55 protein-coding genes, 1 tRNA gene, 1 pseudogene and 2 riboswitches (2 of these 59 cut by a window edge) are annotated in these 53,812 nt (G+C 66.1%); of the genes and pseudogenes, 29 read left to right on the top strand and 28 right to left on the bottom strand.

All coding sequences use genetic code 11. The features are described from left to right. From N7640_RS04300 to nadS, 4 genes and pseudogenes are all read left to right on the top strand, one after another. A protein-coding gene (locus N7640_RS04300; protein WP_279903797.1) for a hypothetical protein crosses the window boundary here: on the top strand, positions 1-208 show its 3' portion. The gene continues 104 nt to the left of window position 1, outside the view; the window shows 208 of its 312 coding nt (coding positions 105-312); the start codon falls outside the window, past its left edge; it ends in the stop codon at positions 206-208. Positions 209-943: 735 nt separating this feature from the next. Next, positions 944-1,420 carry a DUF3859 domain-containing protein gene (locus N7640_RS04295; RefSeq protein WP_279903796.1) on the top strand — a complete coding sequence of 159 codons (477 nt, stop codon included), beginning with the start codon at positions 944-946 and terminating at the stop codon, positions 1,418-1,420. 101 nt (positions 1,421-1,521) lie between these two features. After that, positions 1,522-1,638 (top strand): annotated as a pseudogene (locus N7640_RS04290) (type II toxin-antitoxin system RelE/ParE family toxin); the annotation flags it as partial. Positions 1,639-1,643: 5 nt separating this feature from the next. Further along, positions 1,644-1,931 carry a NadS family protein gene (gene nadS, locus N7640_RS04285; RefSeq protein WP_279903795.1) on the top strand — a complete coding sequence of 96 codons (288 nt, stop codon included), beginning with the start codon at positions 1,644-1,646 and terminating at the stop codon, positions 1,929-1,931. A gap of 90 nt (positions 1,932-2,021) precedes the next feature. Here the strand turns inward: nadS and N7640_RS04280 are convergent. From N7640_RS04280 to N7640_RS04200, 17 genes are all read right to left on the bottom strand, one after another. Next, positions 2,022-2,095, bottom strand: a tRNA-Gly gene (locus tag N7640_RS04280). 67 nt (positions 2,096-2,162) lie between these two features. Then, complete coding sequence (locus N7640_RS04275; RefSeq protein ID WP_279903794.1) at positions 2,163-3,044, bottom strand: alpha/beta hydrolase; 882 nt, start codon at positions 3,042-3,044, stop codon at positions 2,163-2,165. 332 nt (positions 3,045-3,376) lie between these two features. After that, positions 3,377-4,087 (bottom strand): pseudouridine synthase, encoded by a 711-nt coding sequence (locus N7640_RS04270; RefSeq protein WP_279903793.1) that lies wholly within the window; start codon positions 4,085-4,087, stop codon positions 3,377-3,379. A 2-nt stretch (positions 4,088-4,089) separates the two neighbouring features. Next, a complete protein-coding gene (locus N7640_RS04265) occupies positions 4,090-4,293 on the bottom strand; it encodes a cysteine-rich CWC family protein (RefSeq protein ID WP_279903792.1) in 204 nt (67 codons plus the stop codon). Beyond that, positions 4,290-5,774, bottom strand: a complete 1,485-nt coding sequence (locus tag N7640_RS04260) for a diguanylate cyclase (protein ID WP_279903790.1) — start codon at positions 5,772-5,774, stop codon at positions 4,290-4,292. Before N7640_RS04260 ends, N7640_RS04265 begins: the two co-directional genes overlap by 4 nt. Positions 5,775-5,803: 29 nt before the next feature. Then, positions 5,804-6,643: a DUF4824 family protein gene (locus N7640_RS04255; protein WP_220813069.1), complete on the bottom strand. Its 840-nt coding sequence runs from the start codon at positions 6,641-6,643 to the stop codon at positions 5,804-5,806. Beyond that, complete coding sequence (locus tag N7640_RS04250) at positions 6,640-7,704, bottom strand: DUF2157 domain-containing protein (protein ID WP_279903788.1); 1,065 nt, start codon at positions 7,702-7,704, stop codon at positions 6,640-6,642. Before N7640_RS04250 ends, N7640_RS04255 begins: the two co-directional genes overlap by 4 nt. A 58-nt stretch (positions 7,705-7,762) precedes the next feature. After that, positions 7,763-11,440, bottom strand: a complete 3,678-nt coding sequence (gene uca / locus N7640_RS04245; RefSeq protein ID WP_279903786.1) for an urea carboxylase — start codon at positions 11,438-11,440, stop codon at positions 7,763-7,765. 367 nt (positions 11,441-11,807) lie between these two features. Next, positions 11,808-12,443, bottom strand: coding sequence for an urea amidolyase associated protein UAAP2 (locus tag N7640_RS04240; protein ID WP_279903785.1), 636 nt, complete (start codon positions 12,441-12,443; stop codon positions 11,808-11,810). A gap of 11 nt (positions 12,444-12,454) precedes the next feature. After that, positions 12,455-13,183: an urea amidolyase associated protein UAAP1 gene (locus N7640_RS04235; protein ID WP_279903784.1), complete on the bottom strand. Its 729-nt coding sequence runs from the start codon at positions 13,181-13,183 to the stop codon at positions 12,455-12,457. A gap of 2 nt (positions 13,184-13,185) precedes the next feature. Further along, on the bottom strand, positions 13,186-13,986 hold the full coding sequence (locus N7640_RS04230; RefSeq protein ID WP_279903782.1) for an ABC transporter ATP-binding protein: 801 nt from the start codon (positions 13,984-13,986) through the stop codon (positions 13,186-13,188). After that, on the bottom strand, positions 13,983-14,798 hold the full coding sequence (locus N7640_RS04225; protein WP_279903781.1) for an ABC transporter permease: 816 nt from the start codon (positions 14,796-14,798) through the stop codon (positions 13,983-13,985). The genes N7640_RS04230 and N7640_RS04225 overlap by 4 nt, the downstream gene beginning before the upstream one ends. Positions 14,799-14,874: 76 nt before the next feature. Then, positions 14,875-15,939, bottom strand: coding sequence for a putative urea ABC transporter substrate-binding protein (locus tag N7640_RS04220; protein ID WP_279903780.1), 1,065 nt, complete (start codon positions 15,937-15,939; stop codon positions 14,875-14,877). A gap of 70 nt (positions 15,940-16,009) precedes the next feature. Then, positions 16,010-16,113, bottom strand: a riboswitch (guanidine-I (ykkC/yxkD leader). 156 nt (positions 16,114-16,269) lie between these two features. Further along, on the bottom strand, positions 16,270-17,325 hold the full coding sequence (locus N7640_RS04215) for a putative urea ABC transporter substrate-binding protein (RefSeq protein ID WP_279903779.1): 1,056 nt from the start codon (positions 17,323-17,325) through the stop codon (positions 16,270-16,272). A 51-nt stretch (positions 17,326-17,376) separates the two neighbouring features. After that, a riboswitch (guanidine-I (ykkC/yxkD leader) is annotated at positions 17,377-17,480 on the bottom strand. Between the two features lie 65 nt (positions 17,481-17,545). Further along, positions 17,546-18,301 (bottom strand): transporter substrate-binding domain-containing protein, encoded by a 756-nt coding sequence (locus N7640_RS04210; RefSeq protein WP_279903778.1) that lies wholly within the window; start codon positions 18,299-18,301, stop codon positions 17,546-17,548. A 128-nt stretch (positions 18,302-18,429) separates the two neighbouring features. Next, complete coding sequence (locus N7640_RS04205; protein ID WP_220813059.1) at positions 18,430-19,266, bottom strand: HDOD domain-containing protein; 837 nt, start codon at positions 19,264-19,266, stop codon at positions 18,430-18,432. Between the two features lie 111 nt (positions 19,267-19,377). After that, on the bottom strand, positions 19,378-20,319 hold the full coding sequence (locus N7640_RS04200; RefSeq protein ID WP_279903776.1) for a folate-binding protein YgfZ: 942 nt from the start codon (positions 20,317-20,319) through the stop codon (positions 19,378-19,380). 118 nt (positions 20,320-20,437) lie between these two features. Here N7640_RS04200 and N7640_RS04195 point away from each other — a divergent pair, with 118 nt between their 5' ends. Both N7640_RS04195 and N7640_RS04190 read left to right on the top strand, forming a co-directional pair. Further along, positions 20,438-20,692, top strand: coding sequence for a succinate dehydrogenase assembly factor 2 (locus N7640_RS04195; protein WP_279903774.1), 255 nt, complete (start codon positions 20,438-20,440; stop codon positions 20,690-20,692). Next, positions 20,676-21,128: a protein YgfX gene (locus N7640_RS04190; protein ID WP_279903773.1), complete on the top strand. Its 453-nt coding sequence runs from the start codon at positions 20,676-20,678 to the stop codon at positions 21,126-21,128. The genes N7640_RS04195 and N7640_RS04190 overlap by 17 nt, the downstream gene beginning before the upstream one ends. On the opposite strand, the gene nadB is transcribed toward N7640_RS04190, so the two are convergent. Further along, positions 21,097-22,713: an L-aspartate oxidase gene (nadB, locus tag N7640_RS04185; protein WP_279903771.1), complete on the bottom strand. Its 1,617-nt coding sequence runs from the start codon at positions 22,711-22,713 to the stop codon at positions 21,097-21,099. The genes N7640_RS04190 and nadB overlap by 32 nt on opposite strands. A gap of 344 nt (positions 22,714-23,057) precedes the next feature. Here nadB and rpoE point away from each other — a divergent pair, with 344 nt between their 5' ends. The 4 genes from rpoE (at position 23,058) to N7640_RS04165 (ending at position 26,760) form a co-directional block, all read left to right on the top strand. Beyond that, positions 23,058-23,639: an RNA polymerase sigma factor RpoE gene (gene rpoE, locus N7640_RS04180; RefSeq protein ID WP_220813054.1), complete on the top strand. Its 582-nt coding sequence runs from the start codon at positions 23,058-23,060 to the stop codon at positions 23,637-23,639. Between the two features lie 37 nt (positions 23,640-23,676). After that, on the top strand, positions 23,677-24,264 hold the full coding sequence (locus tag N7640_RS04175) for an RseA family anti-sigma factor (RefSeq protein WP_279903769.1): 588 nt from the start codon (positions 23,677-23,679) through the stop codon (positions 24,262-24,264). A gap of 8 nt (positions 24,265-24,272) precedes the next feature. Further along, positions 24,273-25,211, top strand: a complete 939-nt coding sequence (locus tag N7640_RS04170; protein WP_279903767.1) for a MucB/RseB C-terminal domain-containing protein — start codon at positions 24,273-24,275, stop codon at positions 25,209-25,211. Between the two features lie 127 nt (positions 25,212-25,338). Then, positions 25,339-26,760: a DegQ family serine endoprotease gene (locus N7640_RS04165; RefSeq protein WP_279903766.1), complete on the top strand. Its 1,422-nt coding sequence runs from the start codon at positions 25,339-25,341 to the stop codon at positions 26,758-26,760. A 1,227-nt stretch (positions 26,761-27,987) separates the two neighbouring features. On the opposite strand, the gene N7640_RS04160 is transcribed toward N7640_RS04165, so the two are convergent. The 6 genes from N7640_RS04160 to N7640_RS04135 form a co-directional block, all read right to left on the bottom strand. After that, a complete protein-coding gene (locus N7640_RS04160) occupies positions 27,988-28,512 on the bottom strand; it encodes a hypothetical protein (RefSeq protein ID WP_279903765.1) in 525 nt (174 codons plus the stop codon). Positions 28,513-28,561: 49 nt separating this feature from the next. Further along, a complete protein-coding gene (locus N7640_RS04155; RefSeq protein ID WP_279903764.1) occupies positions 28,562-28,945 on the bottom strand; it encodes a hypothetical protein in 384 nt (127 codons plus the stop codon). A 129-nt stretch (positions 28,946-29,074) separates the two neighbouring features. Beyond that, positions 29,075-29,413 carry a hypothetical protein gene (locus N7640_RS04150; RefSeq protein ID WP_279903762.1) on the bottom strand — a complete coding sequence of 113 codons (339 nt, stop codon included), beginning with the start codon at positions 29,411-29,413 and terminating at the stop codon, positions 29,075-29,077. A 306-nt stretch (positions 29,414-29,719) separates the two neighbouring features. Further along, entirely contained in the window at positions 29,720-29,929 is a 210-nt protein-coding gene (locus N7640_RS04145) for a hypothetical protein (protein WP_279903760.1), read from the bottom strand. 93 nt (positions 29,930-30,022) lie between these two features. After that, positions 30,023-30,664, bottom strand: a complete 642-nt coding sequence (locus N7640_RS04140; RefSeq protein ID WP_279903759.1) for a hypothetical protein — start codon at positions 30,662-30,664, stop codon at positions 30,023-30,025. A 107-nt stretch (positions 30,665-30,771) separates the two neighbouring features. Continuing rightward, positions 30,772-31,035, bottom strand: a complete 264-nt coding sequence (locus N7640_RS04135; RefSeq protein ID WP_279903758.1) for a metalloregulator ArsR/SmtB family transcription factor — start codon at positions 31,033-31,035, stop codon at positions 30,772-30,774. Between the two features lie 190 nt (positions 31,036-31,225). Here N7640_RS04135 and lepA point away from each other — a divergent pair, with 190 nt between their 5' ends. The 10 genes from lepA (at position 31,226) to N7640_RS04085 (ending at position 39,563) form a co-directional block, all read left to right on the top strand. Then, positions 31,226-33,043 carry a translation elongation factor 4 gene (gene lepA, locus N7640_RS04130; protein WP_279903757.1) on the top strand — a complete coding sequence of 606 codons (1,818 nt, stop codon included), beginning with the start codon at positions 31,226-31,228 and terminating at the stop codon, positions 33,041-33,043. Between the two features lie 5 nt (positions 33,044-33,048). Continuing rightward, positions 33,049-33,900, top strand: coding sequence for a signal peptidase I (lepB, locus tag N7640_RS04125; protein ID WP_279903756.1), 852 nt, complete (start codon positions 33,049-33,051; stop codon positions 33,898-33,900). A gap of 87 nt (positions 33,901-33,987) precedes the next feature. Next, complete coding sequence (locus N7640_RS04120; protein WP_279903755.1) at positions 33,988-34,365, top strand: DUF4845 domain-containing protein; 378 nt, start codon at positions 33,988-33,990, stop codon at positions 34,363-34,365. Then, positions 34,362-35,051 carry a ribonuclease III gene (rnc, locus tag N7640_RS04115; RefSeq protein ID WP_279903754.1) on the top strand — a complete coding sequence of 230 codons (690 nt, stop codon included), beginning with the start codon at positions 34,362-34,364 and terminating at the stop codon, positions 35,049-35,051. The genes N7640_RS04120 and rnc overlap by 4 nt, the downstream gene beginning before the upstream one ends. Next, a complete protein-coding gene (gene era, locus N7640_RS04110) occupies positions 35,044-35,946 on the top strand; it encodes a GTPase Era (protein WP_220813046.1) in 903 nt (300 codons plus the stop codon). The genes rnc and era overlap by 8 nt, the downstream gene beginning before the upstream one ends. 25 nt (positions 35,947-35,971) lie before the next feature. Further along, positions 35,972-36,670 carry a DNA repair protein RecO gene (gene recO / locus N7640_RS04105; RefSeq protein ID WP_279903753.1) on the top strand — a complete coding sequence of 233 codons (699 nt, stop codon included), beginning with the start codon at positions 35,972-35,974 and terminating at the stop codon, positions 36,668-36,670. Further along, positions 36,663-37,409: a pyridoxine 5'-phosphate synthase gene (gene pdxJ, locus N7640_RS04100; protein WP_279903752.1), complete on the top strand. Its 747-nt coding sequence runs from the start codon at positions 36,663-36,665 to the stop codon at positions 37,407-37,409. Before recO ends, pdxJ begins: the two co-directional genes overlap by 8 nt. Positions 37,410-37,506: 97 nt before the next feature. After that, positions 37,507-37,956, top strand: a complete 450-nt coding sequence (locus tag N7640_RS04095; protein ID WP_279903751.1) for a YcgN family cysteine cluster protein — start codon at positions 37,507-37,509, stop codon at positions 37,954-37,956. A 58-nt stretch (positions 37,957-38,014) separates the two neighbouring features. Then, complete coding sequence (locus tag N7640_RS04090) at positions 38,015-39,235, top strand: hypothetical protein (RefSeq protein WP_220813042.1); 1,221 nt, start codon at positions 38,015-38,017, stop codon at positions 39,233-39,235. A gap of 49 nt (positions 39,236-39,284) precedes the next feature. Next, positions 39,285-39,563, top strand: a complete 279-nt coding sequence (locus N7640_RS04085) for a SelT/SelW/SelH family protein (RefSeq protein WP_279903750.1) — start codon at positions 39,285-39,287, stop codon at positions 39,561-39,563. Positions 39,564-39,667: 104 nt separating this feature from the next. Here the strand turns inward: N7640_RS04085 and N7640_RS04080 are convergent, their stop codons facing one another. Genes N7640_RS04080 through N7640_RS04065 form a run of 4 tightly spaced genes read right to left on the bottom strand, consistent with a single transcriptional unit; the run spans position 39,668 to position 44,294 of the window. Beyond that, entirely contained in the window at positions 39,668-40,072 is a 405-nt protein-coding gene (locus N7640_RS04080) for an META domain-containing protein (protein ID WP_279903749.1), read from the bottom strand. Further along, positions 40,069-40,506, bottom strand: coding sequence for a hypothetical protein (locus tag N7640_RS04075; protein WP_279903747.1), 438 nt, complete (start codon positions 40,504-40,506; stop codon positions 40,069-40,071). The genes N7640_RS04080 and N7640_RS04075 overlap by 4 nt, the downstream gene beginning before the upstream one ends. A 28-nt stretch (positions 40,507-40,534) precedes the next feature. After that, positions 40,535-41,530 (bottom strand): 2-hydroxyacid dehydrogenase, encoded by a 996-nt coding sequence (locus N7640_RS04070; RefSeq protein ID WP_279903745.1) that lies wholly within the window; start codon positions 41,528-41,530, stop codon positions 40,535-40,537. A 10-nt stretch (positions 41,531-41,540) separates the two neighbouring features. Further along, entirely contained in the window at positions 41,541-44,294 is a 2,754-nt protein-coding gene (locus tag N7640_RS04065; protein ID WP_279903743.1) for a response regulator, read from the bottom strand. Between the two features lie 115 nt (positions 44,295-44,409). Between N7640_RS04065 and N7640_RS04060 the strand changes: the two genes are divergently transcribed. The 9 genes from N7640_RS04060 to rlmD form a co-directional block, all read left to right on the top strand. Then, a complete protein-coding gene (locus N7640_RS04060) occupies positions 44,410-45,108 on the top strand; it encodes a response regulator transcription factor (protein ID WP_279903742.1) in 699 nt (232 codons plus the stop codon). A gap of 61 nt (positions 45,109-45,169) precedes the next feature. Continuing rightward, positions 45,170-46,441 (top strand): sensor histidine kinase, encoded by a 1,272-nt coding sequence (locus N7640_RS04055; RefSeq protein WP_279903842.1) that lies wholly within the window; start codon positions 45,170-45,172, stop codon positions 46,439-46,441. 131 nt (positions 46,442-46,572) lie between these two features. Beyond that, entirely contained in the window at positions 46,573-48,828 is a 2,256-nt protein-coding gene (locus N7640_RS04050) for a FepA family TonB-dependent siderophore receptor (protein ID WP_279903741.1), read from the top strand. 68 nt (positions 48,829-48,896) lie between these two features. Then, entirely contained in the window at positions 48,897-49,859 is a 963-nt protein-coding gene (locus tag N7640_RS04045; RefSeq protein ID WP_279903739.1) for an alpha/beta hydrolase-fold protein, read from the top strand. Beyond that, on the top strand, positions 49,856-50,161 hold the full coding sequence (locus tag N7640_RS04040) for an iron transporter (RefSeq protein WP_220813033.1): 306 nt from the start codon (positions 49,856-49,858) through the stop codon (positions 50,159-50,161). Before N7640_RS04045 ends, N7640_RS04040 begins: the two co-directional genes overlap by 4 nt. Next, the gene (locus tag N7640_RS04035) at positions 50,158-51,732 is read left to right on the top strand and encodes a PepSY-associated TM helix domain-containing protein (RefSeq protein WP_279903737.1); all 1,575 of its coding nucleotides are present in this window, start codon (positions 50,158-50,160) and stop codon (positions 51,730-51,732) included. Before N7640_RS04040 ends, N7640_RS04035 begins: the two co-directional genes overlap by 4 nt. After that, positions 51,732-52,070 (top strand): DUF3325 domain-containing protein, encoded by a 339-nt coding sequence (locus tag N7640_RS04030; RefSeq protein WP_279903735.1) that lies wholly within the window; start codon positions 51,732-51,734, stop codon positions 52,068-52,070. Before N7640_RS04035 ends, N7640_RS04030 begins: the two co-directional genes overlap by 1 nt. 315 nt (positions 52,071-52,385) lie before the next feature. Further along, positions 52,386-53,273, top strand: coding sequence for a cysteine synthase CysM (gene cysM, locus N7640_RS04025; RefSeq protein WP_279903840.1), 888 nt, complete (start codon positions 52,386-52,388; stop codon positions 53,271-53,273). 2 nt (positions 53,274-53,275) lie between these two features. Continuing rightward, positions 53,276-53,812: the 5' portion of a 23S rRNA (uracil(1939)-C(5))-methyltransferase RlmD gene (gene rlmD / locus N7640_RS04020; protein ID WP_279903734.1), read on the top strand. The gene runs 816 nt beyond the window's last position; only the first 537 of its 1,353 coding nucleotides appear in the window; its start codon is at positions 53,276-53,278; the stop codon falls past the right edge of the window.

The following is a 53,812-nucleotide window of genomic DNA, read 5'->3' as shown; positions in this document are numbered from 1 at the left end:
GCCATCCGATCCATCCATGCTCGGGGTCGAGTTCGTCGCCGGCCCTGAGGGCCAATCTCCTTTTGGGATTCCAGTGCTGGCTACGCTCCGGCTCGTCTACGAGCCGGATGTTTCCTACGCTGCTCTGCGGCCAGGCTGTCGGTTCGAGATTCTCGAGGGCGTGCGCATCGTTGGGTATGGCACGGTGGTTCCGCATGGCGAGACCTGAGGTGCCGTTCCACTTGCCTTGGTGATCGGCCCTGTTGGATTGACTCATACAATGATCCCTGTAAGCACAGGGCCTTAACGTATCGATATTAGGGCGAGCGAATCGAACCCTATTCAGTGCATTGCCTTGTTCTGCAAAGTCCAGCTTTCTTGGCCTCTTGGTTACAGCGAGGCCGCATTCTGTCGCTATGGACCGCTGTTTTCTCGACACTTTTTCGACACACTGGTTCAAACTGTTCGCTTGAGACCGGCTAAAGTCGGCCCCTTAACCAAACGTTAGGTATCTATGACAGTACATAATTGGAATGGACATACAATCGAAATTAAGAGCCATGTTTTGCCAAAATTTCTCTGGCTTAGCGTAAGCTTCTCTGTACGCATTAACAGTCATGACAAATATTCGTCACCAACACATATTGAAGGTCTAAGAACCACTGTTCCTTTCAAAATCACAGAGGCGGGCAATATTATAAGCGGATACGTTGAGTCAGGACGGCCATGTTCCGCTATCTACTCCTCGTATAGCATATTTGTCGAGGGAGAATTTATTGCAAAAGGCTCTGTTCGGGCTCAAAATTGGTATGCGACATATGCAGTTGTTGGCCTTGCATTAACTTTCTTTCTTACTGCTATTTTTACCTACGGCACCTAATAATGCGCTAAATTTTCGCTTGCGTCGTCCCCTAGGTCGAAAAGCTGAACTTTGCTCGTATATCATTTTAAAGTGATGGATGTTATGAAAAATGCCATGGTGTTTTTTTTGGCTGTTGCTCTTGCTGGATGCTCAGAAAATAACGCTGAACTGCTCAAGTATGGAATAGCAAAAAATGTTGTGATCCAGACAATTAAAGATAAAGAATTAGTGTCTGGGGAGAAGCACATAGTTGCGAGTTGTAATATAGTTGAAGAAACTCAGAAAGTTCCGGCTAAACTGGGGTCTGAGTTTGGTATTGTATACAAGATTGGCAGGGTCGATTTCGCACCCTCAATCAGGATCGAAGAAGTAATTATATTTCCAGATGGTGGGGTTACAAATCCTGAGACGGGAAGAAATGTTCGCTTTGACTCTGAGTTGTTAGATGTCTCCCCGAATACGGATCTTTACTTTTCCTATACCCTTGATTACCCGTGGGAGATTAAGGTAGGTACTTGGGTTTTTCAGGTGAGGCAAGAGGGGGAGGTGTTAGTTGAAAAAGAGTTTTATATTGAGTAACCGCTAATTCTCTCGTTGGGTCTTGATAGATTGATGTTTGCCTTACAGTTTCTCTTTTCCACGCTGCCCTCCTTGTGGAACCAAGAGCATGCATCATCTGCAATATCCTTTCCGCTTCGCAGATTGCCTTGCTGCTGATCTATCCGAAGAACGAGAAGGACGACCTGACAGCGGATGAGCGCAAGGCGCTCCGGCAAATCATTGAGCGGTGGAGGTGATCACCATGGGCAGATTCTTTGACGACCTTCTGGAGAGCGTCCAGCAGATGGATGAAATCCAGCGTGGCGAGCGTCATCCTTCGCGGGAGTTCGCCGTGGATGCTCTGCAGGTGAAGGAGATCCGCAAGGCCACCGGCCTGACTCAGGCCAAGTTCGCGGCGATGATTGATGTGCAACTGGGCACACTGCGCAACTGGGAACAGGGGCGACGTGAACCTACCGGGCCGGCCAAGGCGTTGTTGCGTGCCATCCACAACGATCCCGAGCACGTCATCCAGGCGCTGTCCCACTGACCGGCTTCCGCCGATTCGACACTTTTTCGACAGCCCCCAATCTCAGAAACGAAAAAGCCCTGTAAAAACAGGGCCTTAACGTATAAATATTGGAGCGGGCGAAGGGAATCGAACCCTCGTCATGAGCTTGGGAAGCTCAGGTAATGCCATTATACGACGCCCGCCTGGGCGGGTGACTTTGTACCAGAATCGCCTGCCGAGGTGAAGCCGATCCGGGCTGCCTACTCCTTTTTAAATTGCCACAGCATGCTTTTCTTCTGCCGGCAGGCTGCGCGTGCGGCTGGCGAGCGGAGGGAGCAGGAAGGCCAGCAGCGCGTCGCGGGTCTGCAGCCAGGCGGTCTTGTGTTCCATGTCGAGGAAGTGGCCGGCCTGGTCGATGGTGCGGAATTCGCAGTGGCGCACGTGCCGGGTGAACAGGCGAGCATCCTCGGGCGTGGTGTACTCGTCCCATTCGCCGTTGACGAACAGCAGCGGAATCTCGATCTGCCCGGCGAAGCTGACGCAGGAGCGCCCGCCGTTGTTCAGCACTGTTTCCACGTGGAAGCTCATCTGCTCGTATTCGTAAGGCTCCAGGCCAGTGACGTGGCGGTGGTTGTAGCGCTTGAACAGCGATGGTAGGTGCTTGCCGATGGTGCCGTTGAGCACCATGCCGATGCTCTCCCGGTCGCAGTCGCGCATCACCGCCAGGCCGGCGCGCAGGTAGCCGAGCATGGCCGGGTTGACCACCGGCGAGAAGGAGTTGATCACTGCGCGCTCGATCCTTCTTGGCCGGCGGGCCAGGGCCTGCAGTGTGGCGATGCCGCCCCAGGAGAAGGACAGCACGGTGTCGCAGCCGAAATGCTCCACCAGTTCCAGCAGGATGTCGGCTTCGTCCTCGCGGGTGAGGAAGCGGTCGTGGCGGTTGTGCTCGCGCGATTGCCCGGCGTAGGGCAGGTCGAACAGCACCACGTTGAAGTGCGGGTGGAGGTAGCGGACCGTCTGCGCGAAGGATGCGGTGGTCGACAGCGAGCCGTTGACCAGGATGATGGTCTGCTCGGCGCCGTCGGCACGATAGAACTCCGTGTAAACCCGGTGTTGCCCCTGGATATCCAGCACAGCGGTTTCTGCTTTCATGGTCATGCCCCTGACGTACGGCGATACGAACGCGCGGCACGCGGTCGCGCGCGGGTTCAGGACAGGTGGCATGCGCCTGGGAGGGGCCTGGTCGGCTCGAAGGGCTGGCCGATGATTGTTGTGAGTGGCGGGTATTTCCGGGACGGGAATCGGCCTTGCGGCGCGACGGGGGCAGGCCCGTTGGCGGTGCCGGAGGCACTCGACCGGAAAGATTCTCTTGGAGTGTTGTTGGAACCGATGAGTCACATCGGGACCACGGCTCTGATTCAAGCAGGCTTGTGTTGCAGGTGCAAGTCGCTCGGGTGACGAGGGACCATGCGCCTGCCGGACGGTCATCCGGCGGTGGGGTGGCGGACTGCCGCGATCTCGTCAGCGCTCAGGGCGCGGTATTGCCCCGGCGCCAGATGCTCGTCGAGCCGTAGCGGCCCCATGCGCTCCCGGTGCAGGCCGATCACCCGGTTGCGGAAGTGGCCGAACATGCGCTTGACCTGATGGTAGCGGCCCTCGTGCAGGGTCAGTAGGGCGCAGTGGCTGTCGAGTATCTCCAGTTCGGCGGGCAGGGTGGTGAGGTCTTCGTAGGCGAAGTACAGGCCGCGGGCGAAGACCTCGGCGTATTCCTCGGTGATCGGTTGCTCGGTGTGCACGCGGTACACCTTGCCCAGCCGGCTGCGCGGTTGGGTGAGGTGGCGCGACCAGAGGCCGTCGTTGGTGATCACCAGCAGCCCGGTGGTGGTCAGGTCCAGGCGCCCGGCGATGTGCAGTTCGTGCCTGTCCGGCTCATCCAGCAGGTCGAGCACGGTGCGGTGTTCGGCGTGTGCGGTGGCGCTGACCACGCCGGCCGGCTTGTTGAGCATGAAGTAGCGCGCCGGCTTGCCGGCCTGCAGCAGCTCGCCGTCCAGTTCGATGCGGCTGAATTCGCGCACCTCGTGGCGACCGTCGCGCACCACCTGCCCGTCCACCCACAGGCGGCCCTCGGCCAGCAGCAGGCGGGCGTCGGCGCGGCTGAAGCGGGGCAGGTTGCTGAGGAAACGGTCGAGGCGCATCGCTACCCAGGTTCGCCGGTCCCGGCAAGGGCGCGCAGGCAATCGGGGCAGAGGCAGGTGCGGTCGAACTGTTCGGCGGGCAGTGCGTCGAGAGCGCCGTGTTCGAGCGGCGCGTGGAAGCACCAGCAGTCCTGCACCGGCTGCTGTTCGCCGGCCTGGGCGCAGCGGTTGGGCCGGCCGCAGCGCGGGCAGCGTTCCGCGTTCATGGCTGCAGATTGCCTGTGGCTTCGCACACCCGGTTGCGCCCGGACTGCTTTGCCCGGTAGAGCGCGCGGTCGGCGCGGGCGATCAGGCGATCCAGGCTGTCGTCGTCGTGCAGTTCGGTGATGCCGATGCTGGCGGTGACCCGCAGGTTGACGCCGTTGAACGGGAACACCTGTTCCTCGGCCTGCTGGCGGATCTTCTCGGCCAGCTGCCGTGCGGTGCTGCCGCCGGTGTCCTTGAGCAGGAGGATGAATTCCTCGCCGCCCCAGCGGCAGATGATGTCGGACTGCCGCAGGTTGCCTTGCAGGTTCCTGGCGAAGCCGCGCAGCACGTGGTCGCCGGCCAGGTGGCCGTGGGTGTCGTTGAGCTGCTTGAAGTGGTCCAGGTCCAGCAGCAGGGCGCTCAGCGGGCTCTGTTCGCGCATGGCTTCGTGCAGCGCCTGGGCGGCCAGCAGGTCGAAGCCACGCCGGTTGGGCAGGCCGGTGAGCACGTCGGTAGTGGCCAGGGCGGCGATGCGTTGCTGGTAGCGCCGGGTGGCCAGGTAGACGAGGAACAGCACCACGGCACTGATCAGGGCGCAGATCAGCAGGTTGAGGTAGAGGCTGTGGCGGATGCCGGCGAGGGCGCCTTCCTCGTGCTTGCCGACGAACAGGTACCAGTCCAGTTCGGGGATGTAGCGCACGTTGAGGAAGTGGCTGCGCCCCTTGTGCTGGTAGCTGAAGTTGCCGCTGCGCGGCTGCGGCAGCTGGGCCAGCAGCGATTCCATGCCGGGCAGCTGGCCGAGCTGCTGGCCGCGGTGCGCGCCCATCGGGCCGCCGTCGGCGCCGGTGAGCATCAGGTAGCCGTTGCGGTCGGTGAAGTAGATGCTGCGGTCGTAGCGCTGCTGGTAGTCGTCCACCAGCTTGACCACGGCGTCCACCGTCAGGCCGACGCCGGCCACGCCGATGAAGTTGTCCTGGTAGTCGTACACCTTGAAGTTGATGAAGAAGGTGAGCCGGTCGCTGTTGGCCATGTCCGGGTCGACGTTGATCTCGTACGGCTCGGCCATGCCGCGCACGCGGAAGTACCAGGCGTCGCGCGGCTCGTTCTGGTCGATCTTCTTGAGCACGCCCTTGGCCTGGTAGTAGACGTGGGTCTTCTCGGAGACGAAGAAGCTGGTGAAGGTGCCGTAGTGCCCCTGCACCTCGCGCAGGTAGCGGGTCATGGGCTGCGGGTCGCGCTCGCCGGCCAGCACCCAGTCGCGCAGGAAGGTGTCGCGGGACATCATCGAGGCGATCAGGGTCGGGCGGATCAGGTCCTTCTGGATCTCCGAGTAGATGTTGTCGGAGGTCAGCGGCAGCTCGGTGTTGACGATGGTGCGCCGGATGCTGTCCCGCGAGCTGTAGTAGCTGGCCAGGCTGGTGGCGAGGAAGCCGCCCAGCAGCAGGATCGTCAGGAGCAGCAGCAGGGATAACTGGGCCTTGCGGGACGTGCTGAGCGGCATGGGGAAAGCCTTGAGGGAATGGCGTAATGCTAGCGTGCAGTGCCGTTCCCGTCATCGCGGCGGGTGGCTTTTTCCTCTATCCGTACCTCGTCGATCCAGGGCTCCAGGCGCTGGCCGAAGCTGACTGCCGCGCTGAAGGGCTGGTCCGCGTTGCCGTAGTGCTCCGGCAGCCGCTCGGCCAGTGTCCGGCGCCAGGCATGGGGTACGTTGATGCGCTCGTTGCTGGCGGAGAAGGTGCCGCCCAGGGTGATCCTGTCGGCATCGTAGCAGCGCCGCCAGACCCGCACCGTACCGTGCACCAGGGCATGGCGGGCGCGCTCCGGATAGCGCTCGCGCAGCGCCTCGGGATCGAGGCCGACATCGACCAGGAACAGCCGGGTTTCCCGCAGGCGCGCGTTCTCCAGGGCCTTGCGCGCGTCCTGCTCATGCTCTTGCAGCTCCTTGTCGTCCGGCTGTTGGCTCAGCTTGTCGCTGGCCTGCTGCAGATGGCGCTCGGCCAGCTGCAGCGACTGCCGGTAGGCGGGGCCGTCCAGCTCCAGCACCGCCCAGGCCCGCCGGGTGTCGCGGCGCGGCTCGGGGCCGCTGCTGGGCAGGCCGACCGCCTGCAACTGGGCTGCGCTCAGGCCGTAGGTGCTGGTGCAGTAGTCCTGCCCCGGGGCGTCGCGTGACACCATGCGCCAGTCCAGGCTCAGGCTGAGGCCGCTGTTTTCCTGGCGCGGCCCGTCCCAGTCGCGGTGCAGCTCGCGCTCGGACAGCAGCAGGCGGCTGTCCGGCTCGCCCTGGCGGTTGTACCAGACCCCCGCCAGGGCCACGGCGTTGCTCAGCAGGATCAGGCCCAGCCCCGCGCCCAGCATCAGACGCTTGTTCATGCGGCACCTCCCTTGTGGCCGCGGCGCAGGCGTCCGAGCACCAGCAGGGCGAGGATCGCGGTCAGGCCGAGAATGAGGAAGAACAGGTACTTGGGCAGCACGTCCCACCACCAGTCGACCATCTTGATGAACAGGAACAGCAGGAACGACAGCTGGCCGAGCAGGCTGACCTCGGACCAGTCGCGGCGGATGCCGAGCCAGATGAAGAAGGCCGAGGCGGCGAAGCCGACCAGCTGGTAGGCCTTCTCGATGCTGTCGTGGTCGAACGGCAGGTAGCTGCCGCGTCCCCAGTTGGACAGCGCCAGCACCGGCAGCAGCATGGCCAGCAGGCCGACGATCCGGTAGGTGGCGGCGAAGCCGCTGAAGCGGGCCTGGGACACCAGCGCCGGCAGCAGGAACACCAGCAGGCCGCCGGCCAGGAAGTTCTCCGGCCGCTCGGCCGCGTCCAGCCAGTACCAGCCGCACCAGTCGCTCATGCGCGTGGCGCTGTAGGCCAGCAGGCAGGCGAGGCCGGCGGCCAGCAGCAGGCGCGCGTTGCAGGCGTAGGCCAGCAGCAGGGCGTAGGCGGCCCAGCAGAGCAGGGCGTTGTCGGTAGGGGTGATGTTGAAGATCTGCCCGAGCAGATGGATGTTGAGGACGAAGCAGGCCAGCGCCAGTACGCCGGCGAGCTTGGCGAAGTAGCCGGAGGCGTCGCGCCGCAGCAGGACGAAGGTCAGCAGCAGGCTGCCGAGCGAGAAGCCGATCAGGATGCCGACCTGCAGGGCTTCGCCGATCAGCCCCCAGAACTGGTAGAAGAAGAACAGCAGGCTGGCGGCCAGGGCCAGGGCGCCGAGCAGCGAGACCACGCGCATGCTCAGCGACAGGCGCCGGGTCTGCTGATCGTGGTCGATGTCGAAACTGGCGCGGTAGCGGGCCAGCAGGCCGTCGTGGTGGCGCTCGATCTCGCCGAGCTGGGCGTCGCTCAGCGGGAGCGCCTGTTCGCCCTGCAGGCGCAGGGCCTCGCGGCGGAACGCCTGGATGTCGTCGGCCCGTTGCTGGGCCTGGTCGCGGGTCAGCGGCATGGTTCTTCCCTGTGGATGCGCTGCCCGCACTCTACCCGTTGGCGTGGCCGCCAGCCAGTCAGGCCTCCTCCAGCACCACCACGCGCTGTCCGGCGCGCACCGGCGAACCGGGCTGCACGCGCACTTCGCGCACCACGCCGCCGACCGGCGCGACGAGGGGAATCTCCATCTTCATCGATTCGAGGATCACCAGCACGTCGCCGGCCCGTACCGTGGCGCCTTCCTCGACCTGCACCTGCCAGAGGTTGCCGGCGATGTGGCTGTCGATGCCGTGCTGGCCGGCGGCGAGCGGGGTGTCCTCGCCCAGTTCGGCCACCGTTTCGTCCACCTCGAAGTGGGCCTGGCCGGAGGCGATCCAGCGCTGGCGCTCGGCGTCGAAGGCGGCGCGCTGCCGGATGCGGAAGGCGTCGATGCCCTCGGCCTGGTCGGCGAGGAAGCGCTGGTAGTCGGCCAGGGCCAGTTCGCTGTGCTCGATGCGCAGCGGGTAGCGGCCCAGGGGGAAATCGCGGCGGATGCGCAGCAGTTCCTCGGCGGATACCGGGTAGAAGCGGATCTGGTCGAAGAAGCGCAGCAGCCAGGGCTTGCCGTCGAAGGCCTCTACCTCGCGGTAGCGGTTCCACATCTGCAGGGTGCGGCCGACGAACTGGTAGCCGCCGGGGCCTTCCATGCCGTACACGCACATGTAGGCGCCGCCGATACCCACCGAGTTCTCGGCGGTCCAGGTGCGCGCCGGGTTGTACTTGGTGGTCACCAGGCGGTGGCGCGGGTCCAGCGGGGTGGCCACCGGCGCGCCGAGGTAGACGTCGCCCAGGCCCATCACCAGGTAGCTGGCGTCGAACACGGTGCGGTGCACCTCGTCGAGGTCCGGCAGGTCGTTGATGCGGCGGATGAACTCCAGGTTGCTCGGGCACCAGGGGGCGTCCTTGCGCACCGTGGTCATGTATTTCTCGATGGCCAGCTGGCAGGCCGGGTCGTCCCAGGACAGCGGCAGGTGGACGATGCGCGACGGCACCTTGAGGTCGCGCGCGGCGCACACGGCGTCCCACTCGCCGGCGACGACTTCCAGCAGGCGCGCCAGCGGCAGGGTTTCCGGCTGATAGTGGACCTGCAGCGAGCGGATGCCCGGCGTGAGGTCGATCACCCCATCGAGCTGTTTGGCCTCCAGCGCCTGCATCAGCGCATGGCCACGGAAGCGCAGCACCAGGTCCAGCTCCGGCTGGCCGATCTCCAGCAGCAGGTGGGTGTCTCCGGACAGGCGCGCGACCAGGCGGGTGTCGTCGCGGCCGAGGTCGAGGACGATGGGGGAGGTCAGGTCATCCACGGACCAGCCCCCTCTCCCTTTGGGAGAGGGTTGGGGTGAGGGGCGATCGGTGCGTGCCGAGAGGTCCTTCACCCCCGCCCCCTCTCCCGGGGGGAGATGGGAGAGAAGCGCGGTCTCCGCGTTACGCGCCTGCGCCAGTTCCCGCGCCGTGGCGATGTCCACCGGCACGAAGCGCACCTTGTCGCCGGCCTTGAGCTGGCCGAGCTGCCAGAGGTCGGCCTCGATGAGGGTCACCGGGCAGACGAAGCCGCCCAGGCTGGGGCCGTCCGGGCCGAGGATCACCGGCATGTCGCCGGTGAAGTCCACTGCGCCGATGGCGTAGGGGTTGTCGTGGATGTTCGACGGGTGCAGGCCGGCCTCGCCGCCGCTGTCGCGTACCCACTCCGGTTTCGGGCCGATCAGGCGCACGCCGGTGCGGCTGGAGTTGAAGTGCACTTCCCAGTCGGTGGCGAGGAAGGTGTCGATGTAAGCCGGGGTGAAGTATTCCGGCGCACCGTGGGGGCCGTAGATCACCCGCAGCTGGCGCACGGCGGGCAGCTCGGTGCACAGCTCGGCGGGCAGGCGCGCGCCGGCCTGGCGGTCGGCCAGGGCCGGGATGTGCAGCACGTCGCCGGCGCGCAGGGCGCGGCCGCCGTGGCCACCGAACTGGCCGAGGGTGAAGGTGCTCCGCGAGCCCAGGTATGCCGGCACCTGCAGGCCGCCGCGCAGGCACAGGTAGCTGCGTGCGCCGTTGCCGGCGAGGGTGCCGAGGGCCAGGGTGCTGCCGGCCGCGACCAGCAGCGCGGTGTTCATCGGCTGTGGGGCGCCATCCACGCTCAGCGGGATGGTCGCGCCGGTCACCGCCACCACGGCGTCGGTGTTGAAGCGCAGCAGCGGGCCGCTCATGGTGATTTCCAGGCCGGCGGCGCCCTCGTCGTTGCCGAGCAGACGGTTGCCCAGGCGCAGCGCGCGGTCGTCCATCGGCCCGGAGGGCGGCACGCCGACGGCCCAGTAGCCGAGGCGGCCGGGGTAGTCCTGCACCGTGGTCTGGGTGCCGGCGGACAGCACTTCGAAGGTGTCGGCCCGGTAGACCAGGCCTTCCAGGCAGCGGGTCCAGGGCGAGCCGTTGGCGAAGGGCGCGTCCTCGATGATCTGCCGCAGGTAGTCGCGGTTGGTCTCCACGCCGTACAGCAGCGAGTCGGCCAGCGCCCGGTCCAGCGCCGCGGCGGCCTCGGCGCGGCTCGGCGCCCAGGCGATCAGCTTGGCGATCATCGGGTCGAAGTAGGGCGGTATCTCGCAGCCGGCCTCGACCCAGGTATCGATGCGCAGGGCCTTGCCGTCGGCCGCCGGGAATTGCACGGCGGTGAGCAGGCCGGGGCTGGGCTGGAAGTCGCGGCCCGGGTCCTCGGCGTACAGCCGCGCCTGGATGGCGTGGCCGTTGGGTTGCAGTGTCTTCGCCAGTTCGGCCAGTGGCGGCAGGTCGCCGGCGGCCAGCTCGATCATCCAGCGCACCAGGTCGACACCCCACACCTGTTCGGTGACGCCGTGCTCCACCTGCAGGCGGGTGTTCACTTCGAGGAAGTAGAAGCGCTCGGCCTCGCTGTCGTAGACGAACTCGACGGTGCCGGCGCTGCGGTAGCTGACCGCCTTGGCCAGCTCGATCGCCGCCGCGCACAGTTCTTCGGCCATGCCGGCCGGCAGGTTGGGCGCGGGGGTTTCCTCCAGCACCTTCTGGTTGCGCCGCTGCACCGAGCAGTCGCGCACGCCCAGGGCCAGCACCTCGCCGTGGCCGTCGCCGAACACCTGCACTTCCAGGTGGCGGGCGCGCTGGATGTATTTCTCGATGAACACGCCGCTGTCGCTGAAGTTGTTCTGCCCCAGGCGCTTGACCGCGTCGAAGGCGTCGCTCAGCTCCTCCGCGCTGCGGCACACGCGCATGCCGATGCCACCGCCGCCGGCGGTGCTCTTGAGCATCACCGGGTAGCCGACCCGTTCGCCGGCGGCCAGCGCGGCGTCGAGGTCTTCCAGCAGCTCGGTGCCTTCCAGCAGCGGCACGCCGTGCTGCTTGGCCAGCGCGCGAGCGGTGTGCTTGAGGCCGAACACGCGCAGCTGCTCCGGCGTCGGCCCGACGAAGGCGATGCCGGCGGCCTCGCAGGCTTCGGCGAAGGCGGCGTTCTCGGAGAGGAAGCCGTAGCCGGGGTGGATGGCTCGGGCGCCGCTGCGCTTCGCGATGCCCAGAATCTTGTCGACCATCAGGTAGGTCTGCGCGGCCGGGCCTTCGCCCAGGGAGTGGGTCTCGTCGGCCTGCTGGATATGCAGGCTGGCGGCATCCGCCTCGGAGTAGACGGCGACGCCTTTCACGTCGAGCTGGCGCAGGGTGCGCAGGATGCGGCAGGCGATGGCGCCGCGGTTGGCGATCAGCAGTGTGTCGAACATGAGGTGTGCCTCATGGGGTGGCGGGCCGTCCCGCCGCTATTCGGTCTGCACCCCGGTCGTCCGGGGTGATGGATCAGCGCAGGCTCGCTTCTATCAAATATAAAGTAACCGGCTGATTTCATTGGTGAACCCATCACCGTGGGAGCGGACTTGTCCGCGAACTTGGCCTGGTAAAAGCTCGCGGACAAGTCCGCTCCCACGGGTGTTTGCACAGAGGCGGCGCACCGTCACGGATGGGGTGGAGCCTTGTGCTCCAGGCACTGCCCTGCGCGGCTCTGGCACAGGAGGAACAGCCAGCGCCGTAGCCCGGATGCAATCCGGGGCGGGGCGTCGCCGGCTTTCCGGCTTGCATCCGGGCTACCTTTTTTCAGTCCCATACCAGCACCTCGGCCGGGGTCGGGTTCCAGCCGTTGCAGGGGTTGTTCAGCTGCGGGCAGTTGGAGATCAGCACGATGACGTCCATGTGCGCCTCCAGTTCGACGTACTTGCCCGGGGCGGAGATGCCGTCCTCGAAGGTCAGGCCGCCCTCGGGCGTCACCGGCACGTTCATGAAGAAGTTGATGTTGGCGCCGATGTCGCGCTTCTCCAGGCGGCCGTCGCGAAGGCTGGCGCGCAGGAAGTTGTCGCGGCAGCTGTGCATGTAGCGCTTGTCGAGGGCGTAGCGGACCGTGTTGCTCTCCTGGGCGCAGGCACCGCCGAGGGTGTCGTGGCGGCCGCAGGTGTCGGCGACGATGGTCAGCAACAGGTTGCCCAGGTTGGACCAGAGCACCGTGCCGGTGGTCAGGTAGGCGCCGTTCTGCTTGCGCAGGGTGCGTTGCGGGTCGTAGCGCTCGCGCGGGTTGCGGGCGCTGTAGAACAGGGTGTCGACGGCCTGGTTGCCCTCCAGGTCGAGCAGGCGCAGGGTCTGTCCGGCCCTGACTTCGAACAGGTAGGGCTCGCCGGCCGGGATGACGTGGCGGAAGGCGGCGCTGGCGGCGTGCTTGGTGCTGGCAGTAAGGCTCATGGTCGGTGCCCTCACAGGTACAGGCGTTCGGTGTTGTGGAAGCCGCGGCCGTTCTCCGGGCGCGAGGTGCGGCAGAGCACGCTGATGCCGTCGCTCTCGACCTTGCTCCAGCCCAGCTGCACCGGCATGGGCGCGTAGAGCGGGTTGGGGTCCAGCGGGTGCTGCAGGGCGGTGAGCAGCACCAGGCAGTCCATCGGTGCGTACAGCTCGACGTAGTCGCCGGCCCTGGAGTTGCCGGGCTCGAAGTGGAAGCGGCCGCCTTCGTCGACCGTCACCTTGCTGAACAGGTTGAGGGTCATCAGCAGGTCCTGCAGGTTCAGGTTCCACTTGCCCATTTCCACCAGCAGGTTGTCCTCGCCGTTGCGGAAGAAGCCGTTGCGCAGTTCCTGGTAGCGGCCCTGGCCGTATTTCTCCGCCGTTTCCGCGGCGTTGAGCACGCCGCCGAAGCTGTCGTGCCAGCCGCAGGTGTCGGCGGTGATGGCGGCGAGCACGCGACCCATGTCCGAGTACAGGCAGTGGCCGGCGGTGAGCCGGGCGGTGTGCTGGCACTTGAGGGTGTCTGGCAGGTTCAGGCGCTCGCTCTTCTCGGCGGCGGAGAGCAGCAGCAGGCTGACGTTGGCGCCGCCTTCGAGGTCGGTGATGCGCAGCAGCTGGCCGCGCTTGAGCACGAAGGAGGTGTGGCCGCCGCCGGGGACGGTTTCCTCGTAGAGGGTGGGGCGCAGGGCGAGAGAGGCAGTCATGCTCAGGCTCCTTGGGTAGTGGGTTGCAGGCTGTCGACCAGCTGGGCCGGCAGCGTGTCGAGCGCGGCGCTCGTGGCGCGGCGGTCGGCGTTGAGGAGGATGTCGTAGGTGATGCGCGCGCCGAAGGCGTTGGGTGCGTGCGGGTCGACGCGGGTCTTGTCGAACACCAGCAGGCGGGTGCCGAGGCTGAAGCCTTCCGACAGGTCGTGGGTGACCATGAACACGGTCGGCCGGGTCTCGCTCCACAGCTCCAGCAGCAGGGCGTGCATGTCCTTGCGGATGCCCGGGTCGAGGGCGCCGAAGGGCTCGTCGAGCAGCAGCACGCGCGGCTTCATGATCAGCGCCTGGGCGATGGCCAGGCGCTGCTGCATGCCGCCGGAGAGCTGGCTGGGGTACTTGTCCAGGGCGTGGCCGAGGCCGACCTTGCGCAGCACCGCCTCGGCCTGGGCGCGGGCCTCCCGCTTGGCCGCGCCGAACAGCCGGCCAAGCAGGGGCGAGCGCGGCAGTTCCAGGCCGATGGCGACGTTGTCCAGCACGCTCAGGTGGGGGAACACCGAGTAGCGCTGGAAGACGACGCCACGGCTGGCGTCCGGCTCGGCGGCCAGCGGCTGGCCGGCCAGGAGGATTTCGCCGCGGCTCGGTCGCTCCTGGCCCAGCAGCAGGCGCAGGAAGGTGGACTTGCCGCAGCCGGAGGCGCCGACCAGGGTGCAGAACTCGCCTTCGCGCACGATCAGGTTCAGCCGTTCCAGCACGACCTGGTCGCCGTACTGCTGCCAGACGTTGTTGACCTGGATGAAACTCATGCCTTGGCTCCTTCGTACCAGGGGAAGCACAGGCGGGTGAGCTGGCGCAGCCCCAGGTCCATCAGCCAGGCGAGCAGGGTGATCCACACCACGTACGGCAGGATCACGTCCATCGCCATGTAGCGGCGGACCAGGAAGATGCGGTAGCCGAGCCCGTCCGTGCTGGCGATGGCCTCGGCGGCGATGAGGAACAGCCAGGCCGAGCCGAGCACCAGGCGCAGGGCGATCAGCAGGCGCGGCAGCAGCTGCGGCAGGACCACGCGCAGGATCAGCGTCCAGGTGCTGGCGCCGAGGGTCTGCGCCTTGATCAGCAGTTCGCCGGGAATCTCCCGGGCGCGCTGCTCCAGATCGCGGGCCAGTACCGGGGTGATGCCGATGACGATCAGCATCACCTTGGACAGCTCGCCCAGGCCGAAGACGATGAACAGGATCGGCAGGATCGCCAGCGGCGGCACCATCGACAGCACGGTCAGCAGCGGCGACAGCGGCGCGCGGAACAGGGGCAGCACGCCGGCGGCGATGCCGAGGGCGAGCCCCGCCAGGGCGGCGATGCCGATGCCCATGCCCAGGCGCTTGAGGCTCGCCGCGCTGTCCTGCCAGAACAGGTAGCCGCCGGTGCGCTTGTCCTCGGTGAAGGCCAGGCGATCCACCGCGCTCGCCATCTGCGAGGCGCTCGGCAGCAGCTTGTCGTTGGGGTTCTCCGCCTGCCGCGCCGCCGAGCCGGTGAAGTAGGCGAACAGCAGCAGGGCGAAGGGCAGCAGGATCAGCAGCAGGCGGCCGCCGCGGTCCGGGTGTCGGTTGATCAGGCGCATGGCAGTCTCTCGCAGGCGTGGGAGCGGCCCTGGCCGCGATCGCGGGCAAGCCCGCTCCCACAGGTGTCGTCAGGCCTTACAGCGCGCCGTCGGCCGCCATCTGCATGTAGGTCGGGTCGAAGCGCAGCTTGAGGTTGCCCTTGTCGCCGGTGGTGACGCCCTTGGCGAAGGCCATGCCGATGGCCTCGGCGCTCTGCGCGCCTTCGCCGAGCAGGCCGTGGGCGAAGGAGAACTCGGCCACCTTGGTCATGGTCGCCGGCAGCTTCGCGCTGGTGGCGAAGGCCACCGCGTCCTTGGCGCTGTAGAACATCTTGGTCGCGGCCAGTTGCGCCTCGTAGCCGGCCAGGTCGGTGCCGGAAGCCTTGGCCATGTGCTCGCGGGCTGTCATGCCTGCGGCGGAGTCGGCGCTCATCGCCGCCATGATCTCGTACCAGGCGCCGGTCAGCGCCTTGCCCAGGGCGGGGTTGTCCTTCAGGGTCTCGCTGTTGACCACCATCAGGTCGATGATCTCGCCGGGGATCTGGCTGGAGTCGAACACCTTGGTCACGCCCGGGGTGGCCTCGATCTCGGCCAGCAGCGGGTTCCAGGTGGCGACGGCCTGCACATCGTTGGTGGCGAAGGCGGCGACCATGTCGGCGTCGGAGGTGTTGACCACCTTCAGGTCTTTCTCGCTCAGCCCGGCGCGCTCCAGGCCGCGGGCCAGCAGGTAGTGGGAGACGGACAGCTCGACCAGGTTGACGTTCTGGCCCTTGAGGTCGCCCAGGGTCTTCTTCTCGCCCTTGATCACGATGCCGTCGTTGCCGTTGGAGAAGTCGCCGATCACCAGGGCGGTGCTGTCCACGCCGCCGGCGGCGGGGATGGTCAGGGCATCCATGTTGGTCATGGTGCAGCCGTCGAACTGGCCGGCGGTGTACTGGTTGATCGACTCCACGTAGTCGTTGAGCTGCACCACGTCGATGCTGATGCCGTACTTCTTCGCCCACTTGTCGACGATGCCCTGGGTGGCGCCGTATTCCCACGGCATCCAGCCGGCGTAGATGGTCCAGCAGACGCTGAAGTCGGTCTTGGGGGCGGCCTGGGCGGAGAGGCTCAGGGTGGCGGCGAGGCCGGCGGCGATCAGCGAGGACAGGGACTTGCGCATGGATGGACCTCCAGTTCTAGGGATGCGGGCAGGAGCGGCGCGGCACTGGCCTGACGGATCAGGTGGCGCGTTCTCCCGGGCTTTTGTCCCGCCGTGTAACCCCTGTCGAGGTCGCCAACTCTCGGACCAGACACCCGTCGCGGTGAACGGGCCGGAACCCTAGTCGGCCATTGCAAGTTGTAGTGCCGCGCCCCGGCAGGGGTGCTTCTGCATGACTGGGCTAAAGCGAACATCGTGCCAGCCGGCGCAAACCGCGCCCTGGTGGGGCGCGGGGGCCGGCACGGGGCGCCGGCGTGCGCGAAATCGGTGCGCTATGGTCGTTATTGGTGCTCAGAGCTGGTTGTCGGCGGCGAGCTGCATGTAGGCCGGATCGAAGCGCAGCATGATCTGCGAGCGGTTGCCCAGCACCCGGTCGTCGCTGAAGGCGATGCCCAGGCGCTGCAGGCCCTTGCCTTCGCCGAGCAGGCGCTGGGCGTCGGCGAAGCCGGCCACGCGCTCCATCAGGGCTGGCATCTTCTCGCTTCGGGCGAAGGCCACCGCCGAGCGCGGCGCATAGAAGGAACGGATGGTGCGCAGCTGTTCGTCGAAGTCCGCGGGCGTGGCGCCCGCCGCGTCGGCCATCCTGGCGCGCGCGGCCGCCCCGGCGGGCGTCGGCAGGCCCATCAGGCGCATGCCCTCGAACCAGGCGCCGGTGAGGGCGCGGCCCAGTTCCGGGTGCTGGGCCAGGGTCTGGCTGTTGACCACCAGCAGGTCGAGAATCTCGCCGGGCACGTGGCGCGAGCTGAACACCTGTACGCTGTCGCCGTCCTGGCGCAGCTCGGAGAGGATCGGGTTCCAGGTCACCACCGCGTCGCCCCTGCCGCTGCGCCAGGCCTGGGCGAGGTCCTTGTCCGAGACGTTCTCGATCTTCACGTCGCCGGGCTGCAGGTGGGCCCATTCCAGGGCGCGGCTGAGCAGGTAGTGGGACACCGAGTTCTCCACCAGCAGGATGGTCTTGCCCTTGAGGTCCTTCAGGTCCTTGCTGCCGCCGCGTACCAGGATGCCGTCGGCGCCCGCGGAGAAGTCGCCGACGATCAGCGCGGTGGAGTCCACGCCGGCGGCGGCGGGAATGGTCAGGGCGTCCATGTTGGTCATGGCGCAGGCATCGTACTGATTGGCGGTGTACTGCTCGATGGAGGCGACATAGTCCGGCACCTGGCGGACCTGGATCTCGATGCCGTACTTCTTCGCCCACTTGTCGACGATGCCCTGTTCGGCCATGTAGCCCCACAGCATCCAGCCGGCGTAGACCGACCAGCAGACCTTGAACGGGCGTTGCTCGGGAGCGGCGTGGGCGGGTTGCAGCAGGAGCAGGAGGAGAAGGGCGCACAGCAGGCGGTTCGGCATGAATGACCTCGGGACAATGGACGGGAGACGGGGCGGCGGCCATGCCTGTCGTTCTCCCGGGCTTTTGTCCCGCCGTGTAACCCCTGTCGAGGTCGCCCACTCTCGGACCAGCCGCTCGTCGTGGTGGACGAGCCGGAACCCTAGTCGGCCATTTGCAAGTCGTAGTGCCGTACCCACATCGCCAGGGCCGGAAGCGAACTTCGTGCCAGGTGGCGCGCTATTACCGGGCGAGGCTCAGCGGGCGCTGGATGTCCATCAGATAGCGGGCGACCCTGCCGCTCTCCCTGAGTTGCTGGAGGCCGCGGTTGAAGCGATGCAGGCGCACCTCGTTGCCCTGTATCTTCTTCGACAGCAGCAGGTGGAGGCTGTCCCGGTGCAGCGGTTGGGGGTGGAAGCTCAGCCTGGCGCGTTCCTCCCGGCTGAAGCGGCCGTGGAGCATGTCGAAGGCCACGATCTTGTCCGTCGGGAACACGTCCAGGCGGCCGGCCAGCAGCATGCGCAGCCCCTGTTCCTCGCTGCTGACGCGCTTGACCTTGAGCCGGCCTTCGCGCTCGGCCTGGCGCCAGGCCTCGCCGTAGTCGTAGTGGATGGCGCCGCCGATGCGCAGGGGTGCGAGGTCGGCGACCTCCTGCCAGTCGAGTGGGCGATCCTTGCGGTGGAACAGGTAGTAGCCGGTTTCCACCACCGGGTCGCTGATGAAGAACGCTTCTTCGCGCCCAGGGCTGCGCAGCCATACCGCGCTACCGTCGCTGGTACCCTTTTCGGCTTTGTGCAGGGCCCTGGCCCAGGGGTGGAACTCCCATTGCACCCGCACGCCCTCCAGGGCGAAGGCCTCCTCGACGATGCGCGAGGCGACGCCGTGGTGCGGCAGGTTCTGGCTGAGGTAGGGCGGCCACTCGCCATTGGTCAGGCGAATCTCGTCGGCGGCGCAGGGGAACGTGATCAGCAGGGTGAGGACCAGAGACAGCAGACGCATGGCGCACTTCCTTTGCCTGGGCCGGACCGGGCAAGGGCCGCCCGGTCGTGGCGAGAATCGCCACCCGGGGCGGGGGAGCCGCCGGGCCTGCCTGCAGTCTAGTCAGTGCGCGCGAAGAGCGCCGCCGATCACTTCAGCATGCTGGCGGCGGCCTCCATGGCGGCCGAGAGGTCGTCGTCGGCCTGCATGTCCACGTTCGGGTCGAGGCCGAGCTTGGCGAAGGCCGGAATCTTGCTCCAGTCCAGCTGGGTGTAGGGGTGCTCGCTGCCCAGGTAGCTCTGCAGGGTGGCGACCTGGACGATGTCCACGTAGTCGGCCTTGGGCGAGTTGCGGGTGAAGTCCAGGTGCTGGCCGGGAACCATGGCGATGGGCTCGGGGAATTCCCAGGCGCGCAGGATGCGGTCGCCGATGATCGGGTGGATGCGCTCGATCACGTGGTTGAGGCTGATCGAGTCCGCCAGCAGGGCGTTGTGCTCCTCGGCGTAGGTCAGGATCGGCAGCACGCCGATCTGGTGCACCAGGCCGGCCAGGGTGGCCTGGTCGGGCGCCAGTCGGGTGTAGTGGCGGCACAGCACGTGGCAGATGCCGGCGATCTCGGTGCTCTTGTTCCACACCTCGCGCATCTTGCGGTCGACCACGTCGCTGGTGGCCTGGAACATCTGTTCCATGGCCAGGCCGGTAGCGAGGTTGCAGGTGTAGTTGATGCCCAGGCGGCTGACCGCCATCTGCAGGTCGGTGATCTCCTTGCTGGTGCGCAGCAGAGGGCTGTTGACCACCTTGATGATGCGTGCGGCTAGGGCCGCGTCGTTGCCGATCACCTTGCTGAGGGCGGGGATGCTGATGTTTGGGTCCTCGACCGCCTCGCGCACCTTGAGCGCCACCTCGGGCAGCGTCGGCAGCACCAGATCATCGTTGTCGATGGCCTGGATCAGTTCCTCTTGGACTTTTTCGGCAAGCTTGCTCATTTCTGTTCTCGGGTCGCTCGCCTGCGTCCGTCGGGGACGGATGCGGGCTTTCGTTCAGGTCTGCCCGGGTTGTACCGCGTTTGCCCGGGATCGTGCATCAGCTTTTTTTACCTAGCGCTGGATTTCGCGATCCGCGTCCAACTGGTAGGGCATTTCCAGCAATTCCAGCGCGGGGCCGTCGGGGCTGCCGAGCTGGATGCGGCCATCGGCCACCGCATCTTCCTGCAGCACCGCCAGCAGCTCGGCGCCCTGTTCCGCGGCGGCGGCGAGCACCACTTCGCCGACGCTGGAGCCGTGCACTGGCGAGAACAGTGCGGTGCCCGGCGCCGGGATTTCGCCCTGGCTCTGCTTCAGGCGTTGCAGGCGGCGCTTGAGCTTGCCCAGGTACTGCATGCGCGCGACGATTTCCTGACCGGTATAGCAGCCTTTCTTGAAGCTGACGCCGCCGACCGCCTGCAGGTTGATCATCTGCGGGATGAACAGCTCGCGCGTGGCGCCGAACACCTGGCCGACGCCGGCGCGCACCTGGCCGAGCAGCCAGTCGTCCAGCGGTGCTTCGCGCAGTTGTGCGGCGAGCTGGTCACGCAGGCTCCCGGCCTGCTCCGCCGGGGCCCACAGTTCGGCACGTCCGCCGGGCAGGCGGATGGCGATCAGGCCGTTGGCGCGGGCCACGGCGTCGGCCTGCTGCGGCAGCTCCAGGCCCAGGGCGAGCAGGGCGTCATCGCCGTCGCTCAGGCCGAAGCGCGCCCAGGCGGCGGACTCGTCGCCGAGCGTCGACTTGGAGAACACCGCGTATTTCTTCAGGTCCGCCAACTGCGGTTCCAGCAGCTCGGCGGCCATCGCCAGCAGGTAGCCGTCGCCTTCCGGAAGGATGCGGAAGCTGGACACCATGCGGCCCTTGGGCGTGCAGCGGGCGCCCAGGCTGGAGGTCTGTTCGTCGAGGTAATTGAGGTTGCAGGTGAGCTGCCCCTGGAGAAACTTGGCGGTGTCCGGGCCGCGCACGGCGAGCAGGGCCTCGTGGGTCAGGGGGGTGAAGAAGGCGGAGTCGGCCATGGGCGATCGCTGGTTGGAAAGTCAGACGGTCATCATAGAGGCCACCCGTCGCCTTGTCAGCGGGTGCCGAGCACGCCGCCCGCCGTTATACTGCGCCCCTTTGCACAGGAGCCGCTGCATGGCCGACGCTACCGAACTCAACCGCCTCTTCTGGCACAGCCGCCGCGGCATGCTGGAACTGGACGTGCTGCTGGTGCCCTTCGTCAAGGAGGTCTATCCCGGCCTGGGTGCCGAGGACCAGGCCCGATTCCGCAAGCTGCTGGAATGTGAGGACCAGGACATGTTCGGCTGGTTCATGCAGCGCGGTGAGCCGGAAGACCCCGATCTGCGCCACATGGTGCGGATGATCCTGGACCGTGTCCAACCCAAGTGACCGCTTCGAATGCCGGTGGCAGGCCTCGCGCCTGCTGCTGGCGGCCTACCTCGCGGCGCTGGTCCTGGCGCTGGCGACGCTGTTCCTCATCGACCTTCCACTCTGGGGCGCGCTGCTCGGCGCCGCTGCCTGCCTGCTGCACGGCGCCTGGGTGCTGCCGCGGCAGATCCTGCTGACCCATCCCGCAGCCTTCACCGGCCTGCGCCGTGACGAGGGCGGCTGGCAGTTGTTCAGTCGTCGCGATGGCTGGCAGGCGGTGCAGCTGAGGCCGGACAGCCTGGCGCTGCCCGTGGCCGTGGTGCTGTGCTTCCGCCTGGCGGGCGATCGCCACACTCGTGGGCTCTGCATCGGGCGCGACGCCATGGCCTGTGACGCGCACAGGCGCCTGCGGGTGCGCCTGAAGTTCAGCCGACGTAGATGGGTGGCACCAGAATAGTGTCGCGGGCCTCGGGCAGCAGGTCCGGGTAGTCCAGGGTGTAGTGCAGGCCGCGGCTCTCGCGGCGGCGCATCGCAGACTCGATCATCAGCTCGGCGACCTGGGCCAGGTTGCGCAGCTCGATCAGGTCGCGGCTGACCTTGTAGTTGGAATAGAACTCGTCGATCTCGTCCAGCAGCAGGCGCACGCGGTGCTGGGCGCGCTGCAGGCGCTTGTTGGTGCGCACGATGCCGACGTAGTCCCACATGAAGCGCCGCAGCTCGTCCCAGTTGTGGGCGATGATCACGTCCTCGTCCGAGTCGGTCACCTGGCTGGCGTCCCAGGCCGGCAGCGCCGGCGCCATCGCCACATTGTCGAGTTGGGAAACGATGTGCTCGACCGCCGAGCGGGCATAGACGAAGCATTCCAGCAGCGAGTTGCTGGCCATGCGGTTGGCGCCGTGCAGGCCGGTGAAGCTGGTCTCGCCGATGGCGTAGAGCCCCGGCACGTCGCTGCATCCGTGGCGATCGACCACCACGCCGCCGCAGGTGTAGTGCGCCGCCGGCACCACCGGGATGGGCTGTCGGGTGATGTCGATGCCGAACTGCAGGCAGCGTTCGTGCACGGTGGGGAAGTGCGACTTCACGAACTCGGCCGGCTTGTGGCTGATGTCCAGATACACGCAGTCGATGCCGAGGCGCTTCATCTCATGGTCGATGGCGCGGGCGACGATGTCGCGCGGGGCGAGTTCGGCGCGCTCGTCGAAGCGCTCCATGAAGCGCTCGCCGTTGGGCAGCTTGAGGTGCGCCCCTTCGCCGCGCAGTGCCTCGGTGATCAGGAAGCTCTTGGCCTGGGGGTGGTAGAGGCAGGTCGGGTGGAACTGGTTGAACTCCAGGTTGCCGACCCGGCAACCGGCGCGCCAGGCCATGGCGATGCCGTCGCCGCTGGCGCCGTCCGGATTGCTGGTATAAAGGTAGACCTTGGCCGCTCCGCCAGTGGCGAGCACCACGAAGCGCGCATGATAGGTATCCACCTCGCCGCTGCTGCGGTTGAGAACGTAGGCACCGACGCAGCGCTGGCCCGGCAGGCCGAGCTTGCGCTCGGTGATCAGGTCCACCGCCACGCGCTGCTCCTGCAACTCGATGTTGGCGCGCTTGCGGGTCTGCTCCAGCAGGGTGTTGAAGATGGCCGCGCCGGTGGCGTCGGCGGCATGGATGATGCGCCGGTGGCTGTGACCGCCCTCGCGGGTGAGGTGAAACTCGAAGCCGCCGTCCTCGCGGTCCTGCTCATCGTCGCGGGTGAAGGGTACGCCCTGCTCGATGAGCCACTGGATCGCCTCGCGGCTGTGTTCTACGGTGAAGCGCACGGCCTCCTCGCGGCACAGGCCGCCGCCGGCGTTCAGGGTATCGCTGACGTGGGACTCGATGGTGTCGGTATCGTCCAGCACCGCGGCGACACCGCCCTGGGCCCAGTAGGTGGAGCCGTTGGCCAGGTCGCCCTTGCTCAGCACGGCGACGCGCAGATGCGCGGGCAGTGTCAGGGCCAGTGTCAGGCCGGCGGCACCACTGCCTATGACCAGAACGTCGTGCTGATAGTGTCGGCTCATCTACTACTGGTTCCGCAGGTGGAAGGGCGGCGCCTAGTATATCGAGGGGGTGGGCGGCACAATAGCAGCGCTTATGACGGAGAAGAATGCTCTGGAACTTTTCTTAGTCGTTCAAGTTCCAAAGACAGTTGCCAAAAGTGGCTGTCGTATTGGTGCGATGGCCCCGGTGGCCAGATTATTCATGCAGCGGTCGGACCGGCCACGCTGTGACGCTTTGCAAGGCACCAGAGACGCCGCGCAAAGCTTATTCGGAGGGGAGAACTTTTGCGCAACGCCCGAGTCTATCTTGGCAGATCGACGGACTGGCCGACGCCTATCTCCTCCGGAACGAACGAGGAGTATTCATGCTAGCCCAGGAAGACGATCAGCAGTTGGTCGAGCGGGTGCAGCGCGGCGACAAACGGGCCTTCGATCTGTTGGTTCTCAAGTACCAGCACAAGATTTTAGGTCTGGTGGTGCGCTTCGTTCACGACAGCCACGAGGCGCAGGATGTCGCCCAGGAAGCCTTCATCAAGGCTTATCGTGCGCTTGGTAATTTCCGTGGTGACAGCGCCTTCTATACGTGGCTGTACCGCATCGCCATCAACACGGCGAAGAATTATCTGGTATCGCGCGGTCGGCGTCCGCCGGACAGCGATGTCAGCGCAGAGGATGCGGAGTTCTACGACGGGGATCATGCGCTCAAGGACATCGAGTCACCCGAGCGTTCGATGTTGCGGGATGAGATCGAGGCCACTGTGCACCGGACCATCCAGCAGTTGCCCGAGGATCTGCGCACGGCGCTGACGTTGCGCGAATTCGACGGTCTGAGTTACGAGGACATTGCGAGCGTCATGCAGTGTCCGGTCGGCACCGTGCGTTCGCGAATCTTTCGAGCTCGCGAAGCCATCGACAAAGCCCTGCAGCCGCTGCTGCAGGAAGTTTGAATGTGAGACAGCGGCGACAGCCAAGAGAGGAAACACCATGAGTCGTGAAGCCCTGCAGGAATCGCTGTCCGCGGTGATGGATAACGAAGCGGACGAACTGGAGTTGCGTCGGGTGCTGGCGGCTGCCGGCGACGATGCCGAGCTGCGCGGCACCTGGTCCCGTTACCAGATCGCTCGTGCGGTGATGCACAAGGAGCTGCTGGAGCCGCGCCTTGATATCGCGGCTGCGGTATCCGCCGCGCTGGCCGACGAGGCGCTGCCCAAGCCGGCGAACCGCGCTCCCTGGCGCATGGTCGGTCGCGTGGCGGTAGCCGCCTCGGTGACCTTGGCCGTGCTCGCCGGCGTGCGTTTCTACAACCAGGACGAACTGGGCGGCGCGCAGCTGGCTCAGCAGCAAGGTTCGCAGCCCGGCTTGACCTTGCCTCAGGTGCAGGGGCCGGCCGTACTGGCAGGCTATACTCCCGAAGCGGCATCGCCGCTGGTGCGCAGCACTGAGCAGGCAGGTTCAGGCTGGCATGAGCAGCGTTTGCCCGCTTACCTGCGCCAGCATGCCCAGCAGGCTGCCGCCACCGGTAGCGATTCCGCATTGCCGTATGCTCGGGCTGCCAGTCTGGAAAATCGCTGAGAGAGTACATGCGCGTCATCCCCCTTATCGCAATGGTCGGCAGCTGCCTGGTTCTTCCTGCGCATGCTGCCGAGAGCTGGTTGCAACGATTGGCACAGTCCGATCGAGAGAGTTTCAAAGGCACCTTCATCTATGAAAGGAATGGCAGCTTTTCCACCCATGGCATCTGGCGCAAGGGTGGCGAAGCTGGCATGACCGAGCGGCTGTTGCAGCTGGACGGTCCCGCCCAGGAAGTGCTGCGTGTCAACGGCAAGCCGCAGTGCATGAGCGGCGCGCTGGCCGAGCAGGTAGTGGACGCGCAGTGGCCGGCCCGTGGGCTGGACGCCTCCCAACTGGAACAGCGTTACGACCTGCGTGTGCTGGGGCATTCCCGGGTAGCGGGTCGCCCCGCTACCGTGCTGGCCCTGATTCCGCGCGATCAGCACCGCTACGCATTCGAACTGCATCTCGATGACGCGACCGCGCTGCCGCTCAAGTCGCTGCTGATCAGCGAGAAGGGGCAGCTGCTGGAGCGTTTCCAGTTCGTCAGTCTGGAAATGGGCGGTGAGATGTCCGATGCCGCGCTCGCCCCCGGCGACACCTGCAAGCCCGTCAAACTGATCAAGATGGCCGAACTGCCCCAATCCTGGCGGGCCGGCTGGGTTCCGCCCGGCTTCGAGCTGAGCCAGGCGTTGCAGTGCAGCACGCCTGCGTCGGCCGAGCCCCTCGCCTGCCTGCTCTATGGCGATGGTCTGGCCCGTTTCACGGTGTTCCTCGAACCATTGCACGAGTCGATGGTGGAGGATGCACGTAGCCAGCTGGGCCCCACGGCCGTGGTCTCGCGACGCATGAGTACCACCAACGGCGACATGATGGTGACGGTAGTCGGGGAAATCCCGGCGGGCACCGCAGAGCGTGTGGCCATGTCGATGCAGGCGGCGACCGCTATCGAGAGTTCGGCACAGTGAATCGGTTTTTCCCGGGCCGACCCGAGGCGAGCATTTCGTTCCGGGTCGGCTCTTTTGCGTCAGGATTCTGAGCGATAAGTGGCAGCAATCCTTTTCTTGTCTTTGTGAGTGGATGGAGCTGAAGTCGATGCTTGGTCTGAAATCCTCGTTGTCCGGTCTGTGCGCATTGCTGCTGTTGGGGCAGATGTCCCTGGCACGTGCCGATTTGCCTGAGTTCACCGAGCTGGTCGAGCAGGCCTCGCCGGCGGTTGTGAACATCAGTACCCGGCAGAACCTGCCGCAGCGCGATGTGGCGATCCAGGGCCAGGTGCCCGATCTCGAGGGCCTGCCGCCCATGTTCCGCGAGTTCTTCGAGCGAAATATCCCGCAGGTGCCGCGCGGGCAGGGTGGTCGTCAGCGCGAGGCCCAGTCGCTGGGCTCCGGCTTCATTATTTCCGACGACGGCTACGTGCTGACCAACAACCATGTGGTGGCCAATGCGGACGAGATCATCGTGCGCCTGTCCGACCGCAGCGAGCTGGAGGCCAAGCTGATCGGCGCGGACCCGCGTACTGACGTGGCGCTGCTCAAGGTAGAGGGCAAGGGGCTGCCGACCGTCAAGCTGGGCAAGTCCCAGGCACTTAAGGTCGGCGAGTGGGTGTTGGCAATCGGTTCGCCGTTCGGCTTCGATCATTCGGTCACTGCCGGTATCGTCTCGGCCAAGGGCCGTAGCCTGCCGAACGAGAGCTACGTGCCGTTCATCCAGACCGACGTGGCGATCAATCCCGGTAACTCGGGTGGCCCGCTGTTCAACCTGGATGGCGAGGTGGTCGGCATAAACTCACAGATATTCACTCGCTCCGGCGGCTTCATGGGTCTGTCTTTCGCCATCCCGATCGACGTGGCGATGGACGTGGCCAACCAGCTCAAGTCCGAGGGTAAGGTCAGCCGCGGCTGGCTGGGCGTGGTGATCCAGGAAGTGAACAAGGACCTGGCCGAATCCTTCGGCCTGGACAAGCCGGCCGGTGCCCTGGTGGCCCAGGTGCTGGAAGACGGCCCTGCTGCCAAGGGCGGCCTGCAGGTCGGCGATGTGATTCTCAGCCTCAATGGCCAGCCTATCGTCATGTCCGCCGACCTGCCGCATCTGGTCGGCGCTCTCAAGCCGGGCAGCGAGGCTAGCCTCGAAGTTGTGCGCGAGGGTGAGCGCAAGCGCATCCAGCTGAAGATCGGGGCCCTCCCGGAAGAGGGTGGCGAGATGCCGGTGGTGGGCCAGGCCGGTGCGGAGCGTAGCAGCAACCGCCTGGGTGTTTCGGTCGTCGAACTGACCGCCGAGCAGAAGAAGGCCTTTGACCTGCGTGGCGGGGTGGTGATCAAGGAAGTGCAGGGCGGCCCGGCTGCGCTGATTGGCCTGCGTTCGGGTGACGTGATCACCCACCTGAACAACCAGGCCATCGATTCGGCCAAGACCTTCGCCCAGGTGGCCAAGGATCTGCCGGTCAACCGCTCGGTTTCCATGCGAGTCCTGCGCCAGGGACGGGCCAGCTTTATCACCTTCAAACTGGCTGAGTAGGTCTGGCCGGGAGGTCGGGTGACCAACGAGGGCGGCCTGGGCCGCCCTTTTTGTGTCCGCCGCCCACGTCATGAGCGTGACGCGGCGCTTGCCGGTCAGGTAGAATCCCCGGCTATTTTTCGGCGGGCAGCCTGCCTGCGGCTTTTCGAGTGTCTGATCTGTGAGTGACCTGAGTCATATCCGCAATTTCTCCATCATCGCCCACATCAATAACTGACCCTCCGACAACCTCAGACACTCCCCGCCAATATCCCTGCTGCAAGCTAGATAACTAGCTGATTTTACTGGTAAATCCCCAGACATCAGCAGCCACCTGCACACCTCTCCTGCCGCGAAACTCGCGTACAAAGCTGCGTACATACTTCGGCCTTGATAGAATTCTCGCCGTAGTTGCTTGTACACACGAGGAAAGTCACAGTGGCGCTCACAGATACCTGGCTAAAGGCTCACCATAAGAAGCCCCAGGAGAAGGCATTCGAGAAGGCAGACGGCGACGGGCTCAATCATCCCGGAGGTGGTGCCCTTGTTGAAGGAGGCGATGGCTCAGTCGCTAGCGAAGAACTTGCTCTTCACCCAAGATGCTGAGCCGGTATCCTTTTCACCGCGGAGTTGTCGCGGTGGTAGTAGGCGGCCAGCTCCAGGTAGAAGGCGGCTTCTCTCGGGGTCATGGTCGGTTCGTGTCGTCAGATGTCCGTATGGTGCCACCAGTAATACGGTTTTTGCAATGCCGTAAGTATGTAAATATGGGTTTATGTATATCATGGTGATGCGAGGTATCACAGGCCGACCTCGTGGCCGGCCTGGTACTCGGTTCTGGCTTACGCCGTTTTGCGGGTAGGCTCGATGAGAGACGACGCGATGGGGTCTCCGGGGTCTGCACCGAGGTGCCATCCGCATCGGTTCTCCACCAGTACGTCGGGTGCGAACAACGGCCTGAGCGGCACGCGCAGTCCATGGGTTTCACCCGTGATCCTCACGTTCTCCATGTCACAAAGCTCGCATGGACGAAGTCCCGCGAGTCGACCGCACTCATCACAAAGGAGTAGGTGCTCGTGGGGATGGTGCTCGTGTGTGGAGGAGACCTCGATACAGGTAGCTTCGTGGTCCCATCCGTGTTCGCACCTAAGGGTGCCGGCCGTTGCTTGGGCCGGTGAAACAATTCGAGTAGTCATAGCTGACCCTCCGCTAAGAAGTGGCTGAAATTTGATGCCTTCTAAGGGGGAGGGCCTAGCGGTGGCGGTGTCGGAACTCGCTGAGTTCGGGGCCGTAGGCGAATAGCGGCAGCCGTGTGGTTGCCGTCTCGGACATGCTGATGAGTCTGATAACTAGGAGAGCGCACAGTTTGCGCGCGACCACTATCTGGCGGATAGCCTGCGCAATCCGCCGCTTCCAAGAGGGTATGCCTCTGGCGTTAAGGGACCACTCTTGGAACCTCTGTATAGCCTCGTCTAGGGAGCGTTCCCCGCCCCGCTGGATGATGCTGAGAACGAATTCGCCCACGACTCTATCGGCGAGGTTGTCCACAGCCGTACTCGGTGACGGCAGGGCGCGCCCTGCGTCATCGCGCTTGGTGTCTAAGACGTAGAGAAGGCTCTGTGCTCGCCGCAGAGCATCGCTCACTCGCTCCTCTTGAATATGCGCTTCAAGCAGGGCGATCTCGCGGCGCAGCTGCCTCACTCCCCAGGCGCCGTCAAGGAGAGCATCTGTTGTGCTCTCGCCGACTGCTGCGTTGTCTGGTTCGTGGGGGCTCATCGGTCAGCTTACCTTCGGAATATGCCGATAACTGTCTATAGCTTGTCCACTATAAGCCTGAAGCGGCTGGTGTTTCAACCGCCGGACTCAGGTCGATACGATCAACCCACACCCAGGCTTGGACGTAGGCGCCGTCGTCCTCCCCTATCGAAACGACGGCATTCTCGTCGATTTCAACTTCCCCTTCCCTGTGCCACTGCTCCGTAGCCGCAACTCGAAACTGGTCTTCCTCCCTCCATGCGCGCAGGTGCTCGAGGGACACGCGGTTGATCAGCGGAGCGCAGGTGTTGCGCAAGCTCTGCAGCGCTGCCCCTTGGTCCACGTTCTCTGCGACGCGATGGTCACCTCGCCAGAAATCGCGCATCTTGGTCCGCCAGAACCTGCCCTTCGCCTCCGCGAAGGCGAGCAGGTGGGCCACCGTCGACGGCTTCAATTTGGCCTTCGTTAAGCTGCATTGGTGTGATTTAATGTAATTATGGCGATCTGTAGTTATGTAAATACAGGTAGAAAGCGGCGATGCTACCGACTCGATGTGACGGCAGTCAATCAGCGTGCGGAGGGGTTACTTGACGATGCTGAGGGTAGGGCGCTTGGAGGTCCGGCGACTGCTGGACTTTGCGCTTTGAACGGAAACGCAGAGGGGGGAGACAGGTTGCACGCCCTGGCGGACGGCCTCCATCATCACCTCGGCCAAGGATAGGTTGTACCTGGCAGCGGTGTTGATCATCACGGCCAAGTGAATATGGCCGATTCGTTCCAAGGTTTCGTTGGTTACCACCCTGCGGGCGGAGTCCAAATGGCGAACGATATTTTCTTGCAGGGCGGCAAGGTCTATGTCGGCAGCAACCTGCCGACTGAAGTCCACGGTGTACTGGAAGACCTTGCTGTCAATGTCGCGCATGCAAGCTGACTACGTTCTCGGGAGGGGCGGGTTGAATATGTCGGCCGGCGGCGGAAGGGGTGATGCTGATCCCTTCTACTAGCCAGGTGCGCCTGCTGAGTGTATCGAGCCCCAGAAGTAGCTGGTTGGTCCAGCTAACATACAGGTTCCTCAGCTGTTGGTCGGGCATCAGGTCCACGATCTGTTTGCAGACGACGCTCTCCAGCTCTTCGAGAAACGCTCGGATGGACGTGTCTCGTGCCTCGGCAGACCCTCGATCCCCGCATTCTGCCGCGGTTTTCCGGAGTCGTACCAGGTTTTCTTGCACTATTTCTTCTCCTTGGGAGGAGCGTAGGTGGGGAAGATGTATTTGTTGACGGCCTCCAGCATCAGCTCTTTCACCGTGGTGCGGTGGATGGCTGCGATTTGCTTCAGCTCGTAGTGGACTTCAGCCGGCATGTCCATGGTGAACTTCTTGGCCTGGCTGTTGAGGAGGTCAGAGGCGCTGACGATGCCTCCAGCGGGAATAGCAGTCATTGTGCTAACTCCTTGGGCTTTAACTAGGTATGCACACAGTAATTAACGCGAGTACGCCCGTCAATACATATTTAAGTAGAACTGTATTGACATTTAGGACCAGACTCTCGGGACCTCGGAGATGAACTCACCTCTATGGGTCCTTGTGAGGCGGACGGACGCCTCGGCGGGCACTGCGACAATCTTGGCAAAACCCTCGGCTGTAATGGGTTCCTGGGCCTTTGAGATAACCTCGACGAGGGTGCGATCTGATCGCCCCTCGAGGGTTTGGATCTCATCCTCGGTGAAGGGGGTGCCGCGCTGGCGGCCGGCTTCCTCAAGCACCCATGGCATCAGGTCCAGTTTGCCGCACCCTTTGGCGATCACTGCCAGCCGCAATCCGAACGGCTCGTCGGGCCTGCCGGCTGGCCCCAGTACCTCGACGCAGTTTCGGTCGCGGTGGGGAAACGTGATTCGCTTCTTGTTGGCGGACGTGCAGGTGATGTAGTGCGGGAGGACCTTACGCAAGGCTTCTTGCGGCGTCAGGTTCGGGTCGTACAGTGCTTCCAGGTCGTCGCGGCGGAATCGAGCCGCGGCGGGGCCGGTGGTGTAGAGCGACTCGATGTGCTCCAGCATCTTCGGGTAAGCCTCTCGGTCTGCCTCGGTCCAGCTGCAGCCTGCTGCCGTGAGATGCTTGTGCAGGGTGAAGTAGTAGCCGTCCACGGGGAGGGATAGGGCGACCATGTGGAAGATCATGTTGGGCTCACCGAGGGGTTGGTGGTACGATCGGGCTGTGATTTTCTGAGTTTAGCCCCGCTTCGTGCGGGGCTTTCTTTTATTCAGCCTGTCCCCTCTCCAGAGCGTCAAGCCTCGACGGCTTCCTTGGCCATCTCGACCAGTTGCAACGCTTTCGGCTTCACCCGGTATACCCGCTTCGTCTTGTCTTTGTCGACTTCGACCGCGCCAGCGTCTCGCAGGATGAGGAGGTGTCGGGAGATATTGGACTGAAGACCGCCCAGACGGTCCGTTACGTCATTGACGCACAGACTCCCTTCGCTGCTCAGCAGCCCCATGATCTGGAGTCTGACTGGATTACCGAGGTTGTTGAGTAGGTCTGCGGGGGACATGGGGTTCCTCAAGATGCTGGATTACTGTGGTTGTGTATAGATGTAAATACAGGAATACATAATAAACAAATTACTGTTAATGGAAAAGCCCCTTGCCTATCAGTAGAATGCGCCATCCTTTTCCAAGTACCACCGAGAGACGGTTTTCGATGCGTGTACAAGTTGGTGTACATATCTGCGGTTCTATTTGATGCCTGATTCTAAAAAGTCCAGTGATCTCAGCCACATACGGAACTTCTCCATCATCGCCCACATCGATCATGGCAAGTCGACCCTGGCCGACCGATTCATCCAGATCTGTGGCGGCCTCTCCGACCGGGAGATGGAGGCTCAGGTGCTCGATTCCATGGATCTGGAGCGCGAGCGCGGCATCACCATCAAGGCGCACAGCGTGACCCTGCATTACCCGGCGCAGGACGGCAGGACCTACCAGCTGAACTTCATCGACACCCCCGGCCACGTGGACTTCACCTATGAGGTGAGCCGTTCCCTGGCGGCGTGCGAGGGTGCGATCCTGGTGGTGGACGCCGGCCAGGGCGTGGAGGCGCAGTCGGTCGCCAACTGCTACACCGCCATCGAGCAGGGCCTCGAGGTCATGCCGGTGCTGAACAAGATGGACCTGCCCCAGGCCGAGCCGGAGCGAGTCAAGGACGAGATCGAGCACATCATCGGCATCGACGCCAGCGACGCCGTGCCCTGCAGTGCCAAGAGCGGCATGGGCGTGATCGATGTGCTGGAGCATCTGGTCAAGGTGATCCCGCCGCCGGAAGGCGAGATCGAGGCGCCGCTGCAGGCGCTGATCATCGATTCCTGGTTCGACAATTACCTGGGCGTGGTTTCTCTGGTGCGGGTCAAGCACGGCCGGATCAAGAAGGGTGACAAGGTGCTGGTCAAGTCGACCGGCAAGATTCACCAGGTCGACAGCGTCGGCGTCTTCACGCCGAAACACACCGCCACCGACGACCTCAAGGCGGGCGAGGTGGGCTTCATCATCGCCGGCATCAAGGACATCCACGGAGCGCCGGTGGGCGACACCCTGACCCTGTCCACCACGCCGGACGTGGCGGTACTGCCAGGCTTCAAGCGCATCAAGCCGCAGGTCTACGCCGGTCTGTTCCCGGTCAGCTCCGACGACTTCGAGGACTTCCGCGAGGCCCTGCAGAAGCTGACCCTGAACGACGCCGCGCTGCAGTACGAGCCGGAAAGCTCCGACGCCCTGGGCTTCGGCTTCCGCATCGGTTTCCTCGGCATGCTGCACATGGAGATCATCCAGGAGCGCCTGGAGCGCGAATACGATCTGGATCTGATCACCACCGCGCCGACCGTGGTCTTCGAAGTGGAAATGAAGAATGGCGACGTGCTCAGCGTCGACAACCCTTCCAAGCTGCCGGACCCGGCAGGCATCCTCGACATGCGCGAGCCCATCGTGCGCGCCAACATCCTGGTGCCGCAGGAGCACCTGGGCAGCGTCATCACCCTGTGCATCGAGAAGCGCGGCGTACAGCGCGACCTGCAATTCCTCAGCAGCCAGGTTCAGGTTTCCTACGACCTGCCGATGAATGAGGTGGTGCTGGATTTCTTCGACCGTCTCAAGTCCGTGAGCCGTGGCTATGCCTCGCTGGACTACAGCTTCGATCGTTTCCAGTCGGCCAACCTGGTGCGTCTGGACGTGATGATCAACGGCGAGAAGGTCGATGCCCTGGCGCTGATCGTGCACCGTGACCGTGCCCACCAGAAGGGCCGTGTGCTGACCGAGAAGATGAAGGAACTGATCCCGCGGCAGATGTTCGATGTCGCGATCCAGGCCGCCATCGGCGGACAGATCATCGCCCGGACCACGGTCAAGGCGTTGCGCAAGAACGTGTTGGCCAAGTGCTACGGCGGCGATGTCAGCCGTAAGAAAAAACTGCTGGAAAAGCAGAAGGCCGGCAAGAAGCGGATGAAACAGGTGGGCAGTGTGGAAATCCCGCAGGAAGCCTTCCTCGCCGTACTCAAGGTGGATAGTTAATACCTATGTCGTTCAACTTCCCGTTGCTTCTGGTGGTCGCCGTCGCGGTATCCGGTGCTCTGGCTCTGCTCGACCTGCTGTTGCTGGCGCCACGCCGGCGGGCCGCCATCGCCAGCTACGAAGGTCAGGTGGCCGCGCCGGACGAGCAGGTGCTGCAGCGCCTGAACAAGGAACCTCTGCTGGTCGAGTATGGCAAGTCATTCTTCCCGGTGCTGGCCATCGTCCTGGTGCTGCGCTCGTTTCTGCTCGAGCCGTTCCAGATTCCCTCCGGCTCGATGAAGCCCACGCTGGAAGTGGGGGATTTCATCCTGGTCAACAAGTTCGCCTACGGAATTCGCCTGCCGGTGATCGATACCAAGATCATCGACGTGGGCGATCCCCAGCGCGGTGACGTGATGGTGTTCCGCTACCCCAGCAACCCGAGCATCAACTACATCAAGCGCGTGGTCGGCCTGCCGGGCGACCGCATCAGCTACACCACCGACAAGCGTCTGCTGGTGAACGGCCAGTCGGTCGCCGAACAGTTCCTCGGCGAGGAGCCTGGGTCGCTGGGGCGTACCCTGGTGTATCAGGAAAAGCTCGGCGAAGCGGAGCACATGATCCGCAAGCTGCTGAATCGCAATATCCGCGGCGGTGACGAGTGGGTGGTGCCGCAAGGGCACTACTTCATGATGGGCGACAACCGCGACGACTCCAACGACAGCCGCTACTGGAACGATGACGCCATTCCGAAGGAGCTGTGGGGCATGGTTCCCGACCAGAATATCGTCGGCAAGGCGTTCGCCGTCTGGATGAGCTGGCCCGATCCGAAGTCGCGCAACCTGCCAAACTTCTCCAGGGTCGGCCTGATCCGCTGACCGATGGAAATTGCGAGGCGCTGTTCAATCGAATGGCGCCTCCTTGTATATAGTCATCACAACAATACTGATAAATCGGGGTCGATCATGACGTTTGCGCGCTCGCAGAAAGGGCTTTCCATGCTGGGCTGGCTGATGGTGCTGGCCGTGGTTGCATTCCTGGCCAGTACCGGCTTCAAGATGTTCCCGCACTACATGGACTACTGGGCGATGGAGAAGGCGATCATGTCCGTAGAGACCGACCGGGCTGCCGATGTCCGCTCGGTACCGGAGTTCTACGCCCATATCAGCAAGATGATGCAGGTCAACGGCATCCGCGACCTCAACCTGAAGGATATTCTCGAGGTCAAGGTCGAGAACAATGAGTTCAGGGTTCATCTGAAATACGAGAAGCGTGAGCCGATGGTCCAGAATCTCGACCTGGTCGCCAATTTCGACAAAGAATTCCGCGTACGCATGCCGTGAGTGTCCCCCTCTCCCGCCTCGAGCGTCAGCTCGGCCACACCTTCCAGAACCAGGAGCTGATGCTCCTGGCGCTGACCCACCGCAGCTTCGCCGGGCGCAACAACGAGCGCCTGGAATTCCTCGGCGATGCCATCCTCAACTTCGTGGCCGGTGAGGCGTTGTTCGAGCGCTTCCCGCAGGCCCGCGAGGGCCAGCTGTCGCGCCTGCGCGCGCGCCTGGTCAAGGGCGAGACCCTGGCCGTGCTGGCCCGTGGTTTCGAGCTGGGCGAGTATCTGCGGTTGGGCTCGGGCGAGCTGAAGAGCGGTGGCTTCCGCCGCGAGTCGATCCTCGCCGACGCCTTGGAAGCCCTTATCGGCGCGATCTACCTGGACGCCGGCATGGATGTGGCTCGCGCGCGGGTCCTGGCCTGGCTGGCGGGCGAGCTGGACGGCCTGACTCTGGTTGACACCAACAAAGACCCCAAAACCCGCCTGCAGGAGTTCCTCCAGTCCCGCGCCGCCGAGCTGCCGCGCTACGAAGTGGTGGACATCCAGGGCGAGCCGCATTGCCGCACCTTCTTCGTGCAGTGCGAGGTCGCGCTGCTCACCGACAAGACCCAGGGGCAGGGCGCCAGCCGGCGCATCGCCGAGCAGGTGGCCGCCGCTGCCGCTCTGGTGGCCCTGGGCGTGGAGAACAGCCATGACTGACGCACCCGTGACCCGTTGTGGCTATGTCGCCATCGTCGGCCGCCCCAACGTGGGCAAGTCGACCCTGCTCAACCATATCCTTGGGCAGAAGCTGGCGATCACCTCGCGCAAGCCGCAGACCACCCGCCACAACATGCTCGGGATCAAGACCGAGGGCGAGGTGCAGGCGGTGTACGTCGACACCCCCGGTCTGCACAAGCACAACGACAAGGCGCTCAACCGCTACATGAACCGCAGCGCCTCCACTGCCCTGAAGGATGTCGACGTGGTGGTGTTCGTGGTCGACCGCACCCGCTGGACCGACGAGGACCAGATGGTGCTGGAGAAGGTCCAGCACGTGCAGTGCCCGATCCTGCTGGCGGTGAACAAGGCCGACCGGCTGGAGGACAAGAGCGAGCTGCTGCCGCACCTGGAGTGGCTGGCCACCCAGCTGCCGCAGGCCGAGGTCGTGCCGATCTCCGCGCTGCATGGGCAGAACCTGGACACCCTGGAACGGCTGGTCGGCGAGCGACTGCCGGAGTCCGAGCATTTCTATCCGGAAGACCAGATCACCGACCGTTCCAGCCGCTTCCTCGCCGCCGAGCTGATCCGCGAGAAGATCATGCGCCAGCTCGGCGCCGAGCTGCCGTACCAGATCACCGTGGAGATCGAGGAGTTCAAGCAGGAAGGTCGCGTCCTGCACATCCACGGCCTGATCCTGGTGGAGCGCGACGGGCAGAAGAAGATCATCATCGGCGACAAGGGCGAGCGCATCAAACGCATCGGTCAGGACGCGCGCAAGGACATGGAGACCATGTTCGATTCCAAGGTGATGCTCAACCTCTGGGTCAAGGTGAAGGGTGGCTGGTCCGACGACGAGCGCGCGCTGCGGTCGCTCGGCTACACCGACTTCTAATCCCCTTCCCCTGGCCGTCTGAACCATGCCCAGCGGCGCGCTTCCGGCCTTCGTCCTGCACAGCCGGCCCTACAAGGAAACCAGCGCGCTGGTCGACTTCCTCACCCCCGGGGGGCGCCTGCGTGCGGTGCTGCGCGGCGCGCGCGGCAAGACTGGCAGCCTGGCGCGGCCGTTCGCCCCGCTGGAGCTGGAACTGCGCGGACGCGGCGAGCTGAAGAACGTGGCGCGCCTGGAAGCTTCCGGCCTCGCCGTGTGGCTGCAGGGCCAGACCCTGTACAGCGGCCTCTACCTCAACGAGCTGCTGCTGCGCCTGCTGCCCGCCGAAGACGCCCATCCCGCCCTGTTCGAGCACTACGCCCTGACCCTGCAGGCGCTGGCCGTCGATCCGCCGCTGGAGCCGCTGCTGCGCGCCTTCGAATGGCGCCTGCTGGACGAGCTGGGCTATGGTTTCGCCCTGGACATCGATATCGCCGGCCAGCCCATTGCCGTCGACGGCCTCTACCGCCTGCAGCCGGACGCCGGCCTGGAGCCGGTGGGCCAGCTGCAGCCAGGTCTGTTCCAGGGCGCCGACCTGCTGGCCATGGCCGACGCGGACTGGTCCGCCCCCGGTGCCCTGGCCGCCGCCAAGCGCCTGATGCGCCAGGCCCTGGCCCCTCACCTGGGCGGCCGACCGCTGGTCAGCCGCGAACTCTTCATGACACTCAAGGAACCCGCCCGTGACTGAAGCCAACCGCATCCTCCTCGGGGTCAACATCGACCACGTCGCCACCCTGCGCCAGGCCCGCGGCACCCGCTACCCGGACCCGGTCAAGGCCGCGCTGGACGCCGAGGAAGCCGGCGCCGACGGCATCACCGTGCACCTGCGCGAGGATCGCCGGCACATCCAGGAGCGCGACGTGCGCCTGCTCAAGGAGGTGCTGCAGACGCGGATGAACTTCGAGATGGGCGTCACCGACTTCATGCTCGACTTCGCCGAGCAGATCCGCCCCGAGCACATCTGCCTGGTGCCCGAGACCCGCCAGGAGCTGACCACCGAGGGCGGCCTGGATGTGGCCGGCCAGGAGGAGCGGATCAAGGCGGCGGTGCAGCGCCTGAGCCGGCTGGGCTGCGAGGTGTCGCTGTTCATCGACGCCGAGGAGCGGCAGATCGAGGCTTCCCGGCGCATCGGCGCGCCGGCCATCGAGCTGCACACCGGCCGCTACGCCGACGCCCACACCCCGGAAGAGGCCGCCCGCGAGCTGGCGCGCATCCGCGACGGCGTGGCCTGCGGACTGGGTCATGGTCTGATCGTCAACGCCGGTCATGGCTTGCACTACCACAACGTCGAGCCGGTGGCGGCCATCCCCGGTGTGCACGAGTTGAACATCGGCCATGCCATCGTCGCCCATGCTCTGTTCGTCGGCTTCAAGGGCGCGGTGGCGGAGATGAAGCAGCTGATCGTCGCCGCTGCCGGCCGGGGCTGATGCCCCGCCCGGGCAGGGACGACCGCTAGTCATCCCTGCTTGGCTGTACCGGTCCCAGGGGCTAGACTGCCGCTCCTTTTCAGTCGCCCCTCCCGCCATGGCTGCCAAAGTCGAACCCTTCTGGAGACGCAAGACACTCGACCGGCTCGACCCGGAAGAGTGGGAGTCGCTGTGCGACGGTTGCGGCCTGTGCTGCCTGCAGAAGCTGGAAGACGAGGACGATGGCAGCGTCTACTACACGCGTATCGCCTGCAGACTGCTGGACCTGCAGACCTGCCGCTGCAGCGACTACGCCAACCGCCGCCAGCACGTGCCGGACTGCATCCAGCTCACCCCCGCCCAGGCCGACCAGTTCCACTGGCTGCCGCCGACCTGTGCCTACCGCCTGGTCAGCGAGGGCAAGGACCTGCCGCTGTGGCATCATCTGGTCTGCGGCGATCCCGACGCCGTCCACCACGAGCGCATTTCCCAGTCCGGCCGCATGCTCGCCGAAGACAGCGTGGCGGAAGAGGACTGGGAGGATCACCTGATCTTCCGCGCCGGTTGAGCGATTCCAGGCCGGCGTGGGTCCAACCGATTCACCGTTGCCCATGGAGCCTTCATCGATGCCCGCCCGCCCGTTGCTGCTCGCCGCTATTTTGTTTGGCCTGAGTGCCCCGTCGTGGGCCGCCAAGCGCGTCGATCTGGATTATCTCGTGCGTTTCCTGCCGGGCAGCGACCAGGCCGAGGTCAGCCTGACCCTGGAGAAGGGCGAGGTGATCCGCAGCCTCGACTTCAACCTGGGTGACAAGGGCTACTACAGCGACTTCAAGACCGACGGCACCTGGCAGCAGAGTGGCGCCGAGCGCGGCGTCTGGAAGCCGGCCAAGGGCAAGAGCAGCCTGACCTACAAGGTGCGTATCGACCATCCGCGCGACAACGGCAAGTTCGACGCGCGGATGACCGCGGACTGGGCCCTGCTGCGCGGCGACGACCTGGTGCCCAGCGCGCACATGGACAAGGAAGACAAGGTCGAGCTGGTCGCCCGCCTGCAGTTCGAACTGCCGCAGGGCTGGAAGAGCGTCGAGACGGGCTGGCCGCGGGTCGGCAAGAACCGCTTCCGGATCGACAACCCGTCCCGTCAGTTCGATCGTCCCACCGGCTGGGTGCTGGCCGGCAAGCTCGGCAGCCGTCGGGCCCAGCTGGGCGATACCGATGTCACGGTGGCCGCGCCGGTGGGCGAGGGCATGCGCCGGATGGACATCATCACCCTGCTGACCTTCATCTGGCCCGAGGCCCAGGCGGTATTCCCCCGCGACCCGGCCAAGCTGCTGATCGTCGGCGCCGGCGACCCCATGTGGCGCGGCGGCCTGTCGGCACCCAACTCGGTGTTCTTCCACGCCGATCGCCCGCTGGTCAGCGAGAACGGCACCAGTTCGCTGGTGCACGAGCTGGTCCACGTGTTCAGCCGCATCCGCGATACCGACCGCAGCGACTGGATCAGCGAGGGCCTGGCCGAGTACTACGCGATCGAGCTGATGCGCCGTGCCGGCGGCATGAGCGAGGACCGCTATCAGGCCATTCGCAAGAAGCTGGTGAACTGGAGTAAGAAGGTCGACAGCCTGCGTACCGAGAGCTCCACCGGCCCGGTCACCGCCCGCGCGGTGCTGTTGCTGCAGGAGCTGGATCGCGAGATCCGCAAGGCCACCGACAACCAGCGCTCGCTGGACGATGTCACCCGCGGCCTGATGCGCCTGGACAAGGCCAGCACCAAGGATTTCATCGAGATCAGCGAGAACGTGATGGGCCGCGGCTCGGCGGTGCTGGAGACCAAGCTGCTGCGCTGATGGCCGCCCCGCGTATCATCAGTGTCCGATCCGTGAGAGGAGTGCCGCCATGTCCGCCAAGCCCGAGGTGACCATCACCTACTGCACCCAGTGCCAGTGGATGCTGCGGGCGGCGTGGCTGGCGCAGGAGCTGCTGTCGACCTTCTCCGACGAACTGGGGATGGTCGCCCTGAAGCCGGGTACCGGCGGTGTCTTTCTGATCACCTGCGACGGCGTCCAGCTATGGGAGCGCAAGGCCGACGGCGGCTTCCCCGAGGCCAAGGTGCTCAAGCAGCGCCTGCGCGACCTGATCGAGCCGGGGCGCGACCTGGGGCACGTCGACCGATAGTCGTTGCCCGCGTCATTGTTGGCCGGTATTCGGTGCGCGCGGCGCACCCTACCTTTTCAGGCCGCAGTAGGGTGCGCCGTGCGCAGCAAAGACGTTGCGTGGCGCTAGCCTTCCTCCGGCCATAGCCGGATGGCCATGCCCTCGCTCGGCCAGAGCCGCAGCTGGCCGATGGCGGAGACGTCCCAGCGTTTCACTTCGCCCAGCGCCGCGAGGAAGCGCTGCTCCTGCTCCATCAGCGCCGGGGCGCACAGCTTGCGCGTGGCGCCGGGCTGGCCGAAGGACAGCGCATCGCCGTCGCGGGTGTAGCTGGCGAACCAGTGGTTGCAGCCGGCGCTGCCGTAGGCGCGGCCATCCTCGCCCAGGGTGATGGTGAGATGGCTGCGGTCGATCAGCGGGCGTTCGCCGATCCATTCGACCCGGTAGGTCTTGTCGCTCTCCAGTTGCACCGGATCGCTCGCGCAACCGGTCAGGGCCACGGCGAACAGGCTGGCAGCCAGTACGGGCTTCATGCGGTTTTCTCCGCGCAGGCCGGGCAGAAGTGCCGGCTGTCGCGACCGGCCCAGCCGAGTTCGGCCAGGCGCTGCTCGGCGGCGGCCGACTGGGCCTTGGCGCCGAGCGAGGCGTCGACGGCGAACTCCAGGTCGATACGCTTGCCGCAGCCGTCGCAGTCCACCTGCCAGTTGTGGATCGCCAGTTCGCGGAACACCGGGCCGCTGGCGACCGCCAGCCACTGGCCGGGCGGGTTGATCAGGTGGCGGACCTTTTCCACGGCCAGGCTCATGGACAGGTCCTGGCTGCCCTTGAGGGTCACCAGCAGGGTGTCGCCGGGCTGGATCGCGCCGCCGTTGCCGGTCACCTGGTAGCGGCCCGGCGCCAGGGCGCGGCATTCGGTCAGGGTGTGCTGCGGGTCGAGCAGGGTGTAGCGGAAATCGTGGGTGGTCATGGGGCCTCCGGAAAGCCCGGTGATGCTATCACGCCATGTGTGTCACCCGGTTGACCGGCGCGCCGGCGGCCCAGGCGGCGATGTTGTCCAGGGTGGTGGTGGCGATGGCGGCCAGCGCTTCGCGGGTGAGGAAGGCCTGGTGGGCAGTGACGATGACATTGGGGAAAGTCAGCAGGCGGGCCAGCACGTCGTCCTGCAGCGGCTGGTCGGAGCGGTCCTCGAAGAACAGCTCGGCTTCTTCTTCGTAGACGTCCAGGCCCAGGTAGCCGAGCTGGCCGCTCTTCAGCGCCTCGATCAGCGCCGGGGTGTCCACCAGCGCGCCGCGCCCGGTGTTGATCAGCATGGCGCCGCGTTTCATGCGCGCCAGCCTGGCGGCATCGATCAGGTGGTGGCTGGCCTCGGTCAGCGGGCAGTGCAGGCTGATCACGTCGCTCTCGGCGATCAGCTCGTCCAGTCCTGCCTGGCGGGCCGGGAGCGTGTCCAGCCCGGTGACGGGGCTGGGATCGGCGATCAGTAGGCGGCAGCCGAAGCCGGCCATGATACGGGCGAAGGCCAGGCCGATCTGACCACCGCCGATCACTCCCACCGTCTTGCCGTGGAGGTCGAAGCCGGTCAGCCCGTGCAGCGAGAAGTCACCCTCGCGGGTGCGGTTGAAGGCCCGGTGGATGCGCCGGTTCAGTGCCAGGATCAGCGCCACTGCGTGCTCGGCTACGGCGTGCGGCGAGTAGGCGGGCACCCGCACCACCGTCAGCCCGAGGCGCTCGGCGGCCTGCAGGTCGACGTGGTTGTAGCCGGCCGAGCGCAGCGCGATCAGGCGCGTGCCGCCGGCGGCCAGGTGCTCCAGTACCGGCGCGGAAAGGTCGTCGTTGATGAAGGCGCAGACCACCTCGCAACCTTCGGCGAGCGCCGCGGTGTCGGCGCGCAGCAGGCTGTCCTGGAACAGCAACTGCCAGCCGACGGGCAGGCTGACGGCCTCGAAGCTGGCGCGGTCGTAGGGCTTGCTGCTGAACAGGACGATGCGCATGGGCGTTCTCTCAGGCGCCGACCGTCGCCGCCTGGGCGAGGCGGACGATGGCGGCATCCAACTCGTCGAGCGCGGCCTGGGCCGCGGGATCGTCCTGCTTGAGCAGGGTCTCGCTGCGCTGGCAGGCGGCGCGCAGCTGCGGCACCCCGCAATAGCGGGTGGCGCCATGCAGCCGGTGCACCCGCTCGATCAGCACATTGCGTTCGCCGATCTGGCGCGCCTGGCGAATGGCCTGGCGATCGGCGGGCAGGCCAGCCAGCAGCATGCTCAGCATGTCGCTGGCCAGGTCGGCCTTGCCGGCGGCCAGGCGCAGCCCTTCCTCGGGATCGAGCACGTGCAGTGCCTCGCCGGCAGCCGGGGGCGGCGGCGTGGCGGGCTGCAGCTGGTTGCGCATGGCCAGACCGGTCCACTTGAGCACCACCTGGGCCAGCTGCCGCTCGTTGATCGGCTTGGTCAGATAGTCGTCCATGCCGCCCTGTAGCAGGGCGCGCTTCTCGTTGGCCAGGGCGTGGGCGGTGAGGGCGATGATCGGCAGCGGGCTGCGCTCGTGTTCTTGCTCCCACTGGCGGATCGCCTCGGTGGCCTGGCGGCCGTCCATGCCCGGCATCTGCACGTCCATGAAGACCAGGTCGAGCGCCTGCTCCCGCACCGCCTCGACGGCCGCCTGGCCACTGTCCACGGCGACCACTTCGGCACCCATGTCCTCGAGCAGGGTCCGCACCAGCAGTAGGTTGGCCGGATTGTCGTCGACGCAGAGCAGGCGCGGCGGGCGGCTGGCCAGCGGGGCGGGTTCCTCGGCCTTGAGCGGGCGCGGGCTGACCAGCTCGCTCAGCGCGCGCAGCAGCTTGCGCGTGCAGGCGGGCTTGGCCTGCAGTTGCACGTGACTGTCCGGCAGCGCCTCGTGGTAGAGCGACTGCTCGGTGGTGGGGCAGAGCACCAGGGGTTTGCAACCGAGGCGGCCGAGTTCCCACAGGTGGTGGCCGAGCGACGGCGGCGGAAACTCCTGCACGTTGACGCCGAGCACCGCCAGGTCGATCGGCTGGCCGGCCTCGCGCTGCGTGGCGACCTGCGCCAGCAGCCGGTCGAGGCTGTCGAATTCCAGCACCTTCAGGTTGCAGTCCTCCAACTGGTGGCGCAGGGCCTGGCGGGTCAATTCGTGGCCTTCCAGCAGGGCCACGCGGCGCCCCTGCAGCGGTGCCCGGGGCAGGTCGTCGGCATCGTCGCGGGCCTTCGGCAGGGTCAGGCTGATCCAGAACTCCGAGCCGGCGTCCGGGCTGCTGTCGACGCCGATCTCGCCACCCATCTGCTCGATCAGGCGCTTGGAGATGACCAGCCCGAGTCCGGTGCCGCCGGCCTGGCGGCTCAGCGAGTTGTCGGCCTGGCTGAAGGCCTGGAACAGCGCGCGCTGGTCGTCGTCGGACAGGCCCACGCCGGTGTCCTGCACGCTGATGCGCAGCTGAGCGCGCTCGTCGCTCTCGTCCTCGACCATGGCGCGCACGGCGATGGTGCCCTCGCGGGTGAACTTGATCGCGTTGCTGACCAGGTTGGTCAGCACCTGCTTCAGGCGCAGCGGATCGCCCTGCAGGGCGAGCGGGGTGTCGCGGTAGATCAGGCTGACCAGTTCGAGCTGCTTCTCGTGGGCTGACGGGGCGAGGATGGTCAGGCAGTCCTGGACCAGGTCGCGCAGATTGAAGGGGATGTTCTCCAGCACCAGCTTGCCGGCCTCGATCTTGGAGAAGTCGAGCACCTCGTTGATGATCCCCAGCAGGCTCTCGGCGGACTTGCCGATGGTGCCCAGGTAGTCCTGCTGGCGCGGGGTGAGGTCGCTCTTCTGGAGCAGGCCGGTGAAGCCGAGGATGCCGTTGAGCGGGGTGCGGATCTCGTGGCTCATGTTGGCCAGGAACTCGGACTTGATGCGGCTGGCCTCCAGGGCCTCCTTGCGCGCCAGGTCCAGCTCGATGTTCTGGATCTCGATGGTTTCCAGGTTCTGGCGCACGTCCTCGGTGGCCTGGTCGATGCTGTGCTGCAGCTCTTCCTGAGCGTTCTGCAGGGCCTCGGCCATGCTGTTGATGCCGGCCGCCAGCTCGTCCATCTCATGGCTGCCCAGGGGCGGCAGGCGGGTTTCCAGCTGCCCTTTCCTGAGTCGGTCGACGCCCAGCTTGATGATCCGCAGCGGGTCGTTGATGGTTCTGCTCATGCGCAGGGCGAGCAGGGCGGTGACCGCCAGCCCGGCGGCGATCAGCAGCAGGCTGGCGAACAGGCTGCGGTAACCCTGCAGCAGCGTGCGATGGTGCGACAGTTCCAGTTCGACCCAGCCCAGCAGGCGGTCGGTGCTGGCCGGCTCGGAGGACGGCGCGGAGCGCTGGTGGCGGCCGAACACCGGCATCAGGAAGCGGGTGGCATCCTCGCCGCTGCTGGTGGCCATCGGCTCCACCGTGGTCTGCGGCGCCGGGTTGAGCATTTCCGGCCCCGCATGGGCCAGGCGCTGCCGGTCCGCCGAGAGGAAGCCGACGGCGCGCACGTCCTGCTGGTTCAGCGCCTCCTCGGCCAGCCGCTTCAGCTGCTTGCCGTCGCTGCCGGCCAGCGCCGGCGCGGCCAGCGGCGCCAGGTGCTGCACCACCAGCTCGCCGCGCTGCAGCAACTGGTTGCGCAGGTCGGCCAGCTGCATCCAGGTGAAGTAGCCGCCCAGCACCAGCGCCAGCAGGCTGGTGGGCAGCAGGGTGAGCAGCAGCACGCGACCCTTGATGCCGAGGTCCTTGAGCACGACGTTCTCCAGCGGAATGGGAAGTTCACGAGGCAGTTTAGCGACTCGGCGGGTGGGAATCTGCATGGGTTTTTGGCAGAATGTCGATATTTATTCTCATTTGAGAGTGTTCCGCATGCCTGCCACTTCCGCCCGCATTCTCGCCATCGAGGACGATCCGGTGCTGGCCTCGCACCTGCAGGAGCATCTGGGACGACGTGGTTTCAGGGTGACCCTGCAGGGTGACGGAGAAGCTGGCCTGGCGCTGGCCTGTTCCGAAACCTTCGATCTGGTGCTGATGGATATCCTGCTGCCCGGCCGCAACGGCCTGGATGCCCTGGCCGAACTGCGCCAGAAGAGGGGCGTGCCGGTGATCCTGATGTCGGCCCTGGGCGCCGAGCAGGACCGCATCGCCGGTTTCAGTCAGGGCGCCGACGATTATCTGCCCAAGCCGTTCGCCATGGCCGAGCTGGAGGTGCGCATCGCCGCCATCCTGCGCCGGGTGGCCTACGAGCGCCGCCAGCACGAGCCCGCCGCGCCCGGCGCGCTGCGCTTCGACGAACAGCGCAGCGATGTCTGTCACGAAGGGCGCTGGGCGCAGCTGACCACCACCGAGTTCCGCCTGCTGGAACTGCTCGCCCGTCATCCCGGCGAGGTGCAGAGCAAGGCCTTCCTCTACCAGCAGGTGCTGCATCGCCCCTACTCGGCCCACGACCGGGTGCTGGACATGCACGTGAGCCATATCCGTCGCAAGCTACAGAGCATCGGCTACCTGGCCGGCCGCCTGGAGACGGTCTGGGGCCGGGGCTATCTGTTCAGCGGCGAGGAAGGCTGAGGTGTTCTCCCGGCATTCGCTGCTCTGGAAGCTCGCCGGGGTACTCGCGCTGTTCTGCCTGATGCTGCTCAGCCTGTTGGCCGACCTGGAGCAGCGGATCAACGACATGACCTCGCGCCTGCCCGAGCCGACCCGGGCCGTGCTGCGCGACTACGCGCGCCAGGCCGAGGCGGCCTGGACGGAGCGCGGCACGGCCGGGGTCGACCAGTTCCTGCGCGAGTTGCGTGGGCGCGAGCGGATCTGGGCGGTGGTGGTGGACGACGAGCGTCATTCCCTGTCGTCGGAGCCACTGCAGGAGGAGGAACGCCAGCGGCTGAACTTCATGCGCCAGCTCGACTGGTCCATGGGCCGGCCGACGGGCTGGCCGACCGTCTACATCCCGTTCAGCGACCAGGCCACCAGCCTGGTGATGGAGCTGCCCCGGCGACTCGACCCGCGCAAGCACCGCGAGCTGTGGCTGGTGCTGCTGCAACGGGTGCTGCCGGCCTGCCTGGCGATCCTGCTTGGGGTGATGCTCTACCGTCTGCTGATCTTCCCGCTGGTGACCCTGCAGCGCCAGGCCAATGCCCTCAGCCTGGGCGACCTGACGGCGCGCTCCGGCACCTCGGTGGCGGGGCGGCGCGACGAGCTCGGCGAGCTGGGACGGGCCTTCGACCACATGGCGGAACGCCTGGAGCATACGGTGGGCTACCAGCGCCAGTTGCTGCGCGACCTGTCCCACGAGCTGCGCACGCCGCTGGCGCGCCTGCGCGTGGCCGGCGAGTGCGCCGGCGACCTGGACATGCTGCGCGAGCGGCTGGAGCGCGAGGTTGATTGCATGCAGCGGCTGGTCGACGACACGCTGGAGCTGGTCTGGCTGGACACCGAGCGGCCACGGCTGGCGCTCGAGGATGTGGACGTGCGCGCCCTGTGGAACGTGCTCGGCGAGAACGCCCGCTTCGAGAGCGGCTGGGCGGCCGAGCGGCTGATCTGCGAGCTGCCCGAGCCCTGCCGGGTGCGCGGCCACCTCAACGGCCTGGCGCAGGCGCTGGAGAACATTCTGCGCAATGCCATCCGCCATTCGCCCGAAGGCGGCGTGATCCGCTTCGGTGGCGTGCGGGAAGGGGATTTCTGGCGCCTGTACATCGAGGACCAGGGTGGTGGCGTGGCGCCGAACCAGCTGGAAGAGATCTTCCGCCCCTTCACCCGGTTGAACGCCTCCCGGCCGGGTGGCGACGGCTTCGGCCTGGGCCTGGCCATCGCCCGGGGCGCGGTGCGCATGCAGGGCGGCGAGGTGTGGGCGGACAACGGCCGCGAGGGGCTACGCCTGAATCTGCGTCTGCAAAGTGTATAGTTTGTAAATGCTCTTTATTAACAATTAGGAATTACTATCATTTGCCCGCCCGGCGCAGACCGGAGGGCGAAACATCACTTCGCGCTCGCCCTTAGAAAAGTTGCCAATTTTCACGCTTAAGGAGAGATGCGATGCAATCCCGATTCAAGCTCAGCTACCTGACCCTCGCCCTGCTGGCGGCTTCCATGCCGGCCACGCTGCTGGCCGAAACCCTCGAACTCAGCACCGGGGAAGCCGCCGCCGCGGCCGCCGGCGACGAGGCCCTGCAACTGGGTGAGACCCGCGTGCTGGGCACCGCCGAGCAGGAGCTGAAGCAGGCTCCGGGCGTATCGGTGATCACCGAGGAGGACCTGAAGAAGCGTCCGCCGGTGAACGACCTGTCGGACATCATCCGCCGCATGCCCGGCGTCAACCTGACCGGCAACAGCTCGTCGGGCGCCTACGGCAACAACCGCCAGATCGACCTGCGCGGCATGGGCCCGGAAAACACCCTGATCCTCATCGACGGCAAGCCGGTCAGCTCGCGTGACTCGGTGCGCATGGGCCGCAGCGGCGAGCGCAACACCCGTGGCGACAGCAACTGGGTGCCGGCCGAGGCCGTCGAGCGCATCGAAGTGCTGCGTGGTCCGGCCGCGGCCCGCTACGGCTCCGGCGCCGCCGGTGGCGTGGTGAACATCATCACCAAGGCGCCGACCGAGAAACTGACCGGCTCGATGACCGCCTACGTCAACGTGCCGGAGCACAGCGAGGAGGGCGATACCCGCCGTATCGGCTTCAACCTGGCCGGCCCGCTGGTCGACAGCCTGTCGTTCCGCCTCTATGGCAACGTCAACCGTACCGATGGCGACGAGCCGAGCCTGAATGCCGGAGCCTCGGGTATCGACGCCACCACCACCGCCATTCCGCCGGCCGGCCGCGAGGGCGTGCGCAACAAGGACATCAACGGCCTGCTGCGCTGGGACCTGAACGACGAGCATGTGGTCGAGCTGGAAGGCGGCTTCAGCCGCCAGGGCAACATCTACGCCGGCGACCGCCTGTTCACCAGCAGTGGCGAGGCCATGGCCGAACTGGCCGCCGACGGTGCCGAAACCAACACCATGTACCGCCGCACCGGCGCCATCACGCACCGGGGCAACTACGAGAACGGCGCCAGCTCGCGCATGACCCTGTCCTACGAGGGCACCACCAACTCGCGCCTCAACGAGGGCCTGGCCGGCGGCGGCGAAGGCTCGATCGGCAGCGGCGCCAGCCGTTCCACCTCCCAGCTGGACAGCTACATCGCCAGCGGCGAGTACAACCTGCCTATGACCCTGGGCGGTTTCTACCAGGTGCTGACCGTCGGCGGCGAATACCGCGACCAGCGCCTGAACGACTCCTACTCGACCCGCAGCGGCGCCAACATCAGCGGTGATGCGTCCCCGGTCAGCAGCACCGACACCCGCGCACTGTTCGTCGAAGACAACATCGAGATCGGCCAGAACCTGATCCTCACTCCCGGCGTGCGGGTGGACGACCACGACAAGTTCGGCGTCAACTGGAGCCCCAGCCTCAACGCCTCCTACAAGCTGACCAACGAGCTGACCCTCAAGGGCGGCGTGGCGCGGGCGTTCAAGGCGCCCAACCTGTACCAGTCCAACCCCAACTACATGTACACCACCCGCGGCAATGGTTGCCCGGTGGTGGATGGCAGCCGCATCAGCGGGCCGTGCAACATCTTCGGCAATGCCAACCTGGACCCGGAAACCAGCATCAACAAGGAACTGGGCCTGGCTTGGGTGCATGAGGGATGGTCGGCTGGCCTGACCTACTTCCACAACGACTACAAGAACAAGATCATCGCCGACATGGGCGACCAGGACATCCCGCCGGTGGTCAACGGCTACCGGGCCTTCCAGTGGGTCAACTCCGGCAAGGCGGTCGTCCGTGGCTGGGAAGGCAACCTGGACATCCCGCTGCTGGGCGAGCATGGCGATGTGCTCAAGCTGAGCAACAACTTCACCTACATGCAGAGGAACCACAGCGAGTCCACCGGACAGCCGCTGTCGGTGATCCCCGAGTACACCATCAACTCGACCCTGGACTACGCCGTCAACGACAAGCTGTCGCTGATGCTGACCGCCACCTTCTACGGCGAGCAGGAGCCCAGGACCATGAACATGGCCAGCAACACCGAGCAGACCGGCGAAGCGCTGAAGACGCGCGGCTCCTACGAGCTGTACGGCCTGAGCGCCGACTACGAGTTCAACCGCAACCTGCGGGTGAACCTGGGGGTCAGCAACCTGCTGGACAAGCGCCTGTACCGCGAAGACTCGGGCACCGCCCAGGGCGCGGCGACCTACAACGAACCGGGCCGGGCCTTCTACGCCTCGGTCACCACTTCGTTCTGATCGCGGGTGTAGCAAGCCACTGCCCGGCTCGCCGGGCAGTGGCCTTTGTGCTTTTGGAGTACCTGTCCATGCGACGACTACTGTATTGCTCCCTGCTGGCCCTGTTGCTGGCCGCTCCGTCCGTGTCGGCGCGACCCGACTTCGACGCGGCGGCCGGGCTCGGCCTGGCTGAGAGCGGTTCGGCCTATTACCGTTTCGAGTCCCTGCGGGTGGTTTCCGACGATGGCCGGCGCGCCTACCGGGTCTGGCTGGCGTTGCCGAAGCGCGAGGCGCGCGCGGCCGGCCATCCGGTCATCTACCTGCTCGACGGCAATGCCAGTCTGGAGGCCCTGCAGGAGGACTGGCTGCGTGAGCTGGATGCGCTCGACCCGCCGGTGATGGTGCATGTCGGCTACGACAGCGGCCGGCGCTTCGACGTGGTGTCACGGGCCTACGACTACACGCCACCGCTGCCGGGCGTCGCGCCGGTGATCGACGACCTGGCGCGCAACCGCGAGGGCGGCGGCGCGGATCGCTTCCTCGACCTTCTGGAGCAGCGCATCCGCCCGCAGGTCGAGGCGCGGGCGGCGATCGACGCCAACCGCCAGTCGATCTGGGGGCATTCCTACGGCGGCCTGTTCGTGATGCACACCCTGTTCACCCGGCCCGGACTGTTCCAAACCTACATCGCCGCCGAGCCATCGCTGTGGTGGCAGCAGGGCTTTCTGCTGGAAGAAGAGAAACGTCGCGCCGCGAGCGGAGCCGGTCTGCGTCTGCTGATCCTCCGCGGTGTCGGTGGCGAGCCCCGTCCCGCACCGGCTGCCGACGACGCGGTGGCCAAGGCGCGCCGGGCGGCCGCCGCCTCGGTGCCGCCGGATGCCGCGGTGCAGATGGCGCGGCGGCTGGCTGCCGTGCCCGGGCTGACGGTCGGCTACCGCGAATTCCCTGGCCTCGGCCATGGCCCGATGCTGAAGGCCTCGCTGCTGCCGGCCCTGCGCCTGGCCGCGGGCGCGGACGATGAGATGACCTCGATCGAGGAAACCAGTCGATGAGCAAGAGCAAGATCGAGCGGCAGGCGACGCCCTGGCTGCCGGTGCTGTCCCGAACCCTGGCCGCCGTGCTCGGTGGCTACGCCTTCACCTATGCCTTCACCGCGGCGCTGGCCCGGCTGCTGCCGCTGGCGCCGAACGACGCGCTGATCGTCGCGACCCTGCCGGCCTTCGTCATCTACCCGCTGGCGATCCTCTGGTCCTTCTGCTGCCGCAACGCGACCCAGGCCTGGTATGGCGTGGCGCTGGCGGTGCCGCTGGCGGTGATCGGCTTCTGGCCACAACTGATGAGGGCGCTGGCATGAAGAAGCCGCAGACCATCACCCAATCCCTGTCCTGGCTGCACACCTGGGGCGGCCTGATCTTCGGCTGGCTGCTGTTCGCCATCTTCCTCACCGGCACGCTGGCCGTGTTCGACAAGGAGATCGACGAGTGGATGCGCCCGGAGATTCCGGCCCATGACGTCGGCCAGCTGGAGGCCGCGCAGCGTGCCCTGGCCTACCTGCAGGCCAAGCACCCGGATGCCGAGGCCTGGAACATCGGCCTGCCCACCGAGCGTTCGCCGGGCCTCGGCGTCTCCGCCGGCGAACAGCGCCGGAGCGGCGGCGAGTCGCTCGACCCGCAAACGGGAGAGCGCCTCGACGTGCGCGAGACGGCGGGCGGCGGCTTCTTCTTCCGCTTCCACTTCACCCTCAACATGCCGCGCACCCTGGGCATCTGGCTGGTCGGCCTGGCCGCGGCGGCGATGCTGGTGGCGCTGGTCAGCGGCATCGTCATCCACAAGAAGTTCTTCAAGGAGTTCTTCACCTTCCGCCCGGCCAAGGGGCAGCGCTCCTGGCTGGACGCGCACAACGCCAGCGGCGTGCTGCTGCTGCCGTTCCACCTGATGATCACCTACACCGGCCTGGTGATCTTCTACCTCATCTACATGCCGGCGGCGGTGGATGCGTTGTTCGACGGCGACATACAGGCGGCCTTCGGCCGTGGTCCGCAGGGTGGCGAGCAGCGCGAGGCACGCAGACCGCAGGGGCAGGGGCGCGGCGGCGAAGGACGTGGCGAGCGTGCCGTCGCCGTCGAGCGGGTGGCGCTGACCGACCTGGGCCCGCTGCTGGCCGAGGCCGAGCGGGCCATGGGGCCGGTGGCCGGGTTGTCGATCCGCAATCCGGGGCGCGCCGACGCGCGCATCGAGGCGCGCCCGGTGCTGGGCAACCGCATCGAGCTGACCAAGGGCCAGAGCATGCAGTTCGATGGCGTGACCGGCAAGGTGCTGCGCCAGCCCAACGAGAGCCGTCCGGTGCAGCTCACCCAGCGGGTGATGGCGGGCCTGCACTTCGCCCAGTTCGGCGGCTACCCGATGCGCTGGCTCTACTTCATCTGCGGGCTGGTCAGCAGCGGCATGATCGCCACCGGGCTGGTGCTGTTCACCGTCAAGCGCCGCCGCCGGCCGGATGCCGAAGGCGCCATCGCCGCACGGGTGTACGCGGTGGCCGAGCGCCTGAACGTCGCCGTGGTGGCGGGCCTGGGCATCGCCTGCGTGGGCATGCTCTGGGCCAACCGCCTGCTGCCGGTCGAGCTGGCCGAGCGCGCGGGCTGGGAGGTGCAGGCGTTCTTCGGCATCTGGCTGCTCACCCTCGTCCACGCCTGCCTGCGTCCGTACATGGCCGCCTGGCGCGAGCAACTGGGGCTGGGCGCCGCGCTGTGCATCGGCCTGCCGCTGCTGGGCCTGGCGACCGGCGGCGAGGGCGGCACCCGCCTGCTGCTGGAACTGACCAGCGTGGCGATCGGCGCGGCCATGGCCTGGACCTGTTGGCACGTCAGCCGGCCGGCGACCGAGAAGGCGCCGCGCCGCGCGCCACGTACCGCGGAGGTGGTCTGATGCTCAGCGCATTCTTCGGCGGCACCCTGCTGGCCTATGGCGGCATGGTCGCCCTGTGCCAGGGGCTGGAGCGCCACTACAAGCAGGTCTGGGGGAAGGTGCCGGGCATCGCGCGGCGCAGGCTGCTGCGGGCGTTCGGCTGGCTGGCGCTGGCGCTGAGCTTCGCCGCCTGCGTGGCGAGCTGGGGCTGGGCGATGGGGCCGGTGGGCTGGTTCGGGCAGATCTCCCTGGCCGGCTTCGCCCTGGTCATGCTGCTGCCGTATGCGCCGCGCCTGAGCGCCTGGCTGGTGCCGGCTGGCGCGCTGGCCTGGGGCGTCGGCTGGCTGCTGGCGGGCTAGCCGCCCCACGCAGGACTGAGAGCCACGGGGTCGTGAAGACACACGACCCCGTGGGAGCGGCCTTGGCCGCGAGTTCTTGCCTGGAGCCACGCAGGCGCCAAACGCCTGAAGTTCGCAGCCAAGGCCGCTCCCACAAGCGAGGCAACCCGCCTGCACGATCCGGCGGGTTGCATCCGCCCTGTGGACGGCTCACCGGGCAGGCGCGCCGGTCTTATAGCCATCGGCTCTAGGGCGCTAGCGTTCCGCAATATGGTGGCGGCGGGTTTGCCGCTATCATAGGCGCCCCTTTCCGTGTCCGGATTCGCGAACATCGCCATGACCGTGCAGTACCCCACCATCGCCGACTGCATCGGCAACACGCCCCTGGTCCGCCTGCAACGCCTGCCCGGCGACACCTCCAACACCCTGTTGGTGAAGCTGGAGGGCAACAACCCGGCCGGCTCGGTGAAGGATCGCCCGGCGCTGTCGATGATTACCCGCGCCGAGCTGCGCGGCGACATCAGGCCCGGCGACATCCTGATCGAGGCCACCAGCGGCAACACCGGCATCGCCCTGGCGATGGCGGCGGCGATCAAGGGCTACCAGATGATCCTGATCATGCCGGACAACTCCACCGACGAGCGCAAGGCGGCCATGACCGCCTACGGCGCCGAGCTGATCCTGGTGGACAACATGGAAGTGGCGCGCGACCTGGCCCTGGCCATGCAGGCCGAGGGCAAGGGCAAGGTGCTCGACCAGTTCGCCAACGGCGACAACCCGGAGGCGCACTACCGCGGCACCGGCCCGGAAATCTGGCAGCAGACCGGCGGCGGCATCACCCACTTCATCAGCTCGATGGGCACCACCGGCACCATCATGGGCACCTCCCGCTACCTCAAGGAGCAGAACCCGGCCATCGAGATCATCGGCCTGCAGCCCCAGGATGGCTCGGCCATCCCCGGCATCCGCCGCTGGCCCGAGGAGTACCTGCCGAGCATCTACGACGCCAGCCGGGTCGACCGGGTGCTGGACATCACCCAGGCCGAGGCCGAGGAGATGATGCGGCGCATGGCGCGCGAGGAAGGCATCTTCTGCGGCGTGTCCTCCGGCGGCGCGGTGGCGGCCATGCTGCGCCTGGCCCGGGAAACGCAGAACGCGGTGATGGTGGCGATCATCTGTGACCGGGGCGACCGCTACCTGTCCTCCGGGCTGTTCAACCAGTAGCCATGGCCAAGCACAGATCGCTGCGCTTCCAGCCCGCCGGTGGCGAGCGGAAGGCGCAGGTGCCGGTGGGCAAGAAGCAGAAGCTGACCATCGAGCGGCTGGCCAATGACGGGCGCGGCATCGCCTTCGTCGAGGGGCGCAGCTGGTTCGTCGCGGGCGCGCTGCCGGGCGAGGAAGTCGAGGCACGCGTGCTGGGTGCCCGCAGTCAGGTGGTGGAGGCGCGCACCGAGCGCGTACTGCGGGCCGTGGAGCTGCGCCGCGAGCCGCCCTGCGACCACGCCGGCCGCTGCGGCGGCTGCACCCTGCAGCACCTGCCCCATGCCGAACAGCTCGCCCTCAAGCAGAGCAGCCTGGCCGAGCAGCTGCAGCGCCTCGCCGGCGTGATGCCGGACGAGTGGGTGGCGCCGCTGACCGGCCCCGAATTCGCCTACCGGCGCCGTGCCCGCATCGCCGTGCGCTGGGACGCCAAGGCCCGGCGCCTGGACGTCGGCTTCCGCGCGGCGGCCAGCCAGGACATCGTCGCCATCGACGACTGCCCG

This window comes from Pseudomonas sp. GD04015 (genome assembly GCF_029837675.1).
Lineage (GTDB): Bacteria > Pseudomonadota > Gammaproteobacteria > Pseudomonadales > Pseudomonadaceae > Aquipseudomonas > Aquipseudomonas paralcaligenes.
Note: the sequence above shows the minus strand (reverse complement) of the source record. Positions and strands in the feature narration are given on the sequence as shown.

What these genes read in the sequence shown, in the direction of transcription:
- N7640_RS04040 (WP_220813033.1), top strand. Translation starts at nt 49,856, where the DNA reads ATGAGCAAGAGCAAGATCGAGCGGCAGGCGACGCCCTGGCTGCCGGTG.
- N7640_RS04220 (WP_279903780.1), bottom strand. Translation starts at nt 15,939, where the DNA reads ATGCGCAAGTCCCTGTCCTCGCTGATCGCCGCCGGCCTCGCCGCCACC.
- N7640_RS04095 (WP_279903751.1), top strand. Translation starts at nt 37,507, where the DNA reads ATGGCTGCCAAAGTCGAACCCTTCTGGAGACGCAAGACACTCGACCGG.
- N7640_RS04085 (WP_279903750.1), top strand. Translation starts at nt 39,285, where the DNA reads ATGTCCGCCAAGCCCGAGGTGACCATCACCTACTGCACCCAGTGCCAG.
- N7640_RS04035 (WP_279903737.1), top strand. Translation starts at nt 50,158, where the DNA reads ATGAAGAAGCCGCAGACCATCACCCAATCCCTGTCCTGGCTGCACACC.
- lepB (WP_279903756.1), top strand. Translation starts at nt 33,049, where the DNA reads ATGTCGTTCAACTTCCCGTTGCTTCTGGTGGTCGCCGTCGCGGTATCC.
- N7640_RS04225 (WP_279903781.1), bottom strand. Translation starts at nt 14,798, where the DNA reads ATGCGCCTGATCAACCGACACCCGGACCGCGGCGGCCGCCTGCTGCTG.
- N7640_RS04135 (WP_279903758.1), bottom strand. Translation starts at nt 31,035, where the DNA reads ATGTCCCCCGCAGACCTACTCAACAACCTCGGTAATCCAGTCAGACTC.
- N7640_RS04140 (WP_279903759.1), bottom strand. Translation starts at nt 30,664, where the DNA reads ATGATCTTCCACATGGTCGCCCTATCCCTCCCCGTGGACGGCTACTAC.
- lepA (WP_279903757.1), top strand. Translation starts at nt 31,226, where the DNA reads ATGCCTGATTCTAAAAAGTCCAGTGATCTCAGCCACATACGGAACTTC.
- N7640_RS04250 (WP_279903788.1), bottom strand. Translation starts at nt 7,704, where the DNA reads ATGCCGCTGACCCGCGACCAGGCCCAGCAACGGGCCGACGACATCCAG.
- uca (WP_279903786.1), bottom strand. Translation starts at nt 11,440, where the DNA reads ATGTTCGACACACTGCTGATCGCCAACCGCGGCGCCATCGCCTGCCGC.
- N7640_RS04060 (WP_279903742.1), top strand. Translation starts at nt 44,410, where the DNA reads ATGCCTGCCACTTCCGCCCGCATTCTCGCCATCGAGGACGATCCGGTG.
- N7640_RS04050 (WP_279903741.1), top strand. Translation starts at nt 46,573, where the DNA reads ATGCAATCCCGATTCAAGCTCAGCTACCTGACCCTCGCCCTGCTGGCG.
- nadB (WP_279903771.1), bottom strand. Translation starts at nt 22,713, where the DNA reads ATGAGCCGACACTATCAGCACGACGTTCTGGTCATAGGCAGTGGTGCC.
- N7640_RS04030 (WP_279903735.1), top strand. Translation starts at nt 51,732, where the DNA reads ATGCTCAGCGCATTCTTCGGCGGCACCCTGCTGGCCTATGGCGGCATG.
- N7640_RS04260 (WP_279903790.1), bottom strand. Translation starts at nt 5,774, where the DNA reads ATGCCGCTCAGCACGTCCCGCAAGGCCCAGTTATCCCTGCTGCTGCTC.
- N7640_RS04270 (WP_279903793.1), bottom strand. Translation starts at nt 4,087, where the DNA reads ATGCGCCTCGACCGTTTCCTCAGCAACCTGCCCCGCTTCAGCCGCGCC.
- N7640_RS04235 (WP_279903784.1), bottom strand. Translation starts at nt 13,183, where the DNA reads ATGACTGCCTCTCTCGCCCTGCGCCCCACCCTCTACGAGGAAACCGTC.
- N7640_RS04075 (WP_279903747.1), bottom strand. Translation starts at nt 40,506, where the DNA reads ATGACCACCCACGATTTCCGCTACACCCTGCTCGACCCGCAGCACACC.
- N7640_RS04255 (WP_220813069.1), bottom strand. Translation starts at nt 6,643, where the DNA reads ATGAACAAGCGTCTGATGCTGGGCGCGGGGCTGGGCCTGATCCTGCTG.
- N7640_RS04055 (WP_279903842.1), top strand. Translation starts at nt 45,170, where the DNA reads ATGCTGCTCAGCCTGTTGGCCGACCTGGAGCAGCGGATCAACGACATG.
- N7640_RS04150 (WP_279903762.1), bottom strand. Translation starts at nt 29,413, where the DNA reads ATGCGCGACATTGACAGCAAGGTCTTCCAGTACACCGTGGACTTCAGT.
- N7640_RS04195 (WP_279903774.1), top strand. Translation starts at nt 20,438, where the DNA reads ATGGCCGACGCTACCGAACTCAACCGCCTCTTCTGGCACAGCCGCCGC.
- N7640_RS04090 (WP_220813042.1), top strand. Translation starts at nt 38,015, where the DNA reads ATGCCCGCCCGCCCGTTGCTGCTCGCCGCTATTTTGTTTGGCCTGAGT.
- cysM (WP_279903840.1), top strand. Translation starts at nt 52,386, where the DNA reads ATGACCGTGCAGTACCCCACCATCGCCGACTGCATCGGCAACACGCCC.
- nadS (WP_279903795.1), top strand. Translation starts at nt 1,644, where the DNA reads ATGGGCAGATTCTTTGACGACCTTCTGGAGAGCGTCCAGCAGATGGAT.
- N7640_RS04240 (WP_279903785.1), bottom strand. Translation starts at nt 12,443, where the DNA reads ATGAGCCTTACTGCCAGCACCAAGCACGCCGCCAGCGCCGCCTTCCGC.
- N7640_RS04160 (WP_279903765.1), bottom strand. Translation starts at nt 28,512, where the DNA reads ATGAGCCCCCACGAACCAGACAACGCAGCAGTCGGCGAGAGCACAACA.
- N7640_RS04070 (WP_279903745.1), bottom strand. Translation starts at nt 41,530, where the DNA reads ATGCGCATCGTCCTGTTCAGCAGCAAGCCCTACGACCGCGCCAGCTTC.
- N7640_RS04205 (WP_220813059.1), bottom strand. Translation starts at nt 19,266, where the DNA reads ATGAGCAAGCTTGCCGAAAAAGTCCAAGAGGAACTGATCCAGGCCATC.
- N7640_RS04275 (WP_279903794.1), bottom strand. Translation starts at nt 3,044, where the DNA reads ATGAAAGCAGAAACCGCTGTGCTGGATATCCAGGGGCAACACCGGGTT.
- N7640_RS04265 (WP_279903792.1), bottom strand. Translation starts at nt 4,293, where the DNA reads ATGAACGCGGAACGCTGCCCGCGCTGCGGCCGGCCCAACCGCTGCGCC.
- N7640_RS04080 (WP_279903749.1), bottom strand. Translation starts at nt 40,072, where the DNA reads ATGAAGCCCGTACTGGCTGCCAGCCTGTTCGCCGTGGCCCTGACCGGT.
- N7640_RS04165 (WP_279903766.1), top strand. Translation starts at nt 25,339, where the DNA reads ATGCTTGGTCTGAAATCCTCGTTGTCCGGTCTGTGCGCATTGCTGCTG.
- N7640_RS04170 (WP_279903767.1), top strand. Translation starts at nt 24,273, where the DNA reads ATGCGCGTCATCCCCCTTATCGCAATGGTCGGCAGCTGCCTGGTTCTT.
- rpoE (WP_220813054.1), top strand. Translation starts at nt 23,058, where the DNA reads ATGCTAGCCCAGGAAGACGATCAGCAGTTGGTCGAGCGGGTGCAGCGC.
- N7640_RS04045 (WP_279903739.1), top strand. Translation starts at nt 48,897, where the DNA reads ATGCGACGACTACTGTATTGCTCCCTGCTGGCCCTGTTGCTGGCCGCT.
- N7640_RS04120 (WP_279903755.1), top strand. Translation starts at nt 33,988, where the DNA reads ATGACGTTTGCGCGCTCGCAGAAAGGGCTTTCCATGCTGGGCTGGCTG.
- era (WP_220813046.1), top strand. Translation starts at nt 35,044, where the DNA reads ATGACTGACGCACCCGTGACCCGTTGTGGCTATGTCGCCATCGTCGGC.
- N7640_RS04210 (WP_279903778.1), bottom strand. Translation starts at nt 18,301, where the DNA reads ATGCGTCTGCTGTCTCTGGTCCTCACCCTGCTGATCACGTTCCCCTGC.
- recO (WP_279903753.1), top strand. Translation starts at nt 35,972, where the DNA reads ATGCCCAGCGGCGCGCTTCCGGCCTTCGTCCTGCACAGCCGGCCCTAC.
- N7640_RS04230 (WP_279903782.1), bottom strand. Translation starts at nt 13,986, where the DNA reads ATGAGTTTCATCCAGGTCAACAACGTCTGGCAGCAGTACGGCGACCAG.
- N7640_RS04295 (WP_279903796.1), top strand. Translation starts at nt 944, where the DNA reads ATGAAAAATGCCATGGTGTTTTTTTTGGCTGTTGCTCTTGCTGGATGC.
- N7640_RS04175 (WP_279903769.1), top strand. Translation starts at nt 23,677, where the DNA reads ATGAGTCGTGAAGCCCTGCAGGAATCGCTGTCCGCGGTGATGGATAAC.
- N7640_RS04145 (WP_279903760.1), bottom strand. Translation starts at nt 29,929, where the DNA reads ATGACTGCTATTCCCGCTGGAGGCATCGTCAGCGCCTCTGACCTCCTC.
- N7640_RS04200 (WP_279903776.1), bottom strand. Translation starts at nt 20,319, where the DNA reads ATGGCCGACTCCGCCTTCTTCACCCCCCTGACCCACGAGGCCCTGCTC.
- N7640_RS04215 (WP_279903779.1), bottom strand. Translation starts at nt 17,325, where the DNA reads ATGCCGAACCGCCTGCTGTGCGCCCTTCTCCTCCTGCTCCTGCTGCAA.